The following is a 52,877-nucleotide window of genomic DNA, read 5'->3' on the forward strand; positions in this document are numbered from 1 at the left end:
CGTAACGCCCGGGTGGCTGCTTTGCTGTTCGGCCCCCGTTCGAATGAAGTCGCCTCCGTGCGGCCGCCTCAAAGAAAAACCCCGGTCTTGAGGACCGGGGCTCTTCAAGCTGGTCGGCCGCGTCGCGACAGGCCGCCAGCACCACTGAATTCGACCTGACAATGCGGGCCGGGAAAATTCGTTCCGGCCGCTAGTCCGGCGACATGGAAACGTCGATGATTGCCGGCGTATCGACCTGGCGCTCGCGCCAGACGATGAGATCGCATTTGGGATTGAGCCACTGATATTCGGAGCCGCGCGCCTTCAGGTGCGCGAGCGCTGCATCATGTGCGGCGGTCTGATCCGGCGCTTCGACCATGATCTCCACGGTCTCTTCGATCTGACGCACCACTTCGACGGCGTAGTATTTTCTGGTCACGATCCCTCGCTCCGGCATGACTAACGGGGAGGGCGGTGGCGCGTTCCCCAAAAGAAAAACCCCGCGCTTTCGCACGGGGCCTTCTTGGCTGGCGGGGAAGGGATTTCAGCGCCTAGCCGCCGCGCCGTGGCTCGAACTTAAGGTTGAAAACCTAAAAAGCAACCGTCGGCGCGCGGAAGGCCCAAGGCGCTGTGCCCGGCGAGTTTCGCGGGGAGGGGCTGGACTTGTTGTTCCTATTTTGTTCTAGTGACGCATCTCTTTTGGCAGCGACATTGTTTTGGAGGTGCCCATGACTGTCGAGAAACAGCGGGAAGTAATCAGGCTCTGGAATCAGCTCAGGAAGCTTGATGGTCCGGCCGCGGAAGAACTCCGCATCCAGATCCTCGAATGCTTTTCGGAGAAGGATCTATCGAAGGACACGGCGAAGCGAGCGGCGTGATGAGCATCGCACTATCTCGATGACAACAGGCAATCGCGCGCGCCTTCACCGATCGTTAGGGATCGTTTTGCGCTGGATTTCTCGACTCCGATTCGTTCCTTGCGAACGAAATGGAGTCGGATGCAGAACAAGTCGTGGCTTCTGTGTCGATGCGGGACACGCCTTTCCTGACCAAGCCGGCGTGATGCTTCGCACAGTCCCGTTCGCCTGTCCTCGCTACGAGTGAGGCGAGGGAGACGCGACATGGATGCGTGCTGTTGCTCGAGATGTTCGCCGAGATCGCAAAAGTGTTTTGGTACGACCGGCACCCGCGCTTGCGCAACGACAGGCCCTCGGTGCCGCCGGTGCCACCGCGGTCGAAATCCGAAGACGCGATGTGAGCGCGCGATCGTTGGCGCGACTGCGGTCGTTTGCGTGCGAACGATATATTAAGGCTTGCTTCGTGCCGATTTCTGCGATTCCGATTCGTTCTCCGAGAACGAAAGGCAGGCGAAGCTGGAACAAAGCCGGACGACGGATCACCACAAGCTTCGCTTCACCGTCTCGACGCTCTCCGTCGCCGGCGCTATCGTTGCTCCAGCGGCGGACGCAACATGAAGAACGGACTTTATTCCATCCACCTCCACATGCTCGACGGCCTGAAGGGCCGCGACAGCGGCGTGCTGATCCTGCGTGACGGCGTTCTGCTCGGCGGCGGGCCGTATTTCTGGTCGCGCGGCGTCTACACGGAACGGCAATTCGAACAACGGCCCTTCGAAACACGGGACCTGGAAGGGCGAGCTTGTCACCAACCAGCACACGCCGTTTGCGGATGGCTTCGCCCGGCCGCTGTTCGGCGGAGTGGAGGCAACGAGCGGCTTCTCCGGGACGTTCAGCGACGACACGGCCGAGGTGTTCGGCACCGTGCTGGTCGCAGGCCATCGCAGCCTCGGTTTTCGTGCGAGCCTGAAGCGGCTCGCCGAGTTCTGAAGACGCGTGTTCTGAAGACGCTTGTTCTGAAGAGGCTTGGCGAACTCCTAACGGAAGCTTGCCGCGAAGCCGATAACCCTATTCGGTTAGGTTAAAAGCGCAATCGCGTTGCACTTGCCGCCACTTGCGATAGGTGTCTGGCGAAGACGCGATCCGACTTTGGCCAACAAGCGACTTTGGCCAACAAGCAATTTTGCCAAGAACGAATTCATGACACCTTTTTCAGAACCGTCCTTTTATCAGGGCGACCGCCACACCTACCGGCGCATCGCCATCGTCGGCACGCTCTTTTGTCTGGCTTTCGTGGTGATCAGCGTCTCGCTGCGGCCACAGCTCGAGGACACGCGTGTCGCGGTCAAAGCCGACAGGCTGATGCGTACGGCGGGCCAGCTACCGCACACGAATTAACGGTCGTCGGTGGAGGTCTGATGGTCGGCGCAATTGCTTGGGCACGCGGTGCCGTGTGAGGCGAGCGCCACGAAGCCGGCATAGCCGGACAGGTTGAGCAGGATTTCGAGCCAAACGGGCATGTCGGCCTCCTTTCTCCTTGAAGGCTACGCCAACGTGCGCGCGAAGCGCATGTTCCCGGACAAAGGCGGACCGGCGCCTCAAAGTGGGGTGGTGGGGTCGAGCCGCCGGCCGAGGGCGCCTACGGACTCGCTCGACGGCTGTTCCTTAAGGAACTCGGCAATCGCCCGCGCCAGTTCGCCGTCGCTCATCGGGGTCGGCGGCGGGCGCAGCGTACCGACACCGAAACTGCGGACGATCTCGTCGTAATGCTGATCTCCGGATCTGGGAACGAGCCTGCGGATACGGGCCAGCAATTTGGATATCGGCACTTTATCCTCCTCGGCTCCCCGCTGGCAGCAATTGTGGCGCATTGCCAATGCTGTGCGTGCAACTGAAAACCCCGCCAGCATCGGTGATGCTGACGGGGTCTTCGTGCTGTTGCCTCAACCGGACGGCGGAGGCTTCGGCACTTGAGCAAACAATTCGCGGAACGCGTGCCCGTTCCATGCGTGGCCGGATTTATTCCGAACTCGGTTCCACAGGCTTGCGCGCAACCATAGCAACGCGCCGGCGTTGTCTGTGCGAGATACGAAGGAGGAGATTCATGATGAGGAAGACACTGGCAGTTCTGGCTACCGTCGCGGCCGTTGGCGTGACCGCGGTCGCGGCGCCTTCGCCTGCCGAGGCGCGCGGCCGCGGCATCGGTCCGGGCCTCGCGTTCGGTCTTGCCGCCGGCGCCATCACCGCGGGCGCCGTCGCCGCGTCGCATCCTTACGGCTATGGCTACGGCCCGCGGTATGGCTACTACGGCGGCCCCGCTTATGCCTACGGCCCTGGTCCCTACGCTTATTACGGTGATGGACCATACTACCGCCGCCACCATTATTACCGTCACTGGTAACGGCTGAACAAACGAAAAGCCCGGAGCAATGCTCCGGGCTTTTTTCATGCTCGGTGATCCGGTGTCGTTACGGCCAGAGCGAGGGCCGTTCCGCCTTGCGCGCGTTGTCGAGCGTCGACACGAAATACTCTTCACGTTCGCGCTTGAATTTTTCCTGGGTGGCACGGAAGGCGGCGACACGGGCGGCGATCTCTTCGCGTTCGCGGATTTTGCGTTGTTCGTCCTCGGTCATGTTAAATCCCCTCTGCACGTGAGTATGTGTCCTACTGAACCCAAGCACTGCCGCCGCAATCACGTTGAGTCGCGTCAACACATGCATTGGCGCTTCTGATTGGGGCGTCAATGGGGAGGAGGCATTGCAGGATTGTGATAAGCGAGGGTCGGAAAAAATTGCCGACCATGTCTTGCGTGGCGGTGGAGAACAGCGTCAATAATCTTGTCGCTTGCGCATGTTGCAGCTAGCGCAAAAACAAATCAGTAAAACAGCAAAACGGGAGGCGGCGTTGATTGCATCGGATCTTCGCAGCGGCGTCGAGCGTCTTGGCGACATGATCGCCGAAGCCAAACGGATCGTGCCGTTCACCGGCGCCGGCATCTCGACCGAATGCGGCATCCCCGACTTTCGCTCGCCGGGCGGAATTTGGACGCGCAACCGCCCGATCCCGTTCGACGAGTTCGTCGCCAGCCAGGAGGCGCGCGACGAATCCTGGCGCCGGCGCTTCGCGATGGAGGAGGTCTTTGCGGCGGCTAAGCCCGGCCGCGGCCATCGCGCGCTCGCCTCACTCTACCGCGCCGGCAAGGTTCCCGCGATCATCACCCAGAACATCGACAATCTGCATCAGGCCTCCGGCGTCGCAAGCGATCACGTGATCGAACTTCACGGCAACACCACGTATGCGCGCTGCATTGGATGCGGGCAGGCCTATCCGCTTGATTGGGTGAAGCGCCGCTTCGACGAGGAGGGCGCCGCGCCCAACTGTACCGTGTGCGACGAGCCGGTGAAGACCGCCACGATCTCCTTCGGCCAGACAATGCCCGAGGACGAGATGCAGCGCGCGACGGCGCTGTCGCAAGCCTGCGATCTCTTCATCGCGATCGGTTCCTCGCTGGTGGTATGGCCGGCCGCGGGCTTTCCGATGATGGCGAAGGAATCGGGTGCACGCCTAGTGATCGTCAATCGCGAGCCGACGGAGCAGGACGACATCGCCGACCTCGTGATCCGCCACGACATCGGCGAAACGCTGGGGCCCTTTGTCGGTAATTGAGGCAGCAATTTGATTCGCGGCTGTGCAAGCTGTTCATAGGTTCCGCCGAATCTCTTTTTTGTCTATGCGTCGCAACCGGGAGTGTTATCTTTTGAGTCGAAAGATTCGCGTCGCGTCGAGTTGAGAAGATTCTCTAAAGACGCGTGATTCGGCGCCGCCATTCAGGCGGGTTGCATGGCATGTGTGGGGTCCGGGGTTATGGGGTCGTCGGACGGATTTGAGTCCAAGAAGGTCGGAGTTCCCGCGGTGGGCGAACACGGCGGTGGCGGTCGCGACAGTGCACTCAGTCCGTTCACCGGACTTGGTGAGAGCAGCGCCAACCTCGTCGAGGTTCACGGCGTCATCAAATGGTTCGACGCCTCAAAAGGCTACGGCTTCATCGTTCCCGACAATGGCTGGCCCGACGTGCTCCTGCACGTCACCGTGCTTAGGCGCGACGGCTTCCAGACCGCCTACGAGGGCGCCCGCATCGTCGTCGAGTGCATCCAGCGCGCCAAGGGCTACCAGGCGTTCCGCGTGGTCTCGATGGACGAGTCGACTGCGATCCATCCGGCGCAGATGCTGCCGCCGCGCACCCATGTCACGGTGACGGCGACCAGCGGGCTGGAGCGGGCTCAGGTCAAATGGTTCAACCGGCTGCGCGGTTTCGGTTTCCTGACCTGCGGCGAGGGCACCCCCGACATCTTCGTGCACATGGAGACGCTGCGCCGCTTCGGCATGACCGAGTTGCGGCCCGGCCAGTATGTCCTGGTCCGGTTCGGGCCCGGCTCCAAGGGCATGATGGCGGCCGAGATCCATCCCGAGACGGGATCGCCGGTTTCGTCCCACTAATTCCATTCCCGCGATCGTGAGCAGAGGCGCGCTGGCTGGCCGGCGCGCCTCTGGCTTTTCCGGTGACCGCCACGTAAGGACTGGTCCAGTCCCACGCCTCGAGAGCCATCCATGAATTTCGATCGAAAGGCCGTCTTCGCCCTTGCGAAGGGCTGGCTTGCCGCCATCCTTGTCATCGCCGGCTGTGCCGTCGCGAGCGCACCCGTGCGCGCCGCCAGCTTCCAGCCCCTCGAGATCGTCACCAGGAACGGCGTGCAGGTGTTCTCGGTCGAGGTCGCGACGACGGAGGAAGAGAAGCAGACTGGCCTGATGTACCGTAAGGAACTGGCGGACGGCAAAGGCATGCTGTTCGACTTTAATCCCGAGCAGGAGGTGTCGATGTGGATGAAGAACACCTACGTCTCGCTCGACATGATCTTCATTCGCGCCGACGGCCGAATTCTGCGCATCGCCGAAAATACCGAGCCGATGTCGACAAAGATCATCTCATCCAGGGGGCCCGCGCGGGCTGTTCTGGAGGTGGTGGCAGGCACGGCGCAGAAATATGGCATCCGCGCCGGCGACCGCGTGGGCCACCCGCTGTTCGGCAGCAAGTAGGCGGGAGGGCTTATTGCCCCGTCCTGGCGGTCTTTTGGGAAGCTTGCTCGCGCCTTTGGAAGGCTTGCTGGCGCTTTGGGAAGCGTGTATCGACGGGGCTCGCCGGACATTCGGGGTATAGCGCAGCCTGGTAGCGCGGCAGTTTTGGGTACTGCAGGTCGTTGGTTCGAATCCAGCTGCCCCGACCAGTCCGAGGTGGGCCAGACCCGCGCCTCAGAACAATAGCCAATCGGCGAGGCGCCAGGCGAGCGCAGCTCCAGCCGTGCATGGCGCGCGTTCGATGCCGATGCCCGCAGCCGCCAAAGCCTTCCTAACCCTCGGCGCTCATTCCCTGCGCAACGCGACTTTCCGCGCGACTTTTCAAGGCATTGGGGCGGGTCGGGCGGCGCGGAATGCGTAAAACTTTGTCGAACCTTTAGGCGTCGTCCTAGACATATTGGTGTTGGGGATTTCAGCGCCCAATGCCTAACGGACGCCGCCAAGCGATGATATTCCGCTTGCGCGCGTTACGCTTTTCCAACCATCAGTTCGTCGCGTACCAGCCGAACGGAAACGGCAGGAATGGCCAGGCCAGCTGATTGTCGTTGGCGACCTTCCGCGGCTCCTGCTCCGGCGTCTTCGCGGGCAGAGCAGGCGGCGTCGAATGCAGCGCCAAGCGCAGACATGCACATTGCAAATTCATCGTGGTGGCCCCCGCCCATCAATCGTTTTCAAAAATTCGCGTCAGCCTGGAAATCAACGCGCGTCCTCAAAACGACGCGCTCATTCTCAAATCGCACACAGTCTAGGAAAATCGGCGGCCGCTTTCAACCGGTCTCGCCACGCGCTCACAGGAGGTAAGGTTGATCGGTTAGGTTAAGAGCGAGCGGTTGTTGCGGGCGCCTTCGCGACTGTTATCAGATCGGTTCGGCTTGCGACGGTCTGCCTGAAATTCGTGCTCACACGACATCACAGTTCGTCGCAGCGCTCGTATCCTGTGAGTTCTGTATCATGTCTCTCGATCGCAACGTCCGAACCGTCGGTCCGCAGGCGAGCTGGACCGAGATCTGGCACCTCTGGACCGTGTTCGTGCCGCGCCGCTCGATCAACGGGCAGCTCGTTTACGGCAAGGTCTGGCGCCGCCACGACGGCCGTGACTGGATCTACAAGAAGTTTACCGAGTACGACAGCGAAGCGGCGGCCTGAAGCGGCGGCGCTGTCGTCCGGCGGGATCGGAGCTGCCCGTTCAAGCGGCCTTTGCGGCCGCAGTCTTGGGCGGCGGCGGCTTCAGCGGCTTGTCCTGCTTCTTCGACCAGGAGATGTAATAGGCCACCGTCGTCATGATCGCGATCCCGGCGACGCTGACGAAGATCTGCGCGAACAGCGAGCCCGAGCTCATCGACAGCTCGAAATGACCGACGAAGGACAGGAACACGCCGACGCAGAACACGGCGAGCGACTGCTGGCCGCACACGATGATGGGGTCGAACCCTTTCCATTCCAGGCCCGGCCAGTCCTTGGGAACGAAGCGGATCACCAGGATCACGATCACGACGAAGTGGATAAAGCGGTAGGGCGCGAGGTTGGTCTTGTCGTTCGGGTTGAACGCCGAGAACAGCCATTCCGGGAACATGCCGCCGAGGGTCGGGAAGCGGCCGGCCATGGTCATGACCAGCGCAAACAGCATGTAACCAAGACAGAGCCACAGCGTGACCGGTGCGTTGATCAGCGTCATCGAGCGCCGCGCGCCGCCCATGGCGCACCAGGCGCCGAACACGAACAGCACCTGCCAGCAATACGGGTTGAAGTACCACTGTCCGGCCGGATAGGCGTTCAGGTTCAGGCCGAAATGGCGCGCGGTCAGCCACAGCACGATGGACAATGCCATCGTCAGGTCCGGCTTGCGCAGCATGAACCAGAGCACGGGCGGAAACAGCCCCATCAGCACGATGTAGAGCGGCAGCACGTCGAGATTGAGCGGCTTGAAGCGCAGGAACAGGCCCTGGCGCAGCGTCTCGGTGGCGTTGTCCACCAGGCCGGCGACGTTGAACTCGTTGATCATCTCGGAATCGCCGAAGCGCAGCGCCAGATAGCTGATCGAGGCGATGTAGATCACGAACAGGATGATGTGGGCGACGTAGAGCTGCCAGACCCGCTTGGTCAGCCTCGTAGCACCGACCAGGAAGCCGCGCTCGAGCATCATCCGCGCATAGACGAAGGAGGCGGTGTAGCCGGAGATGAAGACGAACAAATCCGCGGCGTCGGAAAAGCCGTAGTTGCGGGTGGTGATCCAGTTCACCACGTTGTCGGGGATATGGTCGAGGAAGATCGCCCAGTTCGCAATGCCGCGAAACAGGTCGAGCCTGAGGTCACGGCCCTTCTCGGGGAGCGTGGCGTTGATGTTCAGGAAGGACATGCGACGGGAGCTTTCGGAGGGGACGGACAGGTAGATGTCAACGAAGCAGGGCCACCGGGCGAGACCCCGGCGCGGAAGGCGGGTACGCAATTGTCACGATGCAGCATAATGATTATACCCATCGGCGAGCCATCCCGGGGGGCCGGAATCACCGATCAGTTCCCTAAAGGTGTCTCTATACTATGCCCGCGGTTTCCACCAACTGCTACCGTGACGCATCGAAATCGAACGAAAAGACGAACAAGAGGCCCGGACCGTCCATGACCGCACGCATTTTCAAGCCCGCCAAGAACGCGATGCAATCCGGCCGGTCGAAGACCAAGGAATGGCAGCTCGACTACGAGCCCGAGCAGCCGCGCGCGGTCGAGCCGCTGATGGGCTGGACCTCGTCCGGCGACATGAAGCAGCAGATCACGCTGCACTTCCACAGCAAGGAAGAGGCGGTCGCCTATTGCGAGCGCAAGGGCATCGCCTACCAGGTGATCGAGCCAAAGGAATCGGTGCGCCGTCCGGTCGCCTATGCGGACAATTTCTCGTTCCGCCGCGGCGAGCCGTGGACGCATTGAGGGCGGGCAACGAAACTCTCGTCATGCCCGGGCTTGTCCCGGGCATCCACGTTTTAGCGTCCACGTAAAAAGCCCGCGGTTGGCCGGGACAAGCTCGGCCAACCACGCCGGTTCTTCCCATCGTCCTGCCCTTGGCAGCCATTCCGCCCCGTGCTTCGCTGTCTCGCATGATGCGACCATGACGAGGTGGGCTATGGCGGGGCGTGACCAGCTCGACGGCGTCGATCTGAAAATACTCTCCGAGTTGCAGCAGGACGGGCGGGTTCGCAATAACGAGCTGGCGCTGCGCGTCGGGGTGTCCGGGCCCAACTGCGTGAGGCGGCTGAAATCGCTGTTCAGCCGCGGCGTGATCCGGGCGGTGCGCGCCGTTATCGACGAGCGGCTGCTCGGCTACGAGGTGGTGTCGTTCGTCTCGATCCAGCTCGGCAGCCAAGCCCAGCCGGTGCTGGCGGCATTCGAGAGCTCGATCGCCGCGATCCCGCGCATCCAGCAGTGCTGGCGGATTTCGGGAGACACCGACTATCTTCTCAAATGCGTGGCGCCGAGCGTCGAGAGCATGCGCCAGCAGCTCCTGCATTTCGCCGCGATGCCGAACGTGAAGAACGTCCGCAGCTTTCCGGTGCTGGGCGTGGCGAAGGACGTGCCGCTGCCATTGCAGGAGATCGCGGCGGCAGGATAGTTCGGCGGCGACGGGTCCCAAAACGTAGCTCGCGTAACGACGTCCAAACATCCGAAGGCGCGGGAGTGACTCCCTTACCGGGATACAGGTTCGGATAAGGCGGATATAAACATAAGTAACTCACCTAACTGTGACATGTGATTTGCGAAGTTCTGCAATGCGCCGAAGCGTGATTGCCGGTTCCTGGTGCTGGCCTACATGCGAGGTGTGAACCTCAGCCTGCGTCGCATGCCGAGGCCTCTTTTGTGGGACCCTGAAGCAGGAAAAGACAACATGACCTCGATCTCGAAGACGTTCGTCGCATCCGCTGCGACGCTGTTTGCATCTGCGTTTCTCATGATGACCGCGCCGGCTGCCCAGGCAGAAGACTACTGCATCACCAATGGTGCCCAGGCCGCGCATGGCTGCGGCTATCCGACGATGGAGGCCTGCCGGGCCGCGGCCGGCGGCATCGGCGGCTCGTGCTCACAGAGCGGCGGCGCGAAGACGTCGGCCGACGCGCTGGCCTTCCAGCCGAAGCAGACGCACTCGCGCACCAAGCTGCGCCCGGGCGGGCAGACCAACTCGAACTGAGCGAGACCGTTTGGAAATGTTGCGGCCTCCAAGTTGGATCTCGGAGGCCGGAACAGCATGACAACCCGCGCTTCAGCGATACCTGCCGCGAAACTCGCGCGGGGAGGCGCCGGCCCAGGTGCGGAAGGCGCGAGAAAAGCTCTTCTCGTTGCGGAAGCCGGCGATCTCCGCGATCCGCTTGATCGGGCTGCGCCCGCGCATCAACTCCTGCTTGGCGAGCTCGAATTTTGCCTCTTCCTTGAGATCCCGCAGTGAGGTCGCTTCATCGCGCAGGCGCCGATGCATGGTGCGGGTGGAGAGTGCCAGCTCGCTTGCGACATCCTCGGCGCCGAGACTGCGTCCGCGCGCATTGCGGAGTACGCGGCGAACGCGCTCGACCAGCAGCCGGTCGCGCCGATAGGGCAGTACGGTCAGCCGCAGCGCGCCCTTGAGCATGTTGTCGAGGTCCGCCGCGCTCCGGGTGAGCGGCAGCGACAGGTAATGCTTGTCGAAGGTGATGGAAGCGCGGTCCGCACCGAAGCGGATGTTTCGGCAAAAGATGGTCGGATAGACCGAGACGTGGCCGGGCTCGGGGTACGGAAATTCCGCGGCGCGGAGCGCGATTTGCGAATCCACCGCCCAGCAGGAGAAGCCGAGAACATAGCGGAGCAGGGTGACCAGGCAGAATTCGCGTAGAGGTCCGAGGTCGGCCAGTTCGCGGATGGACACGACCGCGGTCTCCTCGCCGACGGCGAGATCGAGCAGCACGTCCTCGGTGAGCAGACGATGGTGCCGGCACCAGCGCTTGAGCGCGACCTCCAGCGTCGGGGCGGTGATCGAGGCGCGGCACAGCATGCCGTAGGTGCCAAAGGGCAGCCGCCGCGAGAACCAGCCGAGCGCCTCGTCATCGAGTTCGCGCATGGCATGGCCCGCCAGCGCCTCGAACTGGCCGGCCGTGACCCGCCCATCCGGAGAATTGACAAGGTCCGGCGTTACCTGACCCCGGCTCAGCGCCTCGGTCGGATCGCGGCCGTAGCGGTCGTAAGCGGCAACGACGCCGCGGACGAAGGTGGCAGGGGTCACGGCACGGCGCGGGATCGCGGTTGCGACTTGAAAAGGCATCGGAAAATCCTCTGGGAAAATCCTCGCCAAGTTTGGCGGAAAATGCAACCTTTTCGACCGCAGAAGGGCCCCGATGCCGCTAGGTTCGGTCCCCAAAATAGGGAGGAATCGCCTTGAATATCCCGAGCATCGATTTCGATCTGGGCGAAGACATCAGCATGCTGCGCGACACGCTGCGCGCCTTCGTGGAGGCGGAGATCGCCCCGCGTGCCGCCGATATCGAGAAGGCCAATCTATTCCCGGCGGACCTCTGGAAGCGCCTTGGCGACCTCGGCCTGCTCGGCATGACCGCGCCGGAGCAATATGGCGGCTCCAACATGGGCTATCTCGCCCATATCGTCGCGATGGAGGAGATTTCGCGCGGCTCGGCCGCGGTCGGGCTCTCCTATGGCGCCCACTCAAATCTCTGCGTCAACCAGATCCGCCGCAACGGCAATGATGCGCAGCGCGAGCGCTATCTGCCAAAGTTGATCTCCGGCGAGTATGTCGGCGCGCTCGCGATGTCCGAGCCCGGCGCCGGCTCAGACGTCGTCTCGATGAAACTGCGCGCCGACAAACGCGGCGACCGCTACGTGCTCAACGGCTCGAAGATGTGGATCACCAATGGCGGCGATGCCGACGTGCTGGTGGTCTATGCCAAGACCGATCCGGAAGCGGGCCCGCGCGGCATGACCGCCTTCCTGGTCGAGAAGGGGACGAAGGGCTTCAGCCACGGCCAGCATCTCGACAAGCTCGGCATGCGCGGCTCCAACACGTATCCGCTGTTCTTCGACGAATGCGAGGTGCCGGAGGAGAACGTGCTTGGGAAGGTCGGGGAGGGCGTCAAGGTGCTGATGTCCGGCCTCGACTATGAGCGTACGGTCCTCTCGGGTGGACCACTCGGGATCATGGCGGCCTGCATGGACGCGGTGGTGCCCTATATGCACGAGCGCAAGCAGTTCGGGCAGCCGATCGGCGACTTCCAGCTCATGCAGGGCAAGCTCGCCGACATGTACGCGACCTGGCAGGCCACGCGCGCCTATGTCTATGCGGTGGGGCGTGCCTGCGACCGCGCCGATCACGCGCGCAGCTTGCGCAAGGACGCCGCCGCTGCGATCCTCTATTCCGCCGAGAAAGCGACGTGGATGGCGGGTGAGGCGATCCAGGCGCTTGGCGGGGTCGGCTACACCTCCGAATTTCCGGTCGGACGCCTGTGGCGCGATGCAAAGCTCTACGAGATCGGCGCCGGCACCTCGGAGGTCCGGCGCATGCTGATCGGTCGCGAATTGATGGCTGAGACGGCTTAAAACCTTCACGCAATTGGAACCAACATGCCGCTCCATTCCAGCATCGATACGTCTTCTTCGGACTTTGCGCGCAATTCCGAGGCCATGCGCACCCTCGTCGCGGATCTGCGCGAAAAGCTGAGCCAGGTTGCGGGCGGCGGCGGCGAGGTCTCGCGCAACCGCCACACCTCGCGTGGCAAGATGCTGGCGCGCGAGCGCGTCGACCTGCTGGTCGATCCCGGCACCGCGTTCATGGAGCTGTCGCCGCTCGCGGCCTATGGCCTTTACGGCGGCGACGTCCATTCGGCGAGCGTCGTCACCGGGGTCGGGCGCATCGCGGGCCGCGAATGCGTGATCGTCGCCAACGACGCCACCATCAAGGGCGGCACCTATTATCCCATGACCGTGAAGAAGCATCTGCGCGCGCAGGACGTGGCGCGGCAGAACAATCTTCCCTGCGTCTACATGGTCGATTCCGGCGGCGCCTTTTTGCCGCTGCAGGACGAGATCTTTCCGGACGAGCGGCATTTCGGCCGCATCTTCTACAACCAGGCGCAGATGTCGTCGCAAGGCATCCCGCAGATCGCCATCGTGATGGGCTCCTGCACGGCCGGCGGCGCCTATGTCCCCGCGATGTCGGACGAGAGCATCATCGTGCGCAATCAAGGCACCATCTTCCTGGGCGGGCCGCCGCTGGTGAAGGCGGCGACGGGCGAGGTGGTGACCGCCGAGGAGCTCGGTGGCGCCGACGTGCATTCGCGACAATCAGGCGTGACCGATCATTACGCCCAGAACGACGCGCACGCGATCGGCATCGCCCGCCGCATCGTCGGCACGCTGAAGCCATCGGTACGGCCAAACCTCAACATGCATCCGCCGCGTGATCCCTTGTTTGCGGCCGAGGAGATCTATGGCGTGGTGCCCGTCGACGGGCGCAAGCCGTTCGACGTGCGCGACATCATTGCGCGCGTGGTTGATGGTTCCGAGTTCGACGAGTTCAAGAAGCTGTACGGCACGACGCTGGTGTGCGGCTTCGCCCACATCTGGGGTTTTCCGGTCGGCATCATTGCCAACAACGGCATCCTGTTCAGCGAGAGCTCGCTGAAGGGGGCGCATTTCATCGAGCTGTGCTGCCAGCGCGGCATTCCGCTGGTGTTCCTGCAGAACATCACCGGCTTCATGGTCGGCAAGAAATACGAAGCCGGCGGCATTGCGCGTGACGGCGCCAAGCTGGTGACGGCGGTCGCGACCGCGTCGGTGCCGAAATTCACCGTAGTGATCGGCGGCTCCTACGGCGCCGGCAATTACGGCATGTGCGGCCGCGCCTACTCACCGCGCTTCCTGTGGATGTGGCCGAACGCGCGCATCTCGGTGATGGGCGGCGAGCAGGCCTCGATGGTGCTGAGCCAGGTCCGCCGCGACAATATCGAGGCCAAGGGCGACAGCTGGTCGAAAGAAGACGAAGATAAATTCCGCGAACCTATCCGCGCGCAATATGAGAGCCAGGGGCACCCGTATTACGCGACCGCGCGGCTGTGGGACGACGGCGTGATCGACCCGGCCGACACAAGGCTGGTGCTCGGTCTCGGCCTCTCGGCGGCATCGAATGCGCCGATCGAACCGACGAAATTCGGCCTGTTCAGGATGTGATGCGATGGACCGCTCAAAGCTCTACCGCCGTTTTCGCACCCTCCTGATCGCCAACCGCGGCGAGATCGCCTGCCGCGTGATCCGCACCGCGCGCGCCATGGGCCTGCGCGCGGTCGCGGTCTATTCCGAGGTGGATCGCGACGCGATGCATGTCGCGCTCGCCGACGAGGCCGTGCTGCTCGGGCCCGCACGTGCCCGCGACAGCTATCTCAATCCCGAACGGCTGATCGAGGCCGCGCGCAAGACCGGCGCGGAGGCGATCCATCCCGGCTATGGCTTCCTGTCGGAGAATGCCGAATTCGCCCAGGCGTGTTTCGACGCCGGACTGGTCTTCGTCGGCCCGACAGCGGCAATGATGACTGCCATGGGCTCGAAGTCCGGCTCCAAGGCGCTTATGGAGAAGGCCGGCGTCCCGCTGGTGCCAGGCTATCACGGCGAGGCGCAGGACGATGCGACGTTGGCGAAGGCGGCCGAGAAGGTCGGTTTCCCGATTCTGGTGAAGGCGTCCGCTGGCGGCGGCGGCCGTGGTATGCGCATCGTTCGCTCCGCGGATGAACTTGCGCCTGCGATCGTCAGCGCGAAGCGCGAGGCCAAGGCCGCGTTCGGCGACGACCGCATGCTGATCGAAAAATATGTCAATAACCCGAGGCATATCGAGGTGCAGGTGATCGGCGACAGCCACGGCAATCTGCTCTCGCTGTTCGAACGCGAATGCACCCTGCAGCGCCGCCACCAGAAGGTGATCGAGGAGGCGCCGTCGCCGACGCTCAATCCCGCCCAGCGCGAGACGGTCTGTGCCGCCGCGCGAAAGGCTGCGGGCGCCGTCAACTATGTCGGCGCCGGCACCATCGAGTTCGTGTCCGACGGCAAGGACGTGTTCTTCATCGAGATGAACACTCGTCTCCAGGTCGAGCATCCCGTGACCGAGCTGATCACGGGGATCGACTTGGTCGAGTGGCAGTTGCGCGTCGCTTTCGGCGAGGCGTTGCCGCTGAAGCAGGACGAGATCAAGCTTCACGGACACGCCGTGGAGGCGCGGGTCTATGCGGAGAACCCGACCAAGAACTTCATGCCGTCGGTGGGCAAGATATCAACCTGGCGTCTGCCCGCTGAAACGGGGGGGCTGCGCATCGACTCCGGCTATCGGGAAGGCGATACGGTTTCGCCGTACTACGATGCGATGCTGGCAAAAATGATCGCCTGGGCGCCGACGCGGGATGTCGCGATCGAGCGGCTGAACCGCGGGCTGGAAGAGTCCGACGTCCGCGGCATCGTGACCAACATCCCGTTCCTGTCGGCGCTGATGACGCATCCGAAGGTGAGGGCGAACGCGATCGACACCGGCTTCATCGAGCGCGAACTGATGGTTCTGACGCAGGCCCCGGCGGCGCCGGGCGAGCTCGAGCTCTGCGCCGCGGTGGCCGCTGTGATTAACCACGAGCGGCAGGCTGCACAGGCGGACGCGAATTCGCCCTGGCAGACCTTTGGCTGGATGCCGGTCGGCCGCCGCCAGCGCAATTTTGCGTTTCGCGCGGGTCATGGTGTTGGTCATGGGTCCGAGCAGAAGATCACGCTGAACTATGGCAGCGGACCAGCGACGCTGGTGATCGGCGAACGCGAGCTGGCATTTGCGATCGCGCCCCGGGACGGCGGCTTCGACGTGACGCTTGACGGCGTCAAATCGTTCGTCGCGGCCGTGATCGACGGCCATGAGCTGTATTTGCGCACGCGCAACGGGCGATTCGACCTGCATTGGGTCGATCCGTTCGGCGGCGAGATGGAGGAGCAGGCCGGCGCGGACAAGATCGCAGCGCCCTTGCCGGGCACCGTCGTCGCCGTGCTGGCGGAGGAGGGCGCCAAGCTCGAGAAGGGGGCGCCGATCCTCACCCTGGAAGTGATGAAGATGGAGCAGACGCTGCGTGCGCCCTATGCCGGCGTGCTGAAATCCATCAAATGCAAGGTCGGCGACATCGTCCAGGAGGGCGTCGAGCTCGCCGTGGTCGAGCCTTCCGGAGAATGAGATGAGCGATAAGGTCCGCATCATCGAAATGGGGCCGCGTGACGGCCTCCAGAACGAGAAAACGGCGGTCAGTGTCGAAGCCCGGATCGCCTTCATCGAGGCGCTGGTCGCGGCCGGCCTCAATACAGTCGAGGTCGGCGCCTTCGTCTCGCCCAAGGCGATCCCGCAGATGGCGAGCTCGGACGCCGTGCTGCGCGGCGTTCGCCATTTGACCAGTGCCGAATTCCACGTGCTAGTGCCGAACGAGAAGGGCTATGACGCCGCGTGCGCGGCCGGCGCAAAGATCGTCTCGGTGTTCGCCGCGGCCTCCGAGGGCTTTTCGCGGGCCAACATCAATTGCACGGTCGCGGAGTCCATCGAACGGTTTAAGCCGGTGCTGGCGCGCGCCAGGGTCGATGGTGTCAAGGTCCGCGGCTATATCTCCTGCGTGCTGGGCTGTCCGTTCGACGGCGATATCAAGCCGAAGGCAGTTGCCGATCTCGCCACCACGCTGTGGGATCTCGGCTGCTACGAGATCTCGCTCGGCGACACGATCGGTGTCGGTACGCCTGATAAGGCCAAGGAGATGCTGCGGGCGGTCAGCGCCAACATCCCTCCCGCCAATCTCGCGATGCATTTTCACGACACCTACGGCCAGGCGCTCGCCAATCTCTATGCGGGGCTGGAGGAAGGCGTCCGCGTCATCGACGCCGCCGCCGGCGGCCTCGGCGGCTGCCCCTACGCGCCGGGCGCGACCGGCAACGTCGCGACCGAGGACGTCGTCTATATGCTCGGGGGCATGGGGATTAGGACGGGTGTCGATATGGACCGGTTGCTGGCGGCAACCAACGAGATGAGCGGCGTGCTGGGTAAGCCGCCGGTGAGCCGCGTGGCCTCCGCACTGAACGCGAAGAGGAAGCGCGCCAGCTCCTAGTTCTCCATTATTGCGAGCGCAGCGAGCAATGATGGTGGACGCAGCTACCTGCTCCCGTCCGGCCCCATCACCAGGTCCGGCAGTGCGGTCGAGATGCCCGGCACGAAGCAGAGCAGCAGCACCGCGAGCATCATCAAAAGCACGAACGGCAGCGTGCCCCAGATCACCTCGCGCAGGGGAATATCCGGCGCGACGTTGCGGATGACGAAGATGTTGAGGCCGACAGGCGGATGGATCAGTCCCATCTCCATCACGATGGTCATGACGACGCCGAACCAGATGATGTCGAAATTGGCGGCGCGGAGCGGCGGCAGGATGATCGGCGCGGTCATGAGAATAATCGAGACCGGCGGCAGGAAGAAACCGAGCACGACGACCATGACGAGGACCGCGAACAAGAGCCCCCAGCGCGGCAAATGCATCGCGACGACGGATTCGGCGGCCGATTGCGAGATGTGCAGATAGCTCATCACGTAGGAATAGAGCAGCGACATGCCGATGATCATCATCAGCATGGTCGATTCCCGGATCGTCGATTTCAGGATCGGGGCAAGGTCGCTCGGCCGCCACACGCTGTAGATCGCCGCGATCAATGCCAGCGCCAAGAGGCCGCCGAGGCCGGCGGTCTCCGACGGCGTGGCGTAGCCGCCATAGAGCGCGATCATGACGCCGGTGAGCAGCAGCACGAAGGGGATCACGCGCGGCAGCACGCTGAAGCGTTCCGCGAGCGTGTACTCGTCGCGGGCGAGGATCGCAGCTTCCGGGCCGCCGTTCTTGTAGATCGCTTCGGCCGCGGCGTATTCCTGGCGGAAGCGGATCACGGCGTAAACGCCGAACAGCGAGACCAGCAGCAGGCCGGGCCCGATACCGGCGAGGAACAGCCGTCCTAGCGATTTTTCGGCGGCGACCGCAAACAGGATCATGGTGATCGACGGCGGTAGCAGAATGCCGAGCGTGCCGCCGGCGGCGATGATCCCCGCGGCGAAGCCGCCGGAATAGCCGCGCTTGCGCATCTCGGGGATGCCGGCCGAGCCGATTGCCGAGCAGGTCGCGGGCGAGGAGCCCGCCATCGCCGCAAACAGCGCGCAGGCGAACACATTGGCGACGCCGAGCCCGCCGGGGACGCGGTGCAGCCAGGCGTGCAGGGCCGAGTAGAGATCCTGGCCGGCGCGCGACTTGCCGATCGCGGCGCCCTTCAGGATGAAGAGCGGGATCGACAGCAGCGTGATCGAGGCCATTTCCTCGTAGACATTCTGCGTCACCGTGTCGAGAGAGGCGGCGGGCATGTAGATGCCCATGAACACGACTGCGACCGCGCCGAGCGCGAACGCGATCGGCATGCCTGAAAACATCACGACCAGCGTCGCGATCCCGTAGGCGAGGCCGATACCGAAAACGCTCATGAACGCCTGGCTCCAGCGAAAGGCAGCGCAAGCTGCACGAGGATCTGGACGCAGAGCAGGCTCATGCCGAACGCCATTAGCGAATAGGGGATGGCCAGCGGCGGCGACCACATCGAGTTCGAGACCTGGCCGTCGACATAGGCTTCATGCGCCAGTGTCCAGGACTTCCAGGCGAAGAAAGCGCAGAACAGAAGCGTCACGGCATCGACCAGCCAGAGCCTGATCCGGTTCGCCAGTGGTGAGAGCAGGCCGACGAAGGCCTCGATGCCGATGTGACCGCGGTTCTGCTGCACGTAGGCGGCCGTCATGAAGGTCGCGCCGACCAGCAGGAACACCGCGGCCTCGTCCTGCCAGTAATTGGCAGCCTTGAACAAGGCGCGGCTGAGCACGCTGTAGCTCAGGATGGCGCAGGCGGCGATCAGCGCAATCGCGGCGAACACGACGATAATGTTGTTGAGGATGGCGAGACCGCGATCGATCGCTGCCGCAAGGCCGGTCCTTGCGGCAGCGTTTACCTGGTCGTCACGATCCGGAAGCGGACCGTGGCTCATGCGGCGACGTCGGTCGCGAGCTTGAGCAGGTTGGCAGATGTCGCGGTCTTGGCGCCGTAGTCCTTCCATGCGGTGTCGCGGGCGATGTCGCGCCACTTGCCGACGGTCGCGGCATCGAGCGCCGAGACCTTGGCGCCGGCCTTCTCGTAGACCTTGGCGACCTCGACGTCGTCGTCCTGCGCGCCCTTGCGGCCGAAGGCTTCGAGCTCGGTGCCGACCGCGAGCAGGACGTCCTGCTGGTTCTTCGGCAGCTTGTCGAAGATCGCCTTCGACATCATCAGCGGCTCGAGCATGAACCAATAGGACGCGCCTGCGCCCGAGGTCAGCGATTTCGCGACCTCCTCAAGCCGGAACGAGATCAGGCTGGTCGAGGAGGTGATGCCGGCATCACACGCCCCCGTCTGCATCGCTGCGTAGATTTCGTTCGAGGGCACCGACAGCACGGATGCGCCGGCAGTCTGCAGCACCATGTCCATCTCGCGCGAGCCGCCGCGCACCTTGAGACCCTTGGCATCTTCGGGGGCCACGATCGGCTTGGAGCGGCTGGCGACGCCGCCGGCCTGCCACACCCAGCTGAGCAGGATGATGCCCTTGTCGGCGAGGAAGTCGGTCAAGGCCTTGCCGACCGGCTCCTTCTTCCAGCGCATGCCCTGGTCGTAGGTGGTGACGAGGCCCGGCATCAGGCCGATATTGGTTTCCGGCAATTCGCCGCCGGCATAGGGCATCGGATAGAGGCTGATGTCGAGCGCGCCCTTGCGCATCGCGGAGAACTGCGCGTTGGTCTTGATCAGCGAGGAGTTCGGATAGATCTCGGCGGCGATGTCGCCGTTGCTGCGCTTGCTGACTTCGGCGGCGAACACGCGACAGAGCCGGTCGCGGAAATCGCCCTTGTCGACGGTGCCGCCCGGGAATTGATGCGAGATCTTCAGCGTGGTCGCGGCATGCGCGGTGCCGGTGCCGAAACGGAGAATGGCGGGTGCGGCGACGGCGGTCGCGATCAGGTGGCGGCGCGTGAGCATGGCGTGATTCCCTTGGACGGTTCTTGGACGGTTCTTTGGAGCGTTCTTGTTTGCCTTGATCGTGGGCTGGTCTTGGAGACCGCGCTGAGGCCCATCCTAGCCGGTCTTTCAGACAATGTTCTCTAGTCTGATAGTTCGAGACCGAATGCCGCGGCAAGTGTCGGTGATGCTGCGTTGCACACTCCCGATCTCCTACATCCGCAGAACCAAGGATGGCGGCGGGCTCGCGGAAATTTATCGGCGGCTGCGTAACAACGCCCCGTGGCAATCCGTCGAGATCAGATAGCGGCGTCCGTCGCTAACCAACATCATCTCGAAGGGAAGACCAGTCATGACCATTCGTACCCGCATCGCGCTCGGCATTTCGGCGGCCGTTCTCTCGCTCGGCCTCGCGCTGTCGCCGGCCGCCTTTGCCCAGGACAAGATGGGCAAGGATGACGGCATGATGAAAAAGGACACGATGTCCAAGGACGGCATGAAGAAGGACACCATGTCCAAGGACGACGGCATGAAGAAGGACACGATGTCGAAGGACGGGATGAAGAAAGACGACGGGATAATGAAGAAGCACTGATCTTCCAACGTCGAGAGGCGCTTGCGACAGGCAGACGCGCGCCAAAAATCCGGGGGCGGTCACGTAGACCGCCCCCGGAGCATTTGTTTCAGTCCAAATTCTATTGAACGTGACTTGCGCGCGTTAGACTTGCAAACGTTACTTGCGCTTCGCCTTGCGGGCGGCGTAGCGGGCGTCCCGCTTGGCTTTTTGCTCGGCCTCGGCTTCGGCCGCCTTCGCGACGGCTTCTTCGGCCTCGCGGGCGATCCGCGCGGCCTCGAGCGCGGCAGCTTCTTCTTGAAGGCGCTTCTGCTCGGCCTTTTCCGTGTCGCGCGCAGCCTTTGCTTCGGCGCGCTTGGCCGCAAGGGCCTCGCGCTCCGCACGCTTCGCCACAACCGCGGGATCATCCGGCCCCGGCTGCGACTTGAATTTGTTCAAAAGGTTCTTGCGTGCTTCCTGTGCCGCCTTTTGCCGGTCGGAGAAGCCTGGTTCCCTAAATCCACTCATCGGCGAACCTTGTCATCCTCGCTTTCGATCCTACATCACTGCCTGTTGGTACGTCGGCTGGGCATAGCGGGCGCCGCGCGACGCAGATGCGTGTACATCGGCGCGCGCCGTGATGCCACCTATAATCGCAGCCGATCAGGTAGACGAAAATCGCCGCCCCCGACGATCTCTCGTAGCCCGGAAAAACTGCCGAATTGTGATGTCCCTCATAAGGGGGCACCAGGGCGGTGCCTAGCGTCCGCCCCGGTATGAGACGCGGAGCACGGGTATGACGATCTCACGACTGAGCCTGAAGGCGCTCGCAATCGCGGTCGTGGTGGCAACCCTGGCCGGTGCCACGCTGCTGCTCGCCCGTCCGCAGCCGATCGAAAGTGCCGTCCTGGGCACAGATTGGGAATGCACCCAGACCGCGTTTGTGCTTACGACCTGCGCTCCGCGCGTCCAGCAGGCGATCCCGGCGGCCGAAACCTCCCGCAAGGAAGCGATCCGGCCGACCCGAGGCTAACCGGGAGAAGCTGGACGGGATGTGACGCCACGCCGCAGAAGTGATAAAGCCCGCTCGCCCCCGTGATCGGTCAGCCATGTCCAAGCCCGAAGCCAGTTCCGAAGCCAACTCCGAAGCTAAGCCCGAACCGGGCGCGAAGCCGAAATCCACTCCAAAACCTCAATCCGGTGACAACCGCCGCGGCGCCATCGCTGGCTTGATCATCGCGATCCTGATCCTCGGCGTCGGCTGGTGGCTCGCCCGCGATCTCACCTCCGCGAGCAAGATGCAGGACTGCCTGATGTCCGGGCGAAGCAACTGCAATGTGATCGAGCCGGCCCACTAGAGGCATGCCAGAGCGACCCGCGCGGACGAAAAAATGTCGTGATCTTAATCATTTGTAACGGGACTTAGCCGACCAAAGCAGGTCAGTCATGTCAGCCGGCATCAGCTCAGCGCGAGCCGAATCGTCTATCGCGCCAGGCATCACGGCGGTTGACGGCAATCGAAAGAGTAGGGGGCAAGCACGCATGAGTGTGTCCAGTCGCATCAAGATCATCATTCCCTTGGTTTCGGCGATGTCATTGCTCGCCGTCCCGGCGCAGGCTCAGGACGCCAGACCGCCGAGAGACGCCGCCCAGCCATCGGCCGGGCCAGGCGCCGGCGCGCCGCCGCAGAACATGCGAAAGGGGCCGCCGCCGCAGCAGGCTGCCCGGCCGGCGCCACAGGCCGGCGTCCAGCCCTACGCCGGCGGTCTTGGTCATGCTGGTCCGGGTCCAAATCCTGCTCTCGCGAGTCCAGGTCCTGGCCCTCGCAATGCCGGCGGTCCGCCGCCCGGACGCAATTACGCCAGGGGTCCCGCACCGGCGCGCGACTGGGGCGGACACACCTATCGCGGCCATCTCGGCTGGGATGGCGGACGCTGGCGCCACGAAGTCCACAACGGCCGCTCTGGCTGGTGGTGGGATGTGGGCGGCGCGCGGTATTATTATCCGCAGCGGATGGACGGGCCTCCGGCCTATATCTCGGAGGATTATTACGACGACGTCCCCGTGGCCTATGCTCCGCCCGTCGCCTACGAACCGCCGCCGCCGCCGCCACCGGCCGATCCCGGCGCGAGCGCGCTTGGCGGCGCTATCGTCGGCGGCGTGCTAGGCGGCCTGATCTCGGGCAACGCCTCGGGTGCGGCCGCAGGCGCTGTGATCGGCGGTGCCACCGGCGCGATCGCCGGCGCGACGGCTGCTTCGCGCCCCGGCTACTATCTGGCCCAAGGCAACTGCTACTACCGCTATCCGAGCGGCCAGTACGTGCAGGCTGATCCACGGGCTTGTTACTGAGCACGCCAGGCGAGGGCTGAAGCGAAGAGGCGGCGAAAAGCCGCCTCTTTTCGTTTTGGCGCTGGCCCTCAGCTGGCCGGGAATTGATTCAAGGGGATCGCCCCGCGCGTCAGGACACTAGCCAGCTGAAGAACGCGATCGCGGCCCAGACCAGGCCTGCGATCCAGGCCAACATCACGATGCCGATGGTCGCAAGATAAGCGATGCCGAGCGGGTCGGATCTTTCGCCTCGCGTCGGGACGGGAATTTCGGCTGCGGCTTCTTGCGTCATGACGGGAATATCTCCCAAGCCTTCTCGCTCTCTGGGAGCGCTGAGGACTGTTTAACGGAGGCGCCGTGCGCCGGCTGTGACGCACTTCACAGATCGGTACGCAGTCAAGCCCCCAATCGGGGCGGGTCGTTCGACAGATGCGTGAATTGGATTGCGTCGCAAATCCGCGAGGACGGCATTACCCCGCAATCATACGGACGAAATTGCCACGCGCTTGTCCAGATCGTCCGGCTAGAATTGGCTTCATGTGTACCAAGTACGATCCACAGCATGAAGCCGAGACGGCGATGAAGCGCGCCGTGGCGGCCGAAGGTCCTGACCGGCAACGTCTCATCGAGCTGGCCCTGGCCTGGCATCAACTCGCCCGCGACCGGCGCGAAGAGCGGACGGACTGAGCTCTCTCTGTTACGAGAGAACTGGTATTCACAGAAAAACCCCGTGCTCGGGGGGGACAAGCACGGGGTTCTCGAGAGCCGATCGGGGCTGGCAAATCGGCACCACTGGATTTCGAACGCGCCGATCGCAAGTTCGTTCCGCGCCCCCTTCAATTTTTTCGCGCGAGAACGCCGCCATCGGCGCCTATGCTCGTGACACTCGACGCCTGACGCGAGCCGCCGAAACGCTCCGTTAAGACTCGTTCGGACGACGATTTTCCGATCGCGATTCGTTTCGGGGAACGAAGCGGAGCAGGACCGTGAACAAACAAAAAGTCCCCGACGGGCTGCACTGTGTCAGGCAGCTTCCGACTTCGGCACCGCGTCGGCATTGACCGAAAGCTTGACGACATCGCCTTCGACGGCACCGACATATTTCGTGTCGATGTAATGATGATGGTCCTTGTGACCTTCCGGGTTGTCCTTCCGCGTCAGCTTGATACGGTTGCCCTCGACGCGGTCGACGGTGCCGACATGTGCGCCGTCCTTGCCGACGATCTTCATGTGCTCTCTGATCTCGCTCATGATGTTCTCCTTGTGCCGTGTCAACGGCGAGGACCGGTCTTCGTTGCAAGGATAGGCGGGCCCGGCTGTTGGAGCCAATGCGCTCGCCGAACGTTGAATGGCAGTCGCAATTGCCAAGATCCGCATCAAGACGCTCATCAAGATCCGCATGGAGACCTCCGAGGCCTATCTCGATCGAAAGCACAGGGAAATCGGGCTGCTGAACGATTGCCTGAGGAGCCCGCTGCATTTGGCTCGGCCGCAATCGGTCGACGAGGTTGTGGTCTCCAAGTTTCAGCTCGCCGCCGCACTACGCGCGGAACATGCGCTGCAGGACTGGAGAGCGACGGAGACGGCCTGGTCGCATGCGGCGTCTCCCAGCAGCGGTCCGTTCGTGTTCAGCTACGACTATCAGCGCGCGGACCTCAAGGTGAGTGGTCCCTCGTTCTATGAACTCGAGCGGGGCTGCAGGAGCGAGGCGATCTATACCGCCTCCGGCATGGCCGCGATCTCCGCGCTGCTGCTCGCGTCCGCACGGATCATCGGCAAGGCAGACGTCGTGGTGCTGCCGGGCACTTACGGCGAGACACTGGAGCTGATCGAGAGCCTCGTCCCCCATTTGCGGCTTGTCACCGCCAGCCTCCCGCTGGGCGAAGCGTTCGCTGCGGCAGCCTTGCCACGCTTTCTCCTGCTCGATTCATGCGCCCCTGCCGGGGCGTTCGAAGCGGCTCTGCGTTGCGACGGTTCGGGGCTCGATCTCTTGATTTTCGACACGACATGTTTCGCTGGCAGATCGGGGCGCATCCGGCGCGTCCTGAGATGGGCCGCGCGATGGGACATTGCAGTCGTGTTGGTGCGAAGCCATAACAAGCTGGATTCGCTCGGGGTGGAATACGGCCGGCTCGGCTCTGCCGTGTTCGTGCATTGGAGCCGGAAGGACCTCAAGGCGGGCCAGCTGCTGTCCGAAAGCCTGGCGGCGGAAACCCGCAATGCCGTCCGGCTTCTCGGTGGCGCGGCGTTGCCGGCGCACTTCCCGCCATTCGTGGGCTCTGTGGCCTATTGGGCCCTGACGAGAAGGCGCGTCGCTGCGATTCTGCGCAACGGTCGCCACGCGGCGCGATATTTCGCCGCCGAGCTCGCTTCGCTCTCGGCCGAGCTGCATTTCACCCACGGCCTCTATGTCACGCTTCGCGGCAGGCGCGCCCTCGATGAGGCGACCGCGCGGCAGGCCGCCGAGGACATGAGCCGCGACCTGAGCGGCAAAGGCTTCCCCATTCGCCACGCCGGCAGTTTTGGTTTCGATTTCGCGGCGACCGAGTGGTTTCACGACGCGACGACGGATCGGTACAGCGTCCGGGTGGCGGTGCCGGATTTGCCGACTGAGTTGTGGAAGGATCTAGCAGCGGCGATTGCCGGGTGGTGGGCGCGACATCAAGGCGACACTGAAGGGTGAGTGCGGTGCAAGGCCATGACAGAGCGACCGAAAGCGTTTCCTTACAGGGAATGCACGTGGCATGTTTCAGACGAACAGTCCCGGCAATGGCTTGCGGTGCTTGAAAAGACGGGTGCAGCCAACGTCCGAGCGCGCCTAGCCCAGACCGACGCGGCATCCGCAGGAGCGATCGCGATCGGAACCGCGCCCGTCATGACGATCGGGTTCGCCCAGGAATGGCTGAACTGGAAAGATAATCAAAAATCCGAGGCGGATATCGAACGGCACGAGCGGCAGATCTGGTGGACTCGGACCGCGGCAATCGCCGCATCGGTCGCCGCCTTGAGCGCACTGTTCGGCTGGATTTGGACGATCTTCATCCGGGGGAATAACGGCCTATAACAAACATGATTATTACGTTGCGCATACATCCGCGAGACGAGAGCGGCGACTGCGCTGTTTCAATCGATCGCCAGGCATTCTTCGAGGGTAGGCTTCGGGTGGCCGCGACGCGTCCATGCCTGAACGGCAAAGGCAAGTTGATGCTGACTCGCCGCAGCGTCCGAGATGGAAGCCTGCGCCGTCGCGATGGGCTTTGTGATCACACCGGAGTTCACGACGCCCGCGTCAACTGCCAGGAACGATATTGCCACAACAGCCACCGCAGATGCGATAGCCATTCTCGTCAAGTCGGATAGTGGCATCGAAGTCCCTATTGGTCGCGCGTCGCCCGGCGGATAGATAGGGCTCGTTTGCCTGAGTCAAAGCCCGGAGCGAGGCGGCCCACGCGTTCGTGAAGGACGGATTCTGCAGGTGGGCGCCGTAGATCGGGCTCACGATGAACGGATGAGACCGAAATTGGCGATCCCGGCAGGAATCGAACCTGCAACCCTCAGAGTAGAAATCTGATGCTCTATCCAGTTGAGCTACGGGACCGTCTTGAGCCGCCCTGGTTGGGGGCCGCTGTTCATCTACTATGCCATTATGAAAAATATCGTCTTTCGCCAAGCCTGAACCGAACCGTTTTCGTCGAAGCCGCGACAAAGCGGAACGGTGGGGTGTCAGGGTGCCGGGTTGAGCGGCAGCAGACTGGACGATGGATCACATCGCCGGGAACGCTGATCAGCTTCCGGGACACGGCCGCCGGACGACTGGTCGGATATTGCTGCGCCATCAGGACGGCGTGCGCGGCGGTAGCTTGATCGGTCTCCTCTGGGCGTGCCTTGTCATGGCGAATGCGACGGTTTGCACCTTTGGTTCCATCGCCTTGAGTCCGTCACCTTTCCGCGCATTTCATGCGACAAGCGGCGTTCGTCCGCGATTTCCGGGAGTCCATCCATGATCGGTCTTGTTCGCGCCGTCACACTCTGCGCCACGCTGGCGTTCGGCCTTAGCGTCGCGCAGGCCGCCGACAAAGCCTTCAAGCGGGACGACCTCGCCGATTCCGCGATCAAGCTGGAGGCGCAGATCAAGGGCGAGGCGGGGCCGGTCGCCAAGACCGGCGCGAGCTTGCGCACCGACGCCGATGCTGCCTTCCGGCGCAACGACTATCGCACCGGCCTGTCGGTGCTCGGCCAGATCGCGGCGACCACGCCGGAGGACGCAGGCAACTGGCTGCGGCTGGCAAAGGTCATCTTCCAGATATCGCCGAAGAGCTCGAGCGAGCAGACGTTCCTGCTGGAGCGCGCCTCGACTGCCGCCTACATCGCCTACCAGCGCGCCGGCAATGCGGGCGAGGAGGCCGACGCGCTCGCGGTGCTCGGCAAGTCGCTGTCCGAACGCAAGCTGTGGCGGCCGGCGCTCGATGCACTGCGGCTGTCGCTGGAGATGCGCGAGGTCGCCGACGTCCGTGGCCAATATGAGAAGATGCGCGACGAGCACGGTTTTCGGCTGCTCGACTACACCGTGGACTCGGACTCCGCCAGTCCGCGCGCCTGCTTCCAGTTCTCGGAGGAGCTGGCAAAACGCACCGATTTCGCGCCGTACCTCGCGCTGGCGGGCCAGGACAAGCCGGCGCTGTCGGCCGAGGGCAAGCAGCTCTGCGTCGACGGGCTGAAGCATGGCGAGCGCTACAACATCAATCTGCGCGCCGGCCTGCCGTCCACCGTGAAGGAAGGCCTTCCGAAATCGGCCGAGTTCAACGTCTATGTGCGCGACCGCAAGCCCTTCGTGCGCTTCACCAGCCGCGCCTATGTGCTGCCGAGGACGGGCCAGCGCGGCATTCCCGTCGTCAGCGTCAACACGCCAGCCGTCAACATCAACGTGTTCCGGATCGGCGACCGCAATTTGATCAACACGGTGGTCGACAGCGATTTCCAGAAGACCCTGTCGAAATACCAGCTCAGCGATCTCGGCGGCGAGCGCGGCGTGAAGGTCTGGACCGGCGAGCTTGCCACCGCGATGACGCTCAACCAGGACGTCACCACGGCATTCCCGGTCGACCAGGCGCTTGGTGAACTCCAGCCCGGCGTCTATGTGATGACGGCCGCGGCCAAGGGGCCGGGCTCGGACGACGACTATCAGCTCGCCACCCAATGGTTCATCGTCTCCGATCTCGGCGTCACGGCCTATTCCGGCAATGACGGCATCCATGTCTTCGTGAATTCGCTGGCCTCGACCGATCCGGTCGGCAAAGCCGAGGTGCGGCTGGTCGCGCGCAACAACGAGATCCTGGCCACCCGCAAGACCGATGAGAGCGGCCATGTGCTGTTCGAGGCGGGGCTTGCGCGCGGCGAGGGCGGCCTGTCGCCGGCGATGCTCACCGTGACCGGCGAGAAGGCCGACTATGCCTTCCTCAGCCTCAAGTCCTCCGCCTTCGACCTGTCGGACCGCGGCGTTTCGGGCAGGGCCGTGCCTGCGGGCGCCGACGCTTTCGTCTATGCCGAGCGCGGCGTCTACCGCTCCAGCGAGACCGTCTATCTCACCGCGCTGTTGCGCGACGGGCAGGGCAACGCCGTCACCGGCGGGCCGATGACCCTGGTGATCGAGCGTCCTGATGGCGTCGAATTCCGCCGCGCCGTTCTGTCCGACCAGGGCGCGGGCGGGCGCACCTTGTCGGTGCCGCTCAACTCGGCCGTCCCGACCGGGACCTGGCGGGTGCGCGCCTTCACCGATCCGAAGGGCTCTTCGGTCGGCGAGACCACTTTCATGGTCGAGGACTACGTCCCCGATCGGATCGAATTCGACTTGTCTGCCAAGGACAAGCTGATCAAAGCTAACGCTCCAGTGGAGCTTAAGGCGGACGGTCATTTCCTCTATGGCGCGCCGGCCTCGGGGCTAGCGCTCGAAGGCGACATGCTGGTCGCGCCCGCGTCCGAGCGGCCGGGCTTCGCCGGCTACCAGTTCGGCGTCGCCGACGAGGAGACCACCTCGAACGAGCGCACGCCGCTGGAGAACCTGCCGGAAGCCGACGCCAACGGCGTTGCGACCTTCCCGGTCACGCTCGACAAGCAGCCGGCCTCGACGCGGCCGCAGGAGGCGCAGATCTTCGTCCGCATGGTCGAGACCGGCGGCCGCGCCGTCGAGCGCAAGATCGTGCTGCCGGTCGCGCCTGCTGCCGCGATGATCGGCATCAAGCCGCTATTCGGCGACAAGAACGTCGCCGAGGGCGACAAGGCCGAGTTCGATGTTGTGTTCGTCTCGCCCGAGGGTGAGAGGCTTCGCCGCGACGGCCTGCGCTACGAGCTCCTGAAGATGGAGTCGCGCTACCAATGGTATCGCCAGAGCAATTACTGGGAGTACGAGCCGGTCAAATCGACCTCGCGCGTCTCCGACGGCGACGTGACAGTTGCCGCGGACAAGCCGTCGCGGATTTCGCTGACCCCACAGCCCGGCCGCTACCGGTTGGACGTGAAGTCGAACGACGCCGACGGGCCCGTGACCTCGGTACAGTTCGACGTCGGCTGGTATTCCGACGGCAGCGCCGACACGCCGGACCTCCTGGAGACCTCGATCGACAAGCCGCAATACGCCTCGGGCGACACGATGACCGTGTCGGTCAACGTCCGCAGCGCCGGCAAACTGACGGTCAACGTGCTCGGCGATCGCCTGCTGACGACGCAGACCATCGACGTCAAGGAAGGCACCGCCCAGGTGAAGCTCCCGGTCGGCAAGGACTGGGGCACCGGCGCCTATGTTGTGGCAACGCTGCGCCGTCCGCTCGATGCGGCCGCGCAACGCATGCCGGGCCGGGCGATCGGACTCAAATGGTTCGGTATCGACAAGCAGACCCGTACATTGCAGGTGAAGCTGACGCCGCCGGCTCTGATCCGGCCGAATGGGCTGCTGAAGATCCCCGTCAAGCTCGACGGGCTCAATCCGGGCGAGGACGCCAAGATCGTGATCGCCGCGGTCGACGTCGGCATCCTCAACCTCACTAATTACAAGCCGCCGGCGCCAGACGACTATTATCTCGGCCAGCGCCGCCTGAGCGCGGAGATCCGCGATCTCTATGGGCAACTCATCGACGGCATGTCGGGCACGCGCGGGCAGATCAAGTCCGGCGGCGACGCCGGTGCCGCCGAGCTCCAGGGCTCGCCGCCCGCGCAAAAGCCGCTCGCGCTCTATTCGGGCATCGTCACCGTTGCCGCCGACGGCACGGCCGAAGTGAGCTTCGACGTTCCGGAGTTCGCCGGCACCGCGCGCGTGATGGCGGTGGCGTGGACCGCGACCAAGCTCGGTCGCGCCAACACGGACGTGGTGATCCGCGACCCTGTCGTGCTGACCACGACCTTGCCGCGCTTCCTGCTCAACGGCGACCACGGCACGGTCAATCTCGAGATCGACAATGTCGAGGGGCAGGCCGGCGATTACGTCATCAACGTGAAGACCGGCGGGCCAGTGAGAATGACCGGCAATCCCGCGACCACGGTCAAGCTTGCCGCCAAGCAGCGGAATTCGTTCACGCTCGCCATCGACGCGACGGCGGCGGGGCAGGCGACACTCGACGTCGACATCAAGGGGCCGAATGGCCTGGCGCTGGCGCGCCATTATGCGCTCGACGTCAAGGCGGCGACGCAAGTGCTGGCGCGGCGCTCGATCCGGACGCTGGCGAAGGGTGAGAGCCTGACGTTGACCTCGGATATGTTCGCCGATCTCGTGCCGGGCACCGGTAGCGTCTCGGTCTCGGCCAGCCTGTCCACTGCGCTCGATGCGGCGACGATCCTCAAAGCACTTGACCGCTATCCCTATGGCTGCTCGGAGCAGATCACCAGCCGCGCCATGCCGTTGCTCTATGTCAACGAGCTCGCGGCCGGTGCGCACCTGGCCATGGACACCGAGGTCGACCAGCGCATCCGCGACGCCATCGAGCGGCTGCTGGCCCGCCAGGGCTCGAACGGCTCGTTCGGGCTGTGGTCGGCAGGCGGTGACGATTCCTGGCTGGACGCGTATGTGACGGACTTCCTGACTCGCGCCCGCGAAAAGGGCTTTGTGGTGCCGGATGTGCTGTTCAAGACCGCGCTCGACCGCATCCGCAACTCGGTCGTCAACGGCAACGAGCCGGAGAAGGACGGCGGCCGCGATCTCGCCTACGGCCTCTATGTGCTGGCGCGCAACGGCGCGGCGCCGATCGGCGACCTCCGCTATCTCGCCGACACCAAGCTGAGCAACCTCGCCACTCCCATCGCGAAATCGCAGCTCGCCGCGGCGCTCGCGCTGGTCGGTGACCGCAACCGCGCGGAGCGGGTCTATGGCGCAGCCCTCGACAGTCTCGCCCCAAAGCCGGTGCTGGAGTTCGGCCGCACCGACTACGGCTCGCAGCTCCGCGATGCCGCAGCGCTGGTGTCGCTTGCCAGTGAAGGCAACGCGCCGAAGGCAACGCTGACGCAGGCGGTGTCGCGGGTCGAGACTGCGCGCGGGCTGACGCCCTACACCTCCACGCAGGAAAATGCGTGGCTGGTGCTGGCGGCGCGCGCGCTCGCCAAGGAGAACCTGTCGATGGAGGTGGACGGCCAGCCGGTCAAGACCGCGCTGTACCGCAGCTACAAGGCCGCCACTCTGGAAGGCAAGCCGCTGAAGATCACCAACACCGGAGACGCGCCGGTGCAGGCGGTGGTCTCGGTGTCGGGGTCGCCGGTGACGCCTGAGCCCGCGGCATCGAACGGCTTCAAGATCGAGCGCAGTTTCTTCACGCTCGACGGCAAGCCCGCCGATATCAGCAAGGTCAAGCAGAACGACCGCTTCGCCGTGGTGCTGAAGATCACCGAGGCCAAGCCCGAATACGGCCACATCATGGTGTCCGACTATCTGCCGGCCGGCCTGGAAATCGACAATCCAAAACTGGTGTCGTCGGGCGACAGCGGCACGCTGGGCTGGATCGAGGATGGCGAAGAGCCCGAAGATACCGAGTTCCGCGACGATCGTTTCACGGCTGCCGTCGATCGGGCCTCGGATTCCAAGGCGGTCTTCACGGTGGCCTACGTCGTGCGTGTGGTCTCACCCGGCAAATACGTGCTGCCGCAGGCCTATGTCGAGGACATGTACAATCCCTCGCGCTACGGCCGTACCGGGACCGGCACGGTCGAGGTGCGGGCGGCGAAGTGAGTGGTGATGGGATGAGCGACAAGGAGCCACATGCTCCGCCGTCATGCCCGGGCTTGTCCCGGGCATCCACGGACTTTGGTGCGAGAGGCAAGAACGTGGATGGCCGGGACAAGCCCGGCCATGACGGAGCAAGGGGCAGGGGCCCGCGTGTCCTCTCCGCGCTGGCATTCTCGCTCATCCTCACCATCGTCGGCGTCGTCGCGTGGGTTTACTCCCTCGGTCCGCTGCCTTTCGACGACGCCCGCCAGGTTTCCACCACCATCGTCGATCGGAATGGCAAGCTGCTGCGCGCCTATGCGATGGCGGATGGACGCTGGCGACTGCCGGTCGAGACAAAAACGAACGTCGATCCGACCTATCTGAAGCTGCTGCTCGCCTACGAGGACCAGCGCTTTTACGCACATGACGGCATCGACCCGGTGGCGCTGGGGCGCGCTGCGTTTCAGCTTGCGACGCGCGGCCACATCGTCTCGGGCGGCTCGACCATCTCGATGCAGCTCGCGCGGCTGATGGAGCCTCGGCGGCAGCGCTCGCTCCATGCAAAGCTGCGGCAGATCGTGCGTGCGATCGAGATCGAGCGCAGCTTGAGCAAGGAGCAGATCCTCGACCTCTATCTGGCGCTCGCGCCTTACGGCGGCAATCTCGAGGGCATTCGCGCTGCCTCGATCGCCTATCTCGGCAAGGAGCCGAAGCGGTTGTCGCTGGCTGAAGCCGCGTTGCTGGTCGCGCTGCCTCAATCGCCGGAGACCCGCAGGCTCGATCGCTATCCCGATGCGGCGCGCAAAGCACGTGACCGCGTGCTCGACCGCATGGTCGAGGAGCAACAGATCAGCCTCGACGATGCGAAGCAGGCGAAAGCCGTTCCTGTGCCGAAATTGCGCAAGCCGATGCCGATCCTGGCGCCGCACGCCTCCGATGCGGCGCTTGCGACGGTCAAGGACGCGCCAGTCATCAAGCTGACGCTCGATGCCACCCTCCAGAAGGTGCTGGAGCCGCTAGCGCGCGATCGTGCCATTGCGTTGGGGCCGAACATCTCGGTCGGCATCATCGTCGTCGACAATGAGAGCGGCGACGTGCTCGCGCGCGTCGGCTCGGCCGATTATTTCGACGAGCGCCGGGCAGGGCAGGTCGACATGACCCGCGCCATCCGCTCGCCGGGCTCGACGCTGAAACCCTTCATCTACGGGCTGGCCTTCGAGGACGGTTTTGTTCATCCGGACAGTCTGATCGACGATCGGCCCGTGCGCTTCGGCTCCTACGCGCCGGAAAATTTCGACATGACGTTTCAGGGCACGGTGCCGGTGAAGAAGGCGCTGCAGCTGTCGTTAAACGTGCCCGCGATCGTGCTGCTCGACCGCGTCGGCGCGAGCCGGCTGGCCTCGCGGCTGCGTCAGGCCGGTGGCAATCTGGTTCTGCCCAAAGACGAGGCGCCGGGACTTGCCATGGGCCTTGGCGGCGTCGGCGTGACGCTGCAGGACCTCGCCCAGCTCTATGCGGGCTTCGCCCGGCTCGGCACCACCAAGCCGCTGCGCGAGATCATGAGCGACGGGGACGAGCGCGAGCCGCTGCGGCTGCTCGATCAGGTCGCGGCCTGGCAAGTGGGCAATGTGCTGCTCGGTACCCCGCCGCCGGCGAACGCGGCTCATAACCGCATCGCTTTCAAGACCGGCACCTCCTACGGCTACCGCGATGCCTGGTCGATGGGCTTCGACGGGCGCATGACCATCGGGGTCTGGGTTGGCCGGCCCGACGGCGCGCCGGTTCCGGGCCTGACCGGTCGGGTTGCCGCCGCGCCGATCCTGTTCGACGCCTTCGCCCGCACCGGCAAGACGCTCCTGCCGTTGCCGAAGCCGCCGAAAGGAACTCTCGTGGCCAGCAACGCCAAGCTGCCATTGCCCTTGAGGCGGTTCCGCCCGGTCGGGGATCTGGTGCGGACCGGGGGCGAGCAGGCCCTGCACATCCAGTTTCCGCTGAACGGCTCGCGGATCGACGTCCATCGCTCAGGTGGCGAGGGGGGCGCAGCCATGCCGGTCAAAGTCGCCGGCGGCGTCCTGCCCATGACCGTCATGGTTAACGGAACGGCGCAGGGTGAGATCGACGGACGTCGTCAGCGGCTGATCGATCCGCCCGGTCCCGGCTTTGCGCGGCTGACCGTCATCGACGCCACGGGCGCCGCGGACACAGTTGTCATTCGAATTCAATGACCCTGCCTCAAGCGGTTGTGGCGATGGCGGTTTCAGCGTAAGCGGAACCGATGGCCGAGACCTACCCAACACCCCGTTTTGGAGCTCCCCGCGAGCCGAAATCCCCGGTGAATCCGGGCAGCCGGCTCGTGTCCATGTTCGACATCGCCACGGCCAGCCACGTCCGCGCGGTCGCCTTCCTGCTGCTGTGCGCGCTGCTGCTATTCCTGCCGGGCTTCTTTACGATTCCGCCGGTTGATCGCGACGAGGCGCGCTTTGCGCAGGCCACCAAGCAGATGGTCGAGAGCGGCGATTATGTCGACATCCGCTTCCAGGAAGACGTCCGCTACAAGAAGCCCGTCGGCATCTACTGGCTGCAATCGGCCGCGGTCGAGACGGCATCGGCGCTCGGTCTGCCGCGGGCCGAATTGCGCATCTGGGTCTATCGGCTTCCCTCGCTGATCGGCGCGATAGGCGCCGTGCTCATGACCTATTGGACGGCGCTCGGCTTCGTCACGCGGCGCGCCGCAGTGCTTGCAGCACTTCTGATGTGCGCCTCGGTGCTGCTTGGCGTCGAGGCGCGGCTTGCGAAGACCGACGCCATGCTGCTGTTCTGCGTGGTCGCCGCGATGGGCGCGATGGCGCGGGCCTATCTGTCTTGGCAACGCGCCGAGGACGAGACCCATCCGCCCTGGAGCTGGCCCGCGATCTTCTGGACGGCTCTCGCTGTCGGCATCCTGATCAAGGGCCCGCTGATCCTGATGTTCGCAGGCCTGACCATCATCGCGCTCGCGATCCAGGACCGCGATGCCTCCTGGCTGTGGAAGCTGCGCCCGCTCTGGGGCCTGATGTGGATGCTGGTGCTGGTGCTGCCCTGGTTCGTCGCGATCTTCTGGCGCGCGGGCGATGCCTTCTTCGCCGATTCCGTCGGCGGCGACATGTTGAGCAAGTTGGGCGCGCAGGAATCCCACGGCGCGCCGCCCGGACTGTATCTGGTGCTGTTCTGGATCACGTTCTGGCCCGGCGCGCCGCTCGCGGCGATGGCCGCGCCCGCGGTCTGGCGCGCGCGGCGCGAGCCCGGCGCGCAATTCCTGCTGGCCTGGCTGGTCCCGTCCTGGATCGTGTTCGAGGTGGTGCTGACCAAGCTGCCCCATTACGTGCTGCCGCTGTATCCTGCGATCGCGATCCTCACCGCGGGCGCGCTCGAGCGGCGGGTGCTGTCGTGGTCCTGGCTGATGCGCGGCTCGGCATGGTGGTTCGCAATCCCCGTGGGCGGCTCGATCATCGCGGTCGTCGGCGCGGTGATGCTGACGCGGCAGCCTGCTTTCGTGGCATGGCCGTTCATCGCGGCCTCGCTGATCTTCGGCCTGTTCGCCTGGTGGCTTCACGACAACAATCACGCCGAGCGCTCGCTGCTCAACGCGCTGGTCGCAGCCCTGATGCTCGCGCTAACGGTCTACGGCATCGTGCTGCCGTCGCTGACGCCGCTGTTTCCGAGCATCGAGATCGCACGCGCGCTTCGCAACGTCACCTGCGTGGGCCCGAAGGCGGCCGCGGCCGGCTATCACGAGCCGAGCCTGGTCTTCCTGACGGGTACGCAGACGGTGCTCACCGACGGTTCGGGTGCGGCGGATTTCCTGCGGCAGGGGAGCTGCCGTTTCGCGCTGATCGAGCAGCGTTCGGAGCGCGGCTTCGTGCAGCGCGCCGAGGCGATCGGGCTGCGCTACAAGGTTGGCACCCGCATCGACGGCTACAATTTCTCGCAAGGGCGCGCGATCTCGATCTCGATCTTCCGCTCGGAAGGCACCGAGTAGGATGTCGGCACCAACCGACATCTCGCCGCGCGCGAGCTATCGCGCACAATTGCTCACGCTCTCGGGGCGCGCCCTGGCACAGCTCGTGCGCACGCCCTCGCATTCGCGCCGCGCCGAGGCCGCGCGAAAGCTGGCGCGGCATTCGCTTTGGCTGAGTGCGGCGGGCGCAGCCCTGGTCATCGCGCTGATGGTCGTGTTCGACCTGACCGAGATCCAGCTGATGCCGGCACGTGGCGCGCCCGGACTGTGGCCGATCCGCATCCTTACCGATTTCGGCAAGGACGAGTATGTGCTCTCGGTGCTCGGGGGCCTGCTGGTGGTCCTAGCGCTGGTTGCGGCGGGATTGCACGGCACCAGCCGCGCGCTTCTGCTCGGCCTCGGCACGCGGCTGCAGTTCATGTTTTTGTCTGTTGCCGTGCCCGTATTCGTCGCCGAGATCCTGAAATATCTCATCGGTCGAGGACGTCCGTTCGTCGGCGGCAAGGCCAATCCGTTCAACTTCGTCCCATTCGAGGGGACCGGGGCCTATGCCAGCCTGCCGTCGGGTCATGCGGTGACGGCGTTCGCGCTGGCGTTCGCGGTCTCGGCGCTGTGGCCGCGCCTGCGCGTGTTCATGTTCACTTACGCGATCGTGATCCTGCTAACGCGATTGGTGCTGCTTGCGCACCACCCGAGTGACGTGGTGGCCGGCGCCCTGGTCGGCTTGGTCGGCGCCTTGGCGGTGCGCTACTGGTTCGCGGCCCGCAGGCTCGGCTTTGCCATCCGTGCCGACGGCACCATTGTGCCTCTTGCAGGGGCGGTCTCGGGCCGCCTCAAAAGGGTTGCCCACGGGGCATCCGCCCCATAAAAGCGGCTGCCTGCCGGGACCGCCGGTTCCTTAAGGCAAGCCAATTCCAACCACGAGCTTCGATTTGTCGTCCCAGCCTTCGGTTTTCCAGCCCTCGGTTTCCATCGTCGTTCCCGTGCGCAACGAAGCCGACAACATCGTGCCGCTGATCGAGGAGATCGGCGCGGCGCTCGACGGCCGCTGGGCCTATGAGATCATCTACGTCAACGACGGTTCGACCGACGCGACCGGCGAACGGCTTGGCGCCGTCATGAAGCAGCGGGACAATCTGCGCCAGCTGCGCCACGCCAAATCAGGCGGCCAATCCGCGGCCGTGCGCAGCGGCGTACGTGCGGCACGCGGCGCGATCGTGGCGACGCTCGACGGCGACGGCCAGAACAATCCGGCCTTCCTGCCGGACTTGATTTCGGCTGTCGAGAACGGAAGCAAGGTCGGACTTGCGGCTGGACAACGCGTCGGCCGCAAGGATACCGGCTTCAAGAAATTCCAGTCACGTGTCGCCAACGGCGTCCGCAACGCGATCCTGAAGGACGGTACGCGCGACACCGGCTGCGGCCTGAAGGCGTTCCGGCGCGAGGTGTTCCTGATGATGCCCTATTTCGACGGGCTGCACCGCTTCCTGCCGGCGCTGGTGCGCCGCGAGGGTTACGAGATCGCCTATGTCGACGTGATCGACCGTCCGCGCCGCTCCGGCGTGTCAAACTACGGTTTCTTCGACCGGCTGTGGATCGGGATCATGGATCTCGTGGGCGTCTGGTGGCTGATCCGCCGCAAGAAGCCGACGCCGGATGTGACTGAGGTGACGGCATGATCATCCAATACGGTCAGGCGCTGAGCAATTATTTCTACGATGTCTTCGTGGCCAAGTTCGACTTCTGGCTCGCGTTCGGCCTCGTCGCGCAGCTGTTCTTCACGGCACGCTTCCTGGTGCAGTGGATCGCGAGCGAGCGCGCCGGCAACAGCGTGGTGCCGATGGCGTTCTGGTTCTGCTCGATGGGCGGCGGGCTGATGACGCTGGTCTATGGCGTCGTCAAGCGCGAGCCTGTCATCATCCTCGGCCAGGCGCTCGCGACCATCATCTATATCCGTAACATCATGTTGATTGTGAAGAACCGCGGCCGCGCGTCAAAGACGCTGGAGCGCTGATCCAGGCTAGCGCGGCAACGCGGACGCCGCGCCCGGCGCGGGCAGGGCGGCGGTCTCCGCTTCGTGCCTGCGATGGGGCTCCCCGGCCGCGTCGAGCACGGGATAGGCGACCGAGCAGATATGCGAGTGGATGCGGCGCAGGTCCCGCAGCACGTCGAGATGCAGCGACGTGGTTTCGATTGTCTCGGGGCGGCCCTCGCGCAGGCGGTCGAGGTGGCGCTCGACGGCGGCAAGCTCGGTATTGCGCAGCGCAGTCTTCTCCACCAGCAGCTTGCGCGCCTCGTTGGCGTCGCCCGACATGAAGACGCCGAAGGCGATGCGCAGCGAATCCATCGTGCGCTTGTGGAAGGCGGCGAGCTCCTCGGCGCCCTCGGGCGAGAACTGGAAGCGACGCTTGATCTTCTTGGTCGCGAGCTCGCTCAGGCTCTTGTCGATGATATCGCCGATATGTTCCAGATTGATGGCGAAGGAGATGATCTCCATCGCGCGCCGGCCCTCGCTCTCGTCGAGGCTGCCGCGCATGAGTTTAGTCACGTAGAGCTTGATGGCTTCGTCGAGGCCGTCGACGATGTTGTCCATCTTCGAGACCTGGTCGACCAGCGCACGGTCGCCGCTCATCATCGCCGCCATCACCTTGCGCAGCATGATCTCGACGAGATCGCCCATGCGCAGGGTTTCGCGGCCGGCATCGGCCAGCGCCAGCGACGGCGACTCCAGCGCGGTTTCGTCGAGATAGCGCGGCCGGGCCGGATCGGCCTCCTGAACACGATCGGGCAGGAGCCGGGTCAACAGGCGCGACACGGTATCGAGCAGGCCGATGAAGATGATGGCCGTGCCGACGTTGAAGGCGATATGAAACGCCGCCGTCATCCTGGCGAGATCGGGCTGCCAGGCGTGCATGTGCTCGGCGATCGGGCCCAGGAAGGGCAGGACCAAGGCGATCCCGATCACGCGGTTGACGAGATTGCCCACCGGCAGGCGATAACTGGCGGGATCGTCACGCTTGGCGCCTTCGAATACGGGATTGATGGCGCTGCCGAGATTGGCGCCAAGCACCAGTGCGAGCGCCGCGTAAGGCGAGATGAACTGCGAATAGGCGAGCGACATGATCAGCAGCACGCTGGCGACGCTCGAATGCACCGCCCAGGTGACGAGCGCCGCGATCACGATGCACAGAACGGGATCGCCCGTGATGGAGGACATCACGATGCGGACGCCCGGCGCGTTCTCGGCCGGCGCCAGCGTGTCGAGCAGGATGTGCAGCGACAGCAGCATCAGCCCGAGGCCGATCAAGACACGGCCAACGTCCTTGATCCGTGAGCGTGGACCCACGCGGAAGGCGACCAGTCCGAGCACGAACAGGACCGGCGCGACGGCGGCGATGTTGAACGACAGCACCTGCACGATCAACGTCGTGCCGACATTGGCGCCGAGCATGATGGCGAGCGCGGTGACCAGGCTGAGCAAGCCCTCGGCTGCGAACGAACTCGTGAGCAGCGCGGTCGCGGTGCTGCTCTGGAGCAGGGCAGTAAGGCCGAGACCGGCGGCGAACGCGTTGAAGCGGTTACCAAGCGCCTTGCCGAGGAGCCGTCGCAAGTCCGGGCCAAAGGCGCGCAGAATCCCGCTGTGGACCATGTGCAGGCCCCACAGCAACAGCGCCACGCCGCCCATCAGATCGAGCAGTACCAACGTTCCCATGCTCCGTGTCCGGATTGGAGTCGATTGGTGAGGCTAGCGCCAAATGCTTGAGGTTCAAACCATTTGTTGGCGCGTCGGCGTTAACGTTTGCGGCTTCTGCACGTTCCCACGGCGTGATGCCTTGTGAGCAGGCTCACATTGCTGCCTTGAGGGCAGCGAAGCCGCGATCGAGGTCGGCCTTGAGGTCGTCGACGCTTTCGAGCCCGATATGCAGACGCAGCGTCGGGCCGCCCGGCGACCATGTCGTGGCGGTGCGATAGGCGTCGCAATCGAAGGGAATCGCCAAGCTCTCGAAGCCGCCCCAGGAAAAGCCCATGCCGAACAGTTTGAGCGTATCGAGCATGGTGTCGACCGCCTTCTGCGGCGCCGGCTTCAAGACGATGCTGAACAGGCCCGAAGCGCCGGTGAAGTCGCGCTTCCAGATCGCATGACCCGGATCGGTCTCGAGCCCCGGATGCAGCACGCGCGCGACCTCGGGACGGCTCGCAAGCCAGCGCGCCATGTCGAGCCCGGAGCGATGATGCTGCGCCAGCCGCACCGACAGCGTACGCAGGCCGCGCAGTGCCAGGAAGACGTCATCGGGACCGGCACAGACGCCGAGCAGGCGGATGCCTTCGGCGATCTGCGGCCATGCCCTGGCATTGGCCGAGATGGTGCCGAACATGATGTCGGAATGACCGCCGATATATTTGGTGGCGGCCTGCATGCTGATGTCGACGCCCTGTTCGAGCGAGCGGTGATAGAGCGGCGTCGCCCAGGTGTTGTCGTCGATGACGATCGCGCCGCGGGCATGCGCGACCTCGGCGATGGCGCGGATGTCTGGCATCTCGAACGACTGCGAGCCTGGCGCCTCGACCAGCACAGCGCTTGTGTTGGGCCTGAACAGCTTGTCGATGCCGGCGCCGATCATCGGATCGAAATAGGTGGTCTCGACGCCGTAGCGGGTGAGCATGCCGTTGCAGAAATTGCGCGAGGGCCGATAGACGTTATCGCAGACCAGGATGTGGTCGCCGGCCTTCAGCACCGAGAGCAGGGTGGTCGAGATCGCCGACAGACCCGACGGCACGATGCCGACGCCGGCGCATTGCGGCCCCTCTAGCGTCATCAGCGTCTCCTGGAACGCCTTGGTGGTGGGGGAACCATGGCGGCCATAGGTGAACTCGCCGCGATGGGCGTGCAGGTCCTCGGCGGTCGGATAGAGCACGGTCGAGCCGTGGAACACCGGAGGATTGACAAACCCCTTCTGCGCCTTGGTGTCGCGGCCGGAGGTGACCAGCCGGGTCTCGGCGTGCTGTTCGGAGGGGGGTGAGGAATCCATGCGTCTGCTTTCAAAAGCGCGTTTCCACCAGGCACGCTGCGCCCGCGGGCTGGCCGAAAGGCCGCTGTCGTTAATAACAGAACACAGAAGAGTCCCGTCAACCCCTTGACCCGGCAGGCCAGTCGTTCTGTTATCGCAGGTGCTATTCAGTCGCCGCATGTTGAGGGGCCTGCCGCGACCTTCGATCCATCGCCTGACCGGACCAAGCGCCACAGCCGTAACGGCGGGCGCCTGTCGGCGGGGATTAAGGCAGGGCCTCCCGGGATCGGCGGGTGATCGGCAAGGATTTCCAGCATGACTCTTGCAGGGCTGGTCTTGAGACGGCTAGCCCTGGCAGAGGCGATCGCAAAGACAACGTTCCTGACCTTGAGACGACTTTGAAAGGCCCAAAGCCCATGAAACGCGTAACCCTGGCTCTCTCTCTCGCCCTCGCCGCCGGCCTGTCTGCCCAAGCCGCCGATGCGCAAACGCTCAAGACCGTCAAGGACCGGGGCATGCTGTCCTGCGGTGTCAGTCAGGGTCTGCCCGGCTTCTCCTCGCCGGACGACAAGGGCAACTGGACCGGGCTTGATGTCGACGTCTGCCGCGCGATCGCCGGGGCGATCTTCAACGATCCGACCAAGGTCAAATACGTGCCGCTCTCCGCCAAGGACCGTTTCACGGCGCTGCAATCCGGCGAAGTCGACGTGCTGTCGCGCAACACCACCTGGACCATTTCGCGCGACACCTCGCTCGGCGCCAACTTCACCGGCGTGACCTATTATGACGGGCAGGGCTTCATGGTGAAGAAGTCGCTCAAGGTGAACTCGGCGCTCGAGCTCAACAGCGCGTCGGTCTGCGTCCAGACCGGCACCACGACCGAGCAGAATCTCGCCGACTACTTCAAGGCCAACAACATGAAGTACGAGGTGATCGCGTTCGGCACCAACGACGAAACGGTCAAGGCCTACGAGGCCGGGCGCTGCGACGTCTTCACCACCGACCAGTCGGGCCTGTACGCCAACCGCCTGAAGCTTGCCAATCCCGGCGATCACATGGTGCTCCCGGAAATCATCTCGAAGGAGCCGCTCGGTCCGATGGTGCGCCACGGCGACGACCAATGGTTCGACATCGTGAAATGGACGCTGTTTGCCATGATCACCGCCGAAGAGCTCGGCGTGACCGCGAAAAACGTCGACGAAAAGGCGAAAGGGGAAAATCCTGAACTGAAGCGCGTTCTGGGTACCGATGGCAATTTCGGTGAACAGCTCGGCCTAAGCAAGGATTGGGTGGTGCGCATCGTGAAGGCCGTCGGCAATTACGGCGAAGTGTTCGACCGCAATGTCGGCGCAGGCTCGCCGCTCGGTATCAATCGGGGTCTCAACAATCTCTGGAACAAGGGCGGTCTCCAATACGCCCCGCCGATCCGCTGATCCCGCCTGACCCGCGCTCGCGGCGATGAGCATCGAGGCTCGCAAACCCCCGCCCCAGATCGCGCTGAAGATCAGGCGCGTGCTGGGGGGCAAGACGGGCTGGAACGGCATCGCCGTCCAGTTTGCCTTCGCTGCGATCCTGGGCTGGATTGCCTATGAAATCGTCTCCAACGCCCGCGCCAACCTCGAGAACCAGCATATTGCCGCCGGCTTCGGCTTCCTCGCGAACAACGCCGGTTTCGACGTCAATCAGACGCTGATCTCGTATACCGGCTCGGACACGTTCCTGCGCGTATTCCTGGTCGGGCTCCTCAACACGCTCGTGGTCTCGGTGGTGGGCATTGTGTTCGCCACCTTGATCGGCTTCATCGTCGCGCTGTGCCGGCTGTCGCCCAACTGGCTGCTCGCGCGCATTGGCGAAATTTATGTCGAGATCATCCGCAACTTGCCGCTGCTATTCCAGATCCTGTTCTGGTACCTGGCGGTGCTCGCGGCCTTGCCCAATCCACGACAGAGCATTTCGCTGCTCGGCATAGCTTTCGTCAGCAATCGCGGTCTCGTCATTCCCCGCCCGATCGGCGAGAGCGGCTTCGAGGCGTTTCTGGCGGTGCTGGCCCTCGGCATTGTGGCTTCGGTGGCGTTGCGCATCCATGCGCGCCGGGCGCTGTTCGAGCGGGGTCAGGTGATCCGGATCTGGCCCTATATGCTGGGCCTGCTGTTCGGACTGCCGCTCGTCACCATGCTGGTAGCGGGTCTGCCCTTCAGCTTCGAGCTGCCGCAGCTCAAGGGTTTCAATTTCGCCGGTGGCTCGCGGATCATCCCGGAGTTCGTGGCGCTCACGTTGGCCTTGTCGACCTATACGGCCGCCTTCATTGCCGAGATCGTGCGCGCGGGCATCCTCTCCGTCCACAGCGGACAGATGGAGGCGGGATCGTCGCTGGGCCTGAGCCGCGGCACCACGCTGCGCTTGGTCGTCGTGCCGCAGGCGATGCGCGTCATCGTTCCGCCGCTGACCAACCAGTACCTCAATCTCACCAAGAATTCGTCGCTGGCCGTCGCGATCGGCTATCCCGACCTCGTCTCCGTGTTCGCCGGCACGTCGCTGAGCCAGACCGGGCAGGCCATCGAGATCATCGCCATGACGATGGGCGTGTATCTCCTGATCTCGCTGATCACCAGCGCCGTCATGAGCGTCTACGGTTGGCGCGTCAGCCGGAGTCTCGGCGCATGAGCGATATCACCTCGTCCAGTTTCGTTCGCCGGGATCTTCTGGATGAGCGTCCCGCGCCGGTGAAGACCACGGGCTTCGTCGGCCTGGTGCGGACGCGCCTGTTCAACTCGCCGACCAACATCCTGCTCACGATCGTCGGCGCCTTGCTGCTCTGGTTCACCATCATTCCTTCCGTCAAATTCCTGATGGTCGATGCAGTCTGGACCGGCAAGGATCGCACGGCCTGCCTCGCCGAGAACGCCGGCTTTACGGTCGGCGCCTGCTGGCCCTACATCCAGGCCAAGCTGCCGCAACTGATCTACGGCTTCTACCCCGAAGCCGAACGCTGGCGGGTCAACCTCACGCTCGTGTTGTCAGTAGTCCTGTTGGTGCCGTTGCTCATTCCGCGACTGCCGTCGAAAGGATTGAACGCTGGCCTGTTCTTCCTTGCGTTTCCGGTGGTCGCATTCTTTCTGCTGCATGGCGGCGGCATCAAGGGATTTGGCCTGAGCTGGACCGCTGACCTGCTGCAATTGTTCGACGACAGCATCATCGGCGCTGGGCAGGCTCTGCTCGGTCTCGGCAAGACCTCCTCTGCCGCACCGCTGTTGTGGGTCGTCGGCAATGTCATCGTGCTCGTGGGTACCGCGATCTACTGGCTGATCTTTCCGCTGACCTGGCTGCGTGACCAGTTGCAGGGGACAGGCCAGTCGGTCTGGGCCGATTTCGCCATCACTGCCGCGATCGTCTCACTGATCGCCTTCGTTCTCGGCGGCGGCCTCCGCACCGGGGGGCGGGCCCTCACATCCAGCATCGTCACCTTCGCCGCCATCGCAATCGTGATCAAGCTGATGGGGCTTGATCACGGCGGACTGCCGATCGTGCAGACGAACCTGTGGGGCGGACTTCTGGTGACGCTGGTGGTCTCCGTCACCGGCATCGTCACCTCGCTGCCGATCGGCATTGCGCTGGCGCTTGGCCGCCGCTCGACCATTCCGTTGATCCGGATCTTCTCGATCGCCTTCATCGAGTTCTGGCGCGGCGTGCCGCTGATCACCGTGCTGTTCTTTGCCACCTACATGCTGCCGCTGTTTCTGCCGGGCAATTTCACGGTCGATGGTCTCGTGCGTGCGCTGATTGGAATCTCTCTGTTCACGGGCGCCTATCAGGCCGAGAACGTCCGCGGCGGGCTGGCTGCGATCCCGCGCGGGCAGGGCGAGGCGGCCGCGGCATTGGGGCTGTCCTGGTGGAAGACGACCTCGCTGATCGTGCTGCCGCAGGCGCTACGCCACGTCATTCCGAACCTCGTCAACAGCTTCATCTCGCTGTTCAAGGACACTTCGCTGGTCTCGATCGTGGCGCTGTTCGATCTCCTCGGCTCGCTGCGGGCGTCGTTCTCGGATCCGAAATGGTCGTCGCCATCGACCGCTTTCACAGGGTTCGCCTTCGCCGGGATCATCTACTTCATCTTCTGCTTTGGAATGTCACGCTACTCGCTCTTCGTTGAGCACCGCCTCAACGCTCACCGCCGCAACTGATCGAGGTCACCATGTCCGACCCCATCGTCAAGATTTCCGGCCTGAACAAATGGTACGGCGAGTTTCACGTGCTGCGCGACATCGACCTTACGGTCGAGAAGGGCGAGCGCATCGTGATCTGCGGCCCCTCCGGCTCGGGCAAGTCGACGCTGATCCGCTGTATCAACGCGCTCGAGGAGTTTCAGGAAGGCGAGATCGTCGTTGACGGCATCGAGCTCGGGCCGAACCTCAAGCACGTCGATGCGGTGCGGCGCGAAGTCGGCATGGTGTTCCAGAGCTTCAACCTGTTTCCGCACCTGTCCGTGCTGGACAATTGCACGCTGGCGCCGATCTGGGTGCGCAACATCCCCAAGAAGGACGCCGAGGCTGCGGCGATGAAGTTTCTGGAGCGGGTCAAGATCCCGCACCAGGCCAACAAGTTTCCGGGACAGATGTCCGGCGGTCAGCAGCAGCGCGTCGCGATCGCCCGCGCGCTGACGATGAACCCGAAGGTGATGCTGTTCGACGAGCCGACCTCGGCGCTCGACCCCGAAATGGTCAAGGAGGTGCTGGACACCATGGTCGACCTTGCCGAGGAGGGCATGACCATGCTGGTGGTCACCCACGAGATGGGCTTTGCCCGCGAGGTCGCCAACCGCGTGGTGTTCATGGACGCGGGCCAGATCATCGAAGCCAACACGCCCAACGAGTTCTTCGCGGCCCCACAGCACGCCCGAACAAAACTGTTCCTGAGCCAGATCCTGCGCTGAGCACCTGCAATCCGGTGGCGTCGCGGGTCTAACCGGCCCGCCAGCTTGGCACCATGCGAATCGGCCAAGCTCTTTTCGGGCCATCCTCCGGAGAGAGACTTTGCAGAGCAGCGCCGGCGCGCGCGCATTCCAGAACGCGCGATTGCAAAAGAAATTGAAGAAGCAGGCGGACGCACTCATGTCCGCCGCGGTTCAGGCACTCGGCCAGGGCAGATACGCGGAGGTCGAGACACTCTGCCGCCGGATTTTGACGGAGGTTCCGGATCATTTCGACGCCGCGCACTTGCTCGGTCTGCGCGCGTATGATGGCGGGCGGCTCGATGAGGCGCAACAACTGCTCGAGCGCGCGACCGTGCTCGATCCGCGTTCGCCCGATGCCCATGGTAATCTCGGGGCGGTGTATTTCACCCTCCAGAAGTTTCAGGAGGCTCGCGCATGCCAGGAGAAGGCCGTTGCGCTGAAGCCGAATTCTCCGATCGCCTTGACCAATCTCGGCAATACGCTGCTGCACATGGGCCTCGCCGAGCAGGCTATCGAGCTGCACGATCGCGCTATCAGGCTGAAGCCGGACTATGCCGATGCATTTTGCAATCGGGGCATGGCGGAGCTGATCGAAGGCCAGTCCCAGCGCGCCAAGGAGAGTTTCGATCGCGCCCTCGCGTTTCAACCGCGTCACGCGGAAGCGATCGCAGGCAGGGGCATGGTATGCATCGAGCTCCGGCACTACGAAGAGGCGGCCGCGGCGATCGCGGCAGGGCTCGCGATCAAGCCGGATTCGCCGAAGATTCTGGCGCAGCGCGGACGGCTCAATCTCGATCTGTTGCGGCTGGAGCAGGCGCTCGCGGACTTTGATGCGGCGCTGGCGCTTTCGCCGAGGCTCGAAGTGGCCTTGCAGGGAAAGGCGCAAGTCAACCTTGTCAAGGGCAACACGGCCGAGGCGATTGCGGCCGTCGAGACCTTGCTGGAGGAAAATCCGCGGTCCGACATCGGAATTGCGCTCCTTGCTTCCTGCTATGCGAGCCAGAGAGACATCGCGACGGCGCTCGAACATCTCGACGCCGGGCTGGCAATGGCGCCTGATTATGCGGACTTGATCGGGCGCAAGATATTCTTCCTGGACTATCTCCCGGAGGCCGATTTTTCGGTTCAGCAGGCTGCGCGAAAACAATGGTGGGACGCGATCGGCGCCAAATTGGCGCAAAGGGCGTTGGCGCCCCGCACGCTTGATCCGGACAAGCGGATTTTGATCGGATATGTCGCTTCCGAATTCAGGAACCACTCGGCAGCGTTCGCTCTGTTGCCGGTGCTGCGCCATCATGATCACGCCAGGTTCGAGATCGTCTGCTATTCGTGCTCGCCGGTAAGAGATGAGATGACCGCCGCATTTAGGTCCTCGGCGGATGTCTGGGTCGACGCCTGGCAGATGTCGGATGACGAGTTGGCCGATCGCATCCAGGCCGACAAGGTCGATATCCTGATCGACGTATCCGGGCACACGACCGGCAACAGGCTCCATGTCTTCGCCCGCAAGCCGGCCCCGATCCAGGTCTCCGGGTTTGGTCACGCCACGGGCACGGGCCTTCAGACCATGGACTACGTGCTCGCGGATCCGGTCTTCATTCCGCAATCGGCGCGCCATCTGCTGGCTGAAAAGGTCTACGACCTGCCGTGCCTGATCACGATCGATCCCATTTTGGATCTACCTGCATCGGAGCCGCCCATGCTCCGCAACGGCCATGTCACCTTCGGCGTGTTCAACCGCATCTACAAGATCTCAGACGAGGCCGTCCGCGTGTGGTCGAAAGTGATGCGCGAGGTGACGGGTTCGAAGATCATCATCAAGCATACTCTGCTTGACGATCCCATGTTGCGCGACAATCTGGTCGCGCGGTTCGTGGCACAGGGCGTTGCCGAGGAGAATGTCACCTGCCTGGGCTCGTCGCCGCGCCCCGAGCACCTGCGGGCGTTTGCGAACGTCGACATATCGCTCGACACGTTCCCGCAAAATGGCGGCGTCAGCACCTGGGAATCGCTCTATGCGGGCGTTCCGGTCGTGGCCAAGCTTGGCAACGGCGCCTCGTCGCGTGCCGGTGGTTCGATCGTGGCTGCGGTCGGTCTCGACGACTGGGTCGCCGAGGACGACGAGGGCTATGCCGCGATCGCCTGCAAATATGCGGCGCAGCCGGCGTATCTGGCGAGGTTGCGCAGCGACTTGCCGGCCCGGATCGCAGCGTCTCCCGCCGGCAATGTCGAAATCTACACGCGCAAGGTCGAAGCGGGCTATCGCCAGTTCTGGCGCGACTATTGTGCCGCGGCTGTCGAAGGCAGCGAGGTTGCGTAGGGGACCGGCAGCGCCGGGCCGCTGAGCCCCGGGAAATCCCGGGGGTGTCACCGTGCCAGCTGACCGGCAGGTCGGGCTTGCGAATCAGTTAGACTCTGCCCCGGGCCATCTTCCGGAGAGACACCTTGCAGAGCAGCGGCGGCGCGCGCGCATTCCAGAACGCGCGATTGCAGAAGAAATTGATGAAGCAGGCGGACGCCGTCCTCTCCGCCGCGGCTACCGCCTATGGCCAGGGCCGATATGCTGAGACTGAAGCACTCTGCCGGGAGATCCTTAAAGCGCTGCCCGATCATGTCGACGCTCTGCACCTGCTCGGCATGTGCGCGCATGACGGCCGGCGCCTGGAGGAGGCGCAACAGCTGCTCAAGCGCGTGATTGTGCTCGATCCGCGCCTGCACGATGCCCATAACAACCTCGCGACCGTGCATTTCGATCTCGGCAATTACGAGGAGGCGCGGCGGTGCCAGGAGAGGGCCATCGCGCTAAAGCCGAATTTTGCGGTCGCGCTGACCAACCTCGGCAACACGCTGATGCATCTGGGGCAGTACGAACAGGCGCTCGAGCTGCATGAGCGCGCCATCAAGATCAAGCCGGATTATGCCGACGCGTTCTGCAATCGCGGTATGGTCGAGATTGTGCTTGGACAGATCATGCGCGCCAAGGAAAGCTTCGACCGCGCCCTGCTGTTTCAGCCCCGTCACGCCGAGGCTATCGTCGGCAGCGGCATGGTCAGCATGGAGCTGCGGCACCACGACGAGGCGGCCGCCAAATTTGCCATGGCGCTGGCGATCAAGCCCGGCTCGCCGAGGATCGTGGCCCAACGCGGGCGGCTCAGTTACGAGTTGCAGCGCCTGGAGCCCGCGCTTGCGGATTTCGAGGCGGCGCTTGCGATCTCGCCCAAGCTCGAGCTGGCGCTACGCGGCAAGGCCCAGGCCTGCCTCGTCATGGGAAAGACTGCGCAGGCGATGGCAGCCGCAACGGCCCTGATCGAGCAAAATCCGCGCTCCGAGGTGGGGCTGGCGCTGATGGGCTTCTCTTATTCGAACCAGGGGGACATGGACGCAGCGATCGAGTATCTCGATCGCGCGCTGGCAGTCCGGCCGGACTATGGGGATGCGATCAGAGGAAAGATCTTCCTGGAGGACTACCGCGCCGAGGCCGATTTCGTGGTCCAGCAGGCGGTGCGAAAATCCTGGTGGGACCAGATCGGCTCCAAGCAGCCGCGAAGGGAGTTGCCGAAGCGGCCGCTGGACCCGGAAAAGCGGATCGTGGTCGGCTATGTCGCTGCCGAATTCCGGCAGCACTCCGCGGGGCTCACGCTGCTGCCAGTGCTGCGCCATCATGATCACACTAAATTTGAAATCATCTGCTACTACTCATGGCCGGGCGCGGACGAGTACACCGCCATGTTCAAATCATTGGCCGACGTCTGGGTCGATGCCTGGGGGCTTTCGGACGACGAACTCGCCGATCGTATCCAGGCCGACAATGTCGACATCCTGATCGACGTTTCGGGCCACACGACCGGTAACAGGCTGCAGTGTTTTGCGCGTAAGCCGGCCCCGATCCAGGCCACTGGCTTCGGACACGCGACGGGCACAGGCATGCCGATTATGGACTACGTGCTCGCGGATCCCATTTTCATTCCGCCGTCGGTTCGGCATCTGTTTGCCGAGAAAATCTACGATCTGCCGTGTCTGATCACCATGGAGCCTGTCTCGGATCTGGCGCCTTCGGAGCTGCCGATGCTCCGCAACGGCTACGTCACCTTTGGCGTGTTCAACCGCATCTACAAAATATCGGATGATGCGATCCGTGTGTGGTCGCGCATCATGCGGGAGTTGCCGGGATCGAAGATGGTCCTCAAGCATGGTCTGCTCGATGATCCCCTGCTGCGCGATAGTCTGGTCGCGCGTTTCCTCGCGCAGGGCGTTGTCGAGGAGAACATCACCTGCCTCGGCACCACCTCGCGCGACGACCATCTGGCGGCTTTCGCCCAGGTCGATATGTCCCTCGACACGTTCCCGCAAAATGGCGGCATCAGCACCTGGGAATCTCTCTACAAGGGCGTTCCCGTCGTGGCCAAGCTCGGCATCGGGGCCTCCTCGCGTGCCGGCGCCTCTATCGTGACTGCCGTCGGCCTCGGCGACTGGGTGGCCGAAGATGACAATGGCTATGTCGAGATTGCTCGCAGGTTTGCGTCACAGCCCGATTATCTGGCGAAATTGCGCACGGAATTGCCGGCCCGGATCGCGGCTTCGCCCGCCGGCAATGTCGAGACCTACACGCGGGAGCTCGAGGCGGGTTACCGAAAGTTCTGGCGCGACTATTGTGCCGCCGCCGCGGATAACGCTGACGTTGCGTAGGCGAGGCCCGGGTTGGGCACCGGCATCTTCCGGGGGATTGCCGGGCCGCCTAAACCGGCGGCTCTGGCCGCGAATCAGCTAGAATCGTCTCGGGCATCCTCCGGAGAGAATCCTTGCAGAGCAGCGGCGCCGGCGCGCGCGCGTTCCAGAACGCGCGATTGCAGAAGAAATTGAAGAAGCAGGCGGACGCGATCATTTCGACCGCGAATGCGGCCTATGGCCAGGGCCGGTATGCGGAGACCGAGGCGCTCTGCCGCCAGATCCTGAATGAACTTCCGGAGCATTTCGGCGCCTTGCACCTGCTTGGCTTGGGCGCGTTCGCGAGCCGACACTTCGAGGCAGCGAAACAGGCCCTCAAATATGCCGTGACGGTCGACCCACGCTCGGCACAGGCTTTTTCCGATTTGGGAGCCACGCATTTCGCACTTGGGGAATATGAGGACGCGCGTACGTCCCTGGAGAGAGCCATCGCGTTGAAGCCCAGCTTCCCGATGGCCTTGGCCAATCTCGGCAATACCTTGTTGCATCTAAACCGCGTCGAGCAGGCTATCGAACTGTACGATCGCGCGATCGGGCTGAAGCCCGATCATGCCGATGCGCTTTGCAATCGCGGCCTGGCAGAGCTCGCGCTGCGCCAGCTTGATCGCGCCAAACAGAGCTTCGAGCGCGCACTGTTGTTTCAGCCGCGAAACGTCGAGGCGCTCGTCGGCAAAGGTTTGGTCAATATCGAGCTCAAAAACTTCGACGAGGCCAAAGGCGCGCTGGAGGCGGCGCTCGCGATCAGGCCAGGCTCGGCGAAAATCCTGGCGAACCGTGGACGGCTCAATCTTGAGACGTCGAGGTTGGAACAGGCGGCGGCGGATTTCGACGCGGCCCTTGCGCTTGCGCCCAAGCTCGAGGTGGCCTTGCAGGGGAAGGCACAAGTCGCGCTCGCCATGGGAAACACGGCGCAAGCGATTTTAGCCTGCACCATGTTGCTGGAGGAATATCCACGCTCAGCGATCGCGATGGTGCTGCTGAGCGCTTGTTTTGCAAATCAGGGAGAGATCGCGTCGGCGATCGAGCTTCTCGATGCGGCGCTGGCCATTGTGCCGGATGCATCCTTGATCGGCCGGAAGATCTTCTTCCTCGACTATCTCTCCGAGGCCGATTTCGCGGTTCAGCAGGCCGCACGAAAGCAGTGGTGGGACGCGATCGGCTCGAAGTTGCCGCGAAGGACTCTTGCCCCCCGGCAGCTTGATCCCGACAGGCGGATCGTGGTCGGCTATGTTGCTGCCGAGTTTTGGCATCACTCGGCGGCGTTCGCTCTGTTGCCGGTGCTGCGCCATCATGATCACGCCAGGTTTGAGATCGTCTGCTATTCGTGCTCGCCGGTAAGAGATGAGATGACCGCCGCATTTAGGTCCTCGGCGGATGTCTGGGTCGACGCCTGGCAGATGTCGGATGACGAGTTGGCCGATCGCATCCAGGCCGACAAGGTCGATATCCTGATCGACGTATCCGGGCACACGACCGGCAACAGGCTCCATGTCTTCGCCCGCAAGCCGGCCCCGATCCAAGTCTCCGGGTTTGGTCACGCCACGGGCACGGGCCTTCAGACCATGGACTACGTGCTCGCGGATCCGGTCTTCATTCCGCAATCGGCGCGCCATCTGCTGGCTGAAAAGGTCTACGACCTGCCGTGCCTGATCACGATCGATCCCATTTTGGATCTACCTGCATCGGAGCCGCCCATGCTCCGCAACGGCCATGTCACCTTCGGCGTGTTCAACCGCATCTACAAGATCTCAGACGAGGCCATCGAGGTGTGGTCGAAAGTGATGCGCGAGGTGACGGGTTCGAAGATCATCATCAAGCATACTCTGCTTGACGATCCCATACTGCGCGACAATTTGGTCGCGCGGTTCGTGGCACAGGGCGTTGCCGAGGAGAATGTCACCTGCCTGGGCTCGTCGCCGCGCCCCGAGCACCTGCGGGCGTTTGCGAACGTCGATATATCGCTCGATACATTCCCGCAAAACGGCGGCGTCAGCACCTGGGAATCGCTCTATGCGGGCGTTCCGGTCGTGGCCAAGCTTGGCAACGGCGCCTCGTCGCGTGCCGGTGGTTCGATCGTGGCTGCGGT

The 52,877-nt window shown here is 64.0% G+C and carries 50 protein-coding genes, 2 tRNA genes and 1 pseudogene; 36 read left to right on the forward strand and 17 right to left on the reverse strand.

The window, feature by feature from the left end; genetic code table 11:
• Positions 1-190: 190 nt before the first annotated feature.
• Positions 191-418, reverse strand: a complete 228-nt coding sequence (locus tag ACFQX9_RS23585) for a hypothetical protein (protein ID WP_247390580.1) — start codon at positions 416-418, stop codon at positions 191-193.
• Between the two features lie 289 nt (positions 419-707).
• Between ACFQX9_RS23585 and ACFQX9_RS23590 the strand changes: the two genes are divergently transcribed.
• From ACFQX9_RS23590 to ACFQX9_RS23600, 3 genes and pseudogenes are all read left to right on the forward strand, one after another.
• Entirely contained in the window at positions 708-857 is a 150-nt protein-coding gene (locus ACFQX9_RS23590; RefSeq protein WP_247297357.1) for a hypothetical protein, read from the forward strand.
• 593 nt (positions 858-1,450) lie between these two features.
• A pseudogene (locus tag ACFQX9_RS23595) lies at positions 1,451-1,826 on the forward strand (GrlR family regulatory protein).
• A gap of 210 nt (positions 1,827-2,036) precedes the next feature.
• Positions 2,037-2,234, forward strand: a complete 198-nt coding sequence (locus ACFQX9_RS23600) for a hypothetical protein (RefSeq protein WP_247296834.1) — start codon at positions 2,037-2,039, stop codon at positions 2,232-2,234.
• Here ACFQX9_RS23600 and ACFQX9_RS23605 read toward each other — a convergent pair.
• Together ACFQX9_RS23605 and ACFQX9_RS23610 are read right to left on the reverse strand one after the other, a co-directional pair.
• The gene (locus ACFQX9_RS23605) at positions 2,231-2,356 is read right to left on the reverse strand and encodes a hypothetical protein (protein ID WP_256464728.1); all 126 of its coding nucleotides are present in this window, start codon (positions 2,354-2,356) and stop codon (positions 2,231-2,233) included. The two genes, ACFQX9_RS23600 and ACFQX9_RS23605, sit on opposite strands and share 4 nt — an antisense overlap.
• A 78-nt stretch (positions 2,357-2,434) precedes the next feature.
• Positions 2,435-2,665, reverse strand: coding sequence for a hypothetical protein (locus ACFQX9_RS23610; protein ID WP_007610151.1), 231 nt, complete (start codon positions 2,663-2,665; stop codon positions 2,435-2,437).
• Positions 2,666-2,943: 278 nt separating this feature from the next.
• Between ACFQX9_RS23610 and ACFQX9_RS23615 the strand changes: the two genes are divergently transcribed.
• Positions 2,944-3,237 (forward strand): hypothetical protein, encoded by a 294-nt coding sequence (locus tag ACFQX9_RS23615; RefSeq protein ID WP_026233439.1) that lies wholly within the window; start codon positions 2,944-2,946, stop codon positions 3,235-3,237.
• 67 nt (positions 3,238-3,304) lie between these two features.
• Here ACFQX9_RS23615 and ACFQX9_RS23620 read toward each other — a convergent pair whose 3' ends face one another.
• Positions 3,305-3,469 (reverse strand): hypothetical protein, encoded by a 165-nt coding sequence (locus ACFQX9_RS23620; protein WP_018457755.1) that lies wholly within the window; start codon positions 3,467-3,469, stop codon positions 3,305-3,307.
• A gap of 271 nt (positions 3,470-3,740) precedes the next feature.
• Here ACFQX9_RS23620 and ACFQX9_RS23625 point away from each other — a divergent pair, with 271 nt between their 5' ends.
• From ACFQX9_RS23625 to ACFQX9_RS23640, 4 genes are all read left to right on the forward strand, one after another.
• On the forward strand, positions 3,741-4,502 hold the full coding sequence (locus ACFQX9_RS23625) for an NAD-dependent protein deacetylase (RefSeq protein WP_247296832.1): 762 nt from the start codon (positions 3,741-3,743) through the stop codon (positions 4,500-4,502).
• A gap of 198 nt (positions 4,503-4,700) precedes the next feature.
• Positions 4,701-5,333: a cold-shock protein gene (locus ACFQX9_RS23630; protein ID WP_018457757.1), complete on the forward strand. Its 633-nt coding sequence runs from the start codon at positions 4,701-4,703 to the stop codon at positions 5,331-5,333.
• A 111-nt stretch (positions 5,334-5,444) separates the two neighbouring features.
• Entirely contained in the window at positions 5,445-5,930 is a 486-nt protein-coding gene (locus ACFQX9_RS23635; RefSeq protein ID WP_018457758.1) for a DUF192 domain-containing protein, read from the forward strand.
• Between the two features lie 111 nt (positions 5,931-6,041).
• Positions 6,042-6,118: transfer RNA gene (locus tag ACFQX9_RS23640), tRNA-Pro, on the forward strand.
• A 335-nt stretch (positions 6,119-6,453) separates the two neighbouring features.
• On the opposite strand, the gene ACFQX9_RS23645 is transcribed toward ACFQX9_RS23640, so the two are convergent.
• Positions 6,454-6,585 carry a hypothetical protein gene (locus tag ACFQX9_RS23645; RefSeq protein WP_256374433.1) on the reverse strand — a complete coding sequence of 44 codons (132 nt, stop codon included), beginning with the start codon at positions 6,583-6,585 and terminating at the stop codon, positions 6,454-6,456.
• 335 nt (positions 6,586-6,920) lie between these two features.
• Between ACFQX9_RS23645 and ACFQX9_RS23650 the strand changes: the two genes are divergently transcribed.
• Entirely contained in the window at positions 6,921-7,115 is a 195-nt protein-coding gene (locus tag ACFQX9_RS23650) for a hypothetical protein (protein WP_018457760.1), read from the forward strand.
• A 40-nt stretch (positions 7,116-7,155) separates the two neighbouring features.
• Here ACFQX9_RS23650 and ACFQX9_RS23655 read toward each other — a convergent pair whose 3' ends face one another.
• Entirely contained in the window at positions 7,156-8,325 is a 1,170-nt protein-coding gene (locus ACFQX9_RS23655; RefSeq protein WP_018457761.1) for an OpgC domain-containing protein, read from the reverse strand.
• A 260-nt stretch (positions 8,326-8,585) separates the two neighbouring features.
• Here ACFQX9_RS23655 and ACFQX9_RS23660 point away from each other — a divergent pair, with 260 nt between their 5' ends.
• From ACFQX9_RS23660 to ACFQX9_RS23670, 3 genes are all read left to right on the forward strand, one after another.
• Positions 8,586-8,891, forward strand: a complete 306-nt coding sequence (locus ACFQX9_RS23660; RefSeq protein ID WP_007591346.1) for an ETC complex I subunit — start codon at positions 8,586-8,588, stop codon at positions 8,889-8,891.
• 193 nt (positions 8,892-9,084) lie between these two features.
• Positions 9,085-9,570: an Lrp/AsnC family transcriptional regulator gene (locus ACFQX9_RS23665; protein ID WP_007591345.1), complete on the forward strand. Its 486-nt coding sequence runs from the start codon at positions 9,085-9,087 to the stop codon at positions 9,568-9,570.
• Positions 9,571-9,843: 273 nt separating this feature from the next.
• A complete protein-coding gene (locus ACFQX9_RS23670) occupies positions 9,844-10,143 on the forward strand; it encodes a DUF3551 domain-containing protein (protein ID WP_018457763.1) in 300 nt (99 codons plus the stop codon).
• A 72-nt stretch (positions 10,144-10,215) separates the two neighbouring features.
• On the opposite strand, the gene ACFQX9_RS23675 is transcribed toward ACFQX9_RS23670, so the two are convergent.
• Complete coding sequence (locus tag ACFQX9_RS23675; protein ID WP_377790792.1) at positions 10,216-11,244, reverse strand: AraC family transcriptional regulator; 1,029 nt, start codon at positions 11,242-11,244, stop codon at positions 10,216-10,218.
• A 113-nt stretch (positions 11,245-11,357) separates the two neighbouring features.
• On the opposite strand from ACFQX9_RS23675, the gene ACFQX9_RS23680 reads away from it, so the two are divergent.
• From ACFQX9_RS23680 to ACFQX9_RS23695, 4 genes are read left to right on the forward strand one after another with little or no spacing between them, the layout of a single operon-like run.
• Positions 11,358-12,530 (forward strand): isovaleryl-CoA dehydrogenase, encoded by a 1,173-nt coding sequence (locus ACFQX9_RS23680; RefSeq protein WP_018457765.1) that lies wholly within the window; start codon positions 11,358-11,360, stop codon positions 12,528-12,530.
• A 24-nt stretch (positions 12,531-12,554) separates the two neighbouring features.
• Positions 12,555-14,159 (forward strand): carboxyl transferase domain-containing protein, encoded by a 1,605-nt coding sequence (locus tag ACFQX9_RS23685; RefSeq protein WP_027517803.1) that lies wholly within the window; start codon positions 12,555-12,557, stop codon positions 14,157-14,159.
• Between the two features lie 4 nt (positions 14,160-14,163).
• Positions 14,164-16,179, forward strand: a complete 2,016-nt coding sequence (locus tag ACFQX9_RS23690; RefSeq protein WP_204511136.1) for an acetyl/propionyl/methylcrotonyl-CoA carboxylase subunit alpha — start codon at positions 14,164-14,166, stop codon at positions 16,177-16,179.
• A gap of 1 nt (position 16,180) precedes the next feature.
• Entirely contained in the window at positions 16,181-17,092 is a 912-nt protein-coding gene (locus ACFQX9_RS23695; RefSeq protein ID WP_204511137.1) for a hydroxymethylglutaryl-CoA lyase, read from the forward strand.
• A 44-nt stretch (positions 17,093-17,136) separates the two neighbouring features.
• Here ACFQX9_RS23695 and ACFQX9_RS23700 read toward each other — a convergent pair whose 3' ends face one another.
• Genes ACFQX9_RS23700 through dctP form a run of 3 tightly spaced genes read right to left on the reverse strand, consistent with a single transcriptional unit; the run spans position 17,137 to position 20,065 of the window.
• Positions 17,137-18,495 carry a TRAP transporter large permease gene (locus tag ACFQX9_RS23700; protein ID WP_204511138.1) on the reverse strand — a complete coding sequence of 453 codons (1,359 nt, stop codon included), beginning with the start codon at positions 18,493-18,495 and terminating at the stop codon, positions 17,137-17,139.
• Positions 18,492-19,046: a TRAP transporter small permease gene (locus tag ACFQX9_RS23705; RefSeq protein WP_204511140.1), complete on the reverse strand. Its 555-nt coding sequence runs from the start codon at positions 19,044-19,046 to the stop codon at positions 18,492-18,494. Before ACFQX9_RS23705 ends, ACFQX9_RS23700 begins: the two co-directional genes overlap by 4 nt.
• The gene (dctP, locus tag ACFQX9_RS23710; protein ID WP_204511142.1) at positions 19,043-20,065 is read right to left on the reverse strand and encodes a TRAP transporter substrate-binding protein DctP; all 1,023 of its coding nucleotides are present in this window, start codon (positions 20,063-20,065) and stop codon (positions 19,043-19,045) included. The genes ACFQX9_RS23705 and dctP overlap by 4 nt, the downstream gene beginning before the upstream one ends.
• A 331-nt stretch (positions 20,066-20,396) precedes the next feature.
• On the opposite strand from dctP, the gene ACFQX9_RS23715 reads away from it, so the two are divergent.
• Positions 20,397-20,639, forward strand: coding sequence for a pentapeptide MXKDX repeat protein (locus ACFQX9_RS23715; protein WP_204511144.1), 243 nt, complete (start codon positions 20,397-20,399; stop codon positions 20,637-20,639).
• Positions 20,640-20,777: 138 nt separating this feature from the next.
• On the opposite strand, the gene ACFQX9_RS23720 is transcribed toward ACFQX9_RS23715, so the two are convergent.
• Positions 20,778-21,125, reverse strand: coding sequence for a DUF6481 family protein (locus ACFQX9_RS23720; protein WP_018457771.1), 348 nt, complete (start codon positions 21,123-21,125; stop codon positions 20,778-20,780).
• A 268-nt stretch (positions 21,126-21,393) separates the two neighbouring features.
• Here ACFQX9_RS23720 and ACFQX9_RS23725 point away from each other — a divergent pair, with 268 nt between their 5' ends.
• The 3 genes from ACFQX9_RS23725 (at position 21,394) to ACFQX9_RS23735 (ending at position 22,946) form a co-directional block, all read left to right on the forward strand.
• Positions 21,394-21,630, forward strand: coding sequence for a hypothetical protein (locus ACFQX9_RS23725; RefSeq protein WP_018457772.1), 237 nt, complete (start codon positions 21,394-21,396; stop codon positions 21,628-21,630).
• A gap of 76 nt (positions 21,631-21,706) precedes the next feature.
• Entirely contained in the window at positions 21,707-21,955 is a 249-nt protein-coding gene (locus ACFQX9_RS23730; protein WP_085385255.1) for a hypothetical protein, read from the forward strand.
• Positions 21,956-22,139: 184 nt separating this feature from the next.
• Positions 22,140-22,946 carry a hypothetical protein gene (locus tag ACFQX9_RS23735; RefSeq protein WP_377790798.1) on the forward strand — a complete coding sequence of 269 codons (807 nt, stop codon included), beginning with the start codon at positions 22,140-22,142 and terminating at the stop codon, positions 22,944-22,946.
• 109 nt (positions 22,947-23,055) lie between these two features.
• On the opposite strand, the gene ACFQX9_RS23740 is transcribed toward ACFQX9_RS23735, so the two are convergent.
• Positions 23,056-23,217, reverse strand: coding sequence for a hypothetical protein (locus tag ACFQX9_RS23740; RefSeq protein WP_085349841.1), 162 nt, complete (start codon positions 23,215-23,217; stop codon positions 23,056-23,058).
• 245 nt (positions 23,218-23,462) lie between these two features.
• Between ACFQX9_RS23740 and ACFQX9_RS23745 the strand changes: the two genes are divergently transcribed.
• The gene (locus ACFQX9_RS23745) at positions 23,463-23,612 is read left to right on the forward strand and encodes a hypothetical protein (protein ID WP_018457776.1); all 150 of its coding nucleotides are present in this window, start codon (positions 23,463-23,465) and stop codon (positions 23,610-23,612) included.
• 336 nt (positions 23,613-23,948) lie between these two features.
• Here the strand turns inward: ACFQX9_RS23745 and ACFQX9_RS23750 are convergent, their stop codons facing one another.
• Complete coding sequence (locus ACFQX9_RS23750; protein WP_018457777.1) at positions 23,949-24,176, reverse strand: DUF2171 domain-containing protein; 228 nt, start codon at positions 24,174-24,176, stop codon at positions 23,949-23,951.
• A gap of 148 nt (positions 24,177-24,324) precedes the next feature.
• Between ACFQX9_RS23750 and ACFQX9_RS23755 the strand changes: the two genes are divergently transcribed.
• Entirely contained in the window at positions 24,325-25,608 is a 1,284-nt protein-coding gene (locus ACFQX9_RS23755) for a hypothetical protein (protein ID WP_204513933.1), read from the forward strand.
• Positions 25,609-25,623: 15 nt separating this feature from the next.
• Positions 25,624-25,989: a hypothetical protein gene (locus ACFQX9_RS23760; protein ID WP_204511151.1), complete on the forward strand. Its 366-nt coding sequence runs from the start codon at positions 25,624-25,626 to the stop codon at positions 25,987-25,989.
• Positions 25,990-26,048: 59 nt separating this feature from the next.
• Here the strand turns inward: ACFQX9_RS23760 and ACFQX9_RS23765 are convergent, their stop codons facing one another.
• Both ACFQX9_RS23765 and ACFQX9_RS23770 read right to left on the reverse strand, forming a co-directional pair.
• Positions 26,049-26,291, reverse strand: a complete 243-nt coding sequence (locus ACFQX9_RS23765) for a hypothetical protein (protein WP_204511156.1) — start codon at positions 26,289-26,291, stop codon at positions 26,049-26,051.
• A 155-nt stretch (positions 26,292-26,446) separates the two neighbouring features.
• A tRNA-Arg gene (locus ACFQX9_RS23770) sits at positions 26,447-26,523 on the reverse strand.
• Between the two features lie 402 nt (positions 26,524-26,925).
• On the opposite strand from ACFQX9_RS23770, the gene ACFQX9_RS23775 reads away from it, so the two are divergent.
• The 6 genes from ACFQX9_RS23775 to ACFQX9_RS23800 all read left to right on the forward strand — a co-directional run bounded on the left by ACFQX9_RS23775 (position 26,926) and on the right by ACFQX9_RS23800 (position 38,120).
• A complete protein-coding gene (locus tag ACFQX9_RS23775) occupies positions 26,926-32,130 on the forward strand; it encodes an alpha-2-macroglobulin (RefSeq protein ID WP_377790802.1) in 5,205 nt (1,734 codons plus the stop codon).
• A 95-nt stretch (positions 32,131-32,225) separates the two neighbouring features.
• Positions 32,226-34,334 carry a penicillin-binding protein 1C gene (pbpC, locus tag ACFQX9_RS23780; protein WP_377790804.1) on the forward strand — a complete coding sequence of 703 codons (2,109 nt, stop codon included), beginning with the start codon at positions 32,226-32,228 and terminating at the stop codon, positions 34,332-34,334.
• A gap of 50 nt (positions 34,335-34,384) precedes the next feature.
• Entirely contained in the window at positions 34,385-36,127 is a 1,743-nt protein-coding gene (locus ACFQX9_RS23785; protein ID WP_204511159.1) for a glycosyltransferase family 39 protein, read from the forward strand.
• A 1-nt stretch (position 36,128) separates the two neighbouring features.
• The gene (locus ACFQX9_RS23790) at positions 36,129-36,974 is read left to right on the forward strand and encodes a phosphatase PAP2 family protein (protein ID WP_085349837.1); all 846 of its coding nucleotides are present in this window, start codon (positions 36,129-36,131) and stop codon (positions 36,972-36,974) included.
• A 64-nt stretch (positions 36,975-37,038) separates the two neighbouring features.
• Complete coding sequence (locus tag ACFQX9_RS23795; protein ID WP_007610202.1) at positions 37,039-37,785, forward strand: glycosyltransferase family 2 protein; 747 nt, start codon at positions 37,039-37,041, stop codon at positions 37,783-37,785.
• Positions 37,782-38,120, forward strand: a complete 339-nt coding sequence (locus ACFQX9_RS23800; protein WP_007591223.1) for a lipid-A-disaccharide synthase N-terminal domain-containing protein — start codon at positions 37,782-37,784, stop codon at positions 38,118-38,120. Before ACFQX9_RS23795 ends, ACFQX9_RS23800 begins: the two co-directional genes overlap by 4 nt.
• A gap of 6 nt (positions 38,121-38,126) precedes the next feature.
• On the opposite strand, the gene ACFQX9_RS23805 is transcribed toward ACFQX9_RS23800, so the two are convergent.
• Both ACFQX9_RS23805 and metC read right to left on the reverse strand, forming a co-directional pair.
• Complete coding sequence (locus ACFQX9_RS23805; RefSeq protein WP_018457786.1) at positions 38,127-39,818, reverse strand: Na/Pi cotransporter family protein; 1,692 nt, start codon at positions 39,816-39,818, stop codon at positions 38,127-38,129.
• A 133-nt stretch (positions 39,819-39,951) separates the two neighbouring features.
• On the reverse strand, positions 39,952-41,136 hold the full coding sequence (metC, locus tag ACFQX9_RS23810; RefSeq protein ID WP_018457787.1) for a cystathionine beta-lyase: 1,185 nt from the start codon (positions 41,134-41,136) through the stop codon (positions 39,952-39,954).
• 395 nt (positions 41,137-41,531) lie between these two features.
• Here metC and ACFQX9_RS23815 point away from each other — a divergent pair, with 395 nt between their 5' ends.
• The 7 genes from ACFQX9_RS23815 to ACFQX9_RS23845 all read left to right on the forward strand — a co-directional run.
• A complete protein-coding gene (locus ACFQX9_RS23815) occupies positions 41,532-42,548 on the forward strand; it encodes an amino acid ABC transporter substrate-binding protein (RefSeq protein ID WP_085349835.1) in 1,017 nt (338 codons plus the stop codon).
• 25 nt (positions 42,549-42,573) lie between these two features.
• A complete protein-coding gene (locus ACFQX9_RS23820) occupies positions 42,574-43,779 on the forward strand; it encodes an amino acid ABC transporter permease (RefSeq protein ID WP_085394800.1) in 1,206 nt (401 codons plus the stop codon).
• Positions 43,776-45,296 carry an amino acid ABC transporter permease gene (locus ACFQX9_RS23825; RefSeq protein ID WP_018457790.1) on the forward strand — a complete coding sequence of 507 codons (1,521 nt, stop codon included), beginning with the start codon at positions 43,776-43,778 and terminating at the stop codon, positions 45,294-45,296. Before ACFQX9_RS23820 ends, ACFQX9_RS23825 begins: the two co-directional genes overlap by 4 nt.
• 11 nt (positions 45,297-45,307) lie before the next feature.
• On the forward strand, positions 45,308-46,045 hold the full coding sequence (locus ACFQX9_RS23830) for an amino acid ABC transporter ATP-binding protein (protein WP_018457791.1): 738 nt from the start codon (positions 45,308-45,310) through the stop codon (positions 46,043-46,045).
• 100 nt (positions 46,046-46,145) lie between these two features.
• The gene (locus ACFQX9_RS23835; protein ID WP_377790809.1) at positions 46,146-48,386 is read left to right on the forward strand and encodes a tetratricopeptide repeat protein; all 2,241 of its coding nucleotides are present in this window, start codon (positions 46,146-46,148) and stop codon (positions 48,384-48,386) included.
• A 125-nt stretch (positions 48,387-48,511) separates the two neighbouring features.
• A complete protein-coding gene (locus ACFQX9_RS23840; protein WP_162496619.1) occupies positions 48,512-50,752 on the forward strand; it encodes a tetratricopeptide repeat protein in 2,241 nt (746 codons plus the stop codon).
• 113 nt (positions 50,753-50,865) lie between these two features.
• Positions 50,866-52,877: tetratricopeptide repeat protein (locus ACFQX9_RS23845; protein WP_377790812.1), on the forward strand; the 2,012-nt coding region annotated here is incomplete at its 3' end.

The sequence above is a fragment of the Bradyrhizobium sp. GCM10028915 genome (genome assembly GCF_042666195.1).
In the GTDB taxonomy this organism is placed as follows: Bacteria; Pseudomonadota; Alphaproteobacteria; order Rhizobiales; family Xanthobacteraceae; genus Bradyrhizobium; species Bradyrhizobium canariense_D.

Bases quoted from the DNA above. Each gene is read 5' to 3' on its own strand.
- ACFQX9_RS23760 (WP_204511151.1), top strand. From the start codon at position 25,624: ATGACAGAGCGACCGAAAGCGTTTCCTTACAGGGAATGCACGTGGCAT.
- ACFQX9_RS23635 (WP_018457758.1), top strand. From the start codon at position 5,445: ATGAATTTCGATCGAAAGGCCGTCTTCGCCCTTGCGAAGGGCTGGCTT.
- ACFQX9_RS23660 (WP_007591346.1), top strand. From the start codon at position 8,586: ATGACCGCACGCATTTTCAAGCCCGCCAAGAACGCGATGCAATCCGGC.
- ACFQX9_RS23735 (WP_377790798.1), top strand. From the start codon at position 22,140: ATGAGTGTGTCCAGTCGCATCAAGATCATCATTCCCTTGGTTTCGGCG.
- ACFQX9_RS23590 (WP_247297357.1), top strand. From the start codon at position 708: ATGACTGTCGAGAAACAGCGGGAAGTAATCAGGCTCTGGAATCAGCTC.
- ACFQX9_RS23785 (WP_204511159.1), top strand. From the start codon at position 34,385: ATGGCCGAGACCTACCCAACACCCCGTTTTGGAGCTCCCCGCGAGCCG.
- ACFQX9_RS23830 (WP_018457791.1), top strand. From the start codon at position 45,308: ATGTCCGACCCCATCGTCAAGATTTCCGGCCTGAACAAATGGTACGGC.
- ACFQX9_RS23750 (WP_018457777.1), bottom strand. From the start codon at position 24,176: ATGAGCGAGATCAGAGAGCACATGAAGATCGTCGGCAAGGACGGCGCA.
- ACFQX9_RS23730 (WP_085385255.1), top strand. From the start codon at position 21,707: ATGTCCAAGCCCGAAGCCAGTTCCGAAGCCAACTCCGAAGCTAAGCCC.
- metC (WP_018457787.1), bottom strand. From the start codon at position 41,136: ATGGATTCCTCACCCCCCTCCGAACAGCACGCCGAGACCCGGCTGGTC.
- ACFQX9_RS23605 (WP_256464728.1), bottom strand. From the start codon at position 2,356: ATGCCCGTTTGGCTCGAAATCCTGCTCAACCTGTCCGGCTATGCCGGC.
- ACFQX9_RS23805 (WP_018457786.1), bottom strand. From the start codon at position 39,818: ATGGGAACGTTGGTACTGCTCGATCTGATGGGCGGCGTGGCGCTGTTG.
- ACFQX9_RS23800 (WP_007591223.1), top strand. From the start codon at position 37,782: ATGATCATCCAATACGGTCAGGCGCTGAGCAATTATTTCTACGATGTC.
- ACFQX9_RS23630 (WP_018457757.1), top strand. From the start codon at position 4,701: ATGGGGTCGTCGGACGGATTTGAGTCCAAGAAGGTCGGAGTTCCCGCG.
- ACFQX9_RS23825 (WP_018457790.1), top strand. From the start codon at position 43,776: ATGAGCGATATCACCTCGTCCAGTTTCGTTCGCCGGGATCTTCTGGAT.
- ACFQX9_RS23815 (WP_085349835.1), top strand. From the start codon at position 41,532: ATGAAACGCGTAACCCTGGCTCTCTCTCTCGCCCTCGCCGCCGGCCTG.
- ACFQX9_RS23745 (WP_018457776.1), top strand. From the start codon at position 23,463: ATGTGTACCAAGTACGATCCACAGCATGAAGCCGAGACGGCGATGAAG.
- ACFQX9_RS23665 (WP_007591345.1), top strand. From the start codon at position 9,085: ATGGCGGGGCGTGACCAGCTCGACGGCGTCGATCTGAAAATACTCTCC.
- ACFQX9_RS23615 (WP_026233439.1), top strand. From the start codon at position 2,944: ATGAGGAAGACACTGGCAGTTCTGGCTACCGTCGCGGCCGTTGGCGTG.
- ACFQX9_RS23775 (WP_377790802.1), top strand. From the start codon at position 26,926: ATGATCGGTCTTGTTCGCGCCGTCACACTCTGCGCCACGCTGGCGTTC.
- ACFQX9_RS23600 (WP_247296834.1), top strand. From the start codon at position 2,037: ATGACACCTTTTTCAGAACCGTCCTTTTATCAGGGCGACCGCCACACC.
- ACFQX9_RS23765 (WP_204511156.1), bottom strand. From the start codon at position 26,291: ATGCCACTATCCGACTTGACGAGAATGGCTATCGCATCTGCGGTGGCT.
- ACFQX9_RS23725 (WP_018457772.1), top strand. From the start codon at position 21,394: ATGACGATCTCACGACTGAGCCTGAAGGCGCTCGCAATCGCGGTCGTG.
- ACFQX9_RS23740 (WP_085349841.1), bottom strand. From the start codon at position 23,217: ATGACGCAAGAAGCCGCAGCCGAAATTCCCGTCCCGACGCGAGGCGAA.
- ACFQX9_RS23700 (WP_204511138.1), bottom strand. From the start codon at position 18,495: ATGAGCGTTTTCGGTATCGGCCTCGCCTACGGGATCGCGACGCTGGTC.
- ACFQX9_RS23620 (WP_018457755.1), bottom strand. From the start codon at position 3,469: ATGACCGAGGACGAACAACGCAAAATCCGCGAACGCGAAGAGATCGCC.
- ACFQX9_RS23675 (WP_377790792.1), bottom strand. From the start codon at position 11,244: ATGCCTTTTCAAGTCGCAACCGCGATCCCGCGCCGTGCCGTGACCCCT.
- ACFQX9_RS23790 (WP_085349837.1), top strand. From the start codon at position 36,129: ATGTCGGCACCAACCGACATCTCGCCGCGCGCGAGCTATCGCGCACAA.
- ACFQX9_RS23690 (WP_204511136.1), top strand. From the start codon at position 14,164: ATGGACCGCTCAAAGCTCTACCGCCGTTTTCGCACCCTCCTGATCGCC.
- ACFQX9_RS23695 (WP_204511137.1), top strand. From the start codon at position 16,181: ATGAGCGATAAGGTCCGCATCATCGAAATGGGGCCGCGTGACGGCCTC.
- ACFQX9_RS23685 (WP_027517803.1), top strand. From the start codon at position 12,555: ATGCCGCTCCATTCCAGCATCGATACGTCTTCTTCGGACTTTGCGCGC.
- ACFQX9_RS23820 (WP_085394800.1), top strand. From the start codon at position 42,574: ATGAGCATCGAGGCTCGCAAACCCCCGCCCCAGATCGCGCTGAAGATC.
- ACFQX9_RS23715 (WP_204511144.1), top strand. From the start codon at position 20,397: ATGACCATTCGTACCCGCATCGCGCTCGGCATTTCGGCGGCCGTTCTC.
- ACFQX9_RS23670 (WP_018457763.1), top strand. From the start codon at position 9,844: ATGACCTCGATCTCGAAGACGTTCGTCGCATCCGCTGCGACGCTGTTT.
- ACFQX9_RS23650 (WP_018457760.1), top strand. From the start codon at position 6,921: ATGTCTCTCGATCGCAACGTCCGAACCGTCGGTCCGCAGGCGAGCTGG.
- ACFQX9_RS23755 (WP_204513933.1), top strand. From the start codon at position 24,325: ATGGAGACCTCCGAGGCCTATCTCGATCGAAAGCACAGGGAAATCGGG.
- dctP (WP_204511142.1), bottom strand. From the start codon at position 20,065: ATGCTCACGCGCCGCCACCTGATCGCGACCGCCGTCGCCGCACCCGCC.
- ACFQX9_RS23720 (WP_018457771.1), bottom strand. From the start codon at position 21,125: ATGAGTGGATTTAGGGAACCAGGCTTCTCCGACCGGCAAAAGGCGGCA.
- ACFQX9_RS23655 (WP_018457761.1), bottom strand. From the start codon at position 8,325: ATGTCCTTCCTGAACATCAACGCCACGCTCCCCGAGAAGGGCCGTGAC.
- ACFQX9_RS23705 (WP_204511140.1), bottom strand. From the start codon at position 19,046: ATGAGCCACGGTCCGCTTCCGGATCGTGACGACCAGGTAAACGCTGCC.